Source organism: Arsukibacterium sp. (assembly GCF_018402695.1).
Lineage (GTDB): Bacteria > Pseudomonadota > Gammaproteobacteria > Enterobacterales > Alteromonadaceae > Alishewanella.
The window spans coordinates 57,672-103,948 of record NZ_JAGYIM010000014.1 but is presented as its reverse complement, the minus strand read 5'-3'; the positions used below and the strand labels follow the sequence as shown (position 1 = coordinate 103,948).

39 protein-coding genes (1 of these 39 only partly in view) are annotated in these 46,277 nt (G+C 46.9%); 12 read left to right on the top strand and 27 right to left on the bottom strand.

Going from position 1 to position 46,277, the window contains the following annotated elements; all coding sequences use genetic code 11:
* Window positions 1–333: 333 nt before the first annotated feature.
* The 9 genes from KG631_RS18855 to gyrA form a co-directional block, all read right to left on the bottom strand.
* Entirely contained in the window at window positions 334–438 is a 105-nt protein-coding gene (locus tag KG631_RS18855; RefSeq protein ID WP_301003676.1) for an orotidine 5'-phosphate decarboxylase / HUMPS family protein, read from the bottom strand.
* 909 nt (window positions 439–1,347) lie between these two features.
* A complete protein-coding gene (locus KG631_RS18845; RefSeq protein WP_301003674.1) occupies window positions 1,348–1,713 on the bottom strand; it encodes a hypothetical protein in 366 nt (121 codons plus the stop codon).
* Window positions 1,714–1,772: 59 nt separating this feature from the next.
* Entirely contained in the window at window positions 1,773–2,015 is a 243-nt protein-coding gene (locus KG631_RS07460; protein ID WP_213994813.1) for a lipopolysaccharide assembly protein LapA domain-containing protein, read from the bottom strand.
* 37 nt (window positions 2,016–2,052) lie between these two features.
* Window positions 2,053–2,358: an integration host factor subunit beta gene (gene ihfB, locus KG631_RS07455; protein WP_268753150.1), complete on the bottom strand. Its 306-nt coding sequence runs from the start codon at window positions 2,356–2,358 to the stop codon at window positions 2,053–2,055.
* Window positions 2,359–2,399: 41 nt separating this feature from the next.
* The gene (rpsA, locus tag KG631_RS07450) at window positions 2,400–4,079 is read right to left on the bottom strand and encodes a 30S ribosomal protein S1 (protein ID WP_213997587.1); all 1,680 of its coding nucleotides are present in this window, start codon (window positions 4,077–4,079) and stop codon (window positions 2,400–2,402) included.
* 107 nt (window positions 4,080–4,186) lie between these two features.
* Complete coding sequence (gene cmk / locus KG631_RS07445) at window positions 4,187–4,879, bottom strand: (d)CMP kinase (protein WP_213997584.1); 693 nt, start codon at window positions 4,877–4,879, stop codon at window positions 4,187–4,189.
* Between the two features lie 148 nt (window positions 4,880–5,027).
* Window positions 5,028–6,308, bottom strand: coding sequence for a 3-phosphoshikimate 1-carboxyvinyltransferase (aroA, locus tag KG631_RS07440; protein ID WP_213997583.1), 1,281 nt, complete (start codon window positions 6,306–6,308; stop codon window positions 5,028–5,030).
* On the bottom strand, window positions 6,305–7,402 hold the full coding sequence (gene serC / locus KG631_RS07435) for a 3-phosphoserine/phosphohydroxythreonine transaminase (RefSeq protein WP_213997582.1): 1,098 nt from the start codon (window positions 7,400–7,402) through the stop codon (window positions 6,305–6,307). The genes aroA and serC overlap by 4 nt, the downstream gene beginning before the upstream one ends.
* A gap of 81 nt (window positions 7,403–7,483) precedes the next feature.
* Window positions 7,484–10,150 (bottom strand): DNA topoisomerase (ATP-hydrolyzing) subunit A, encoded by a 2,667-nt coding sequence (gene gyrA / locus KG631_RS07430; protein WP_213997581.1) that lies wholly within the window; start codon window positions 10,148–10,150, stop codon window positions 7,484–7,486.
* 187 nt (window positions 10,151–10,337) lie between these two features.
* On the opposite strand from gyrA, the gene ubiG reads away from it, so the two are divergent.
* From ubiG to KG631_RS07405, 5 genes are all read left to right on the top strand, one after another.
* The gene (gene ubiG / locus KG631_RS07425) at window positions 10,338–11,054 is read left to right on the top strand and encodes a bifunctional 2-polyprenyl-6-hydroxyphenol methylase/3-demethylubiquinol 3-O-methyltransferase UbiG (protein WP_213997580.1); all 717 of its coding nucleotides are present in this window, start codon (window positions 10,338–10,340) and stop codon (window positions 11,052–11,054) included.
* A 376-nt stretch (window positions 11,055–11,430) separates the two neighbouring features.
* On the top strand, window positions 11,431–13,716 hold the full coding sequence (nrdA, locus tag KG631_RS07420) for a class 1a ribonucleoside-diphosphate reductase subunit alpha (RefSeq protein ID WP_213997579.1): 2,286 nt from the start codon (window positions 11,431–11,433) through the stop codon (window positions 13,714–13,716).
* 71 nt (window positions 13,717–13,787) lie between these two features.
* The gene (gene nrdB / locus KG631_RS07415) at window positions 13,788–14,918 is read left to right on the top strand and encodes a class Ia ribonucleoside-diphosphate reductase subunit beta (RefSeq protein ID WP_213997578.1); all 1,131 of its coding nucleotides are present in this window, start codon (window positions 13,788–13,790) and stop codon (window positions 14,916–14,918) included.
* Window positions 14,919–14,924: 6 nt separating this feature from the next.
* Window positions 14,925–15,179, top strand: coding sequence for a class I ribonucleotide reductase maintenance protein YfaE (gene yfaE, locus KG631_RS07410; RefSeq protein ID WP_213997577.1), 255 nt, complete (start codon window positions 14,925–14,927; stop codon window positions 15,177–15,179).
* 67 nt (window positions 15,180–15,246) lie between these two features.
* Window positions 15,247–16,224, top strand: coding sequence for a hypothetical protein (locus KG631_RS07405; RefSeq protein WP_213997576.1), 978 nt, complete (start codon window positions 15,247–15,249; stop codon window positions 16,222–16,224).
* Window positions 16,225–16,247: 23 nt separating this feature from the next.
* Here the strand turns inward: KG631_RS07405 and KG631_RS07400 are convergent, their stop codons facing one another.
* From KG631_RS07400 to KG631_RS07375, 6 genes are all read right to left on the bottom strand, one after another.
* Window positions 16,248–16,817, bottom strand: a complete 570-nt coding sequence (locus KG631_RS07400) for a YceI family protein (protein ID WP_213997575.1) — start codon at window positions 16,815–16,817, stop codon at window positions 16,248–16,250.
* 24 nt (window positions 16,818–16,841) lie between these two features.
* Entirely contained in the window at window positions 16,842–17,393 is a 552-nt protein-coding gene (locus tag KG631_RS07395; RefSeq protein ID WP_213997574.1) for a cytochrome b, read from the bottom strand.
* Between the two features lie 97 nt (window positions 17,394–17,490).
* The gene (locus KG631_RS07390; protein WP_213997573.1) at window positions 17,491–18,408 is read right to left on the bottom strand and encodes a rhodanese-related sulfurtransferase; all 918 of its coding nucleotides are present in this window, start codon (window positions 18,406–18,408) and stop codon (window positions 17,491–17,493) included.
* A 99-nt stretch (window positions 18,409–18,507) separates the two neighbouring features.
* Window positions 18,508–19,155 (bottom strand): LysE family translocator, encoded by a 648-nt coding sequence (locus KG631_RS07385; protein ID WP_213997572.1) that lies wholly within the window; start codon window positions 19,153–19,155, stop codon window positions 18,508–18,510.
* Window positions 19,156–19,223: 68 nt separating this feature from the next.
* The gene (locus tag KG631_RS07380) at window positions 19,224–20,558 is read right to left on the bottom strand and encodes an FAD-binding oxidoreductase (RefSeq protein ID WP_213997571.1); all 1,335 of its coding nucleotides are present in this window, start codon (window positions 20,556–20,558) and stop codon (window positions 19,224–19,226) included.
* A complete protein-coding gene (locus tag KG631_RS07375) occupies window positions 20,558–21,127 on the bottom strand; it encodes a GNAT family N-acetyltransferase (RefSeq protein WP_213997570.1) in 570 nt (189 codons plus the stop codon). The genes KG631_RS07380 and KG631_RS07375 overlap by 1 nt, the downstream gene beginning before the upstream one ends.
* A 178-nt stretch (window positions 21,128–21,305) precedes the next feature.
* On the opposite strand from KG631_RS07375, the gene KG631_RS07370 reads away from it, so the two are divergent.
* The gene (locus tag KG631_RS07370; RefSeq protein WP_213997569.1) at window positions 21,306–23,936 is read left to right on the top strand and encodes a TonB-dependent receptor; all 2,631 of its coding nucleotides are present in this window, start codon (window positions 21,306–21,308) and stop codon (window positions 23,934–23,936) included.
* Window positions 23,937–23,988: 52 nt separating this feature from the next.
* Here the strand turns inward: KG631_RS07370 and KG631_RS07365 are convergent, their stop codons facing one another.
* Together KG631_RS07365 and ribA are read right to left on the bottom strand one after the other, a co-directional pair.
* Entirely contained in the window at window positions 23,989–27,027 is a 3,039-nt protein-coding gene (locus tag KG631_RS07365; RefSeq protein WP_213997568.1) for an FAD-binding and (Fe-S)-binding domain-containing protein, read from the bottom strand.
* A 10-nt stretch (window positions 27,028–27,037) separates the two neighbouring features.
* Window positions 27,038–27,619, bottom strand: coding sequence for a GTP cyclohydrolase II (gene ribA / locus KG631_RS07360; RefSeq protein ID WP_213997567.1), 582 nt, complete (start codon window positions 27,617–27,619; stop codon window positions 27,038–27,040).
* Between the two features lie 272 nt (window positions 27,620–27,891).
* On the opposite strand from ribA, the gene KG631_RS07355 reads away from it, so the two are divergent.
* Window positions 27,892–29,739 (top strand): ABC transporter ATP-binding protein, encoded by a 1,848-nt coding sequence (locus KG631_RS07355; RefSeq protein ID WP_213997566.1) that lies wholly within the window; start codon window positions 27,892–27,894, stop codon window positions 29,737–29,739.
* Window positions 29,740–29,774: 35 nt separating this feature from the next.
* On the opposite strand, the gene KG631_RS07350 is transcribed toward KG631_RS07355, so the two are convergent.
* The 3 genes from KG631_RS07350 to ppsA form a co-directional block, all read right to left on the bottom strand.
* Window positions 29,775–30,137 (bottom strand): BON domain-containing protein, encoded by a 363-nt coding sequence (locus KG631_RS07350; RefSeq protein WP_213997565.1) that lies wholly within the window; start codon window positions 30,135–30,137, stop codon window positions 29,775–29,777.
* A gap of 195 nt (window positions 30,138–30,332) precedes the next feature.
* Window positions 30,333–31,856, bottom strand: coding sequence for an alanine/glycine:cation symporter family protein (locus KG631_RS07345; RefSeq protein ID WP_213997564.1), 1,524 nt, complete (start codon window positions 31,854–31,856; stop codon window positions 30,333–30,335).
* 203 nt (window positions 31,857–32,059) lie between these two features.
* A complete protein-coding gene (gene ppsA / locus KG631_RS07340) occupies window positions 32,060–34,438 on the bottom strand; it encodes a phosphoenolpyruvate synthase (protein ID WP_213997563.1) in 2,379 nt (792 codons plus the stop codon).
* Window positions 34,439–34,575: 137 nt separating this feature from the next.
* Here ppsA and KG631_RS07335 point away from each other — a divergent pair, with 137 nt between their 5' ends.
* Window positions 34,576–35,385 carry a pyruvate, phosphate dikinase/phosphoenolpyruvate synthase regulator gene (locus KG631_RS07335; protein ID WP_213997562.1) on the top strand — a complete coding sequence of 270 codons (810 nt, stop codon included), beginning with the start codon at window positions 34,576–34,578 and terminating at the stop codon, window positions 35,383–35,385.
* A 69-nt stretch (window positions 35,386–35,454) separates the two neighbouring features.
* Here the strand turns inward: KG631_RS07335 and KG631_RS07330 are convergent, their stop codons facing one another.
* The gene (locus KG631_RS07330) at window positions 35,455–36,807 is read right to left on the bottom strand and encodes a class II 3-deoxy-7-phosphoheptulonate synthase (RefSeq protein ID WP_365868437.1); all 1,353 of its coding nucleotides are present in this window, start codon (window positions 36,805–36,807) and stop codon (window positions 35,455–35,457) included.
* A 116-nt stretch (window positions 36,808–36,923) separates the two neighbouring features.
* Window positions 36,924–37,409: a low molecular weight protein-tyrosine-phosphatase gene (locus KG631_RS07325; protein WP_213997559.1), complete on the bottom strand. Its 486-nt coding sequence runs from the start codon at window positions 37,407–37,409 to the stop codon at window positions 36,924–36,926.
* 195 nt (window positions 37,410–37,604) lie between these two features.
* Here KG631_RS07325 and KG631_RS07320 point away from each other — a divergent pair, with 195 nt between their 5' ends.
* The gene (locus KG631_RS07320; RefSeq protein ID WP_213997553.1) at window positions 37,605–38,213 is read left to right on the top strand and encodes a LuxR C-terminal-related transcriptional regulator; all 609 of its coding nucleotides are present in this window, start codon (window positions 37,605–37,607) and stop codon (window positions 38,211–38,213) included.
* Window positions 38,214–38,220: 7 nt separating this feature from the next.
* Here KG631_RS07320 and KG631_RS07315 read toward each other — a convergent pair whose 3' ends face one another.
* Genes KG631_RS07315 through KG631_RS07295 form a run of 5 tightly spaced genes read right to left on the bottom strand, consistent with a single transcriptional unit; the run spans window position 38,221 to window position 41,777 of the window.
* A complete protein-coding gene (locus tag KG631_RS07315) occupies window positions 38,221–39,051 on the bottom strand; it encodes a CsgG/HfaB family protein (RefSeq protein WP_213997547.1) in 831 nt (276 codons plus the stop codon).
* A 2-nt stretch (window positions 39,052–39,053) separates the two neighbouring features.
* The gene (locus tag KG631_RS07310; RefSeq protein WP_213997540.1) at window positions 39,054–39,440 is read right to left on the bottom strand and encodes a curli assembly protein CsgF; all 387 of its coding nucleotides are present in this window, start codon (window positions 39,438–39,440) and stop codon (window positions 39,054–39,056) included.
* A gap of 12 nt (window positions 39,441–39,452) precedes the next feature.
* Window positions 39,453–39,830: a curli production assembly/transport protein CsgE gene (locus tag KG631_RS07305; RefSeq protein ID WP_213997534.1), complete on the bottom strand. Its 378-nt coding sequence runs from the start codon at window positions 39,828–39,830 to the stop codon at window positions 39,453–39,455.
* A gap of 32 nt (window positions 39,831–39,862) precedes the next feature.
* Complete coding sequence (locus tag KG631_RS07300; RefSeq protein ID WP_213997527.1) at window positions 39,863–41,350, bottom strand: hypothetical protein; 1,488 nt, start codon at window positions 41,348–41,350, stop codon at window positions 39,863–39,865.
* A gap of 22 nt (window positions 41,351–41,372) precedes the next feature.
* Complete coding sequence (locus tag KG631_RS07295; protein ID WP_213997520.1) at window positions 41,373–41,777, bottom strand: curlin subunit CsgB; 405 nt, start codon at window positions 41,775–41,777, stop codon at window positions 41,373–41,375.
* A gap of 285 nt (window positions 41,778–42,062) precedes the next feature.
* Between KG631_RS07295 and KG631_RS07290 the strand changes: the two genes are divergently transcribed.
* The 3 genes from KG631_RS07290 to KG631_RS07280 all read left to right on the top strand — a co-directional run.
* Window positions 42,063–44,564 carry a S8 family serine peptidase gene (locus tag KG631_RS07290; protein WP_213997513.1) on the top strand — a complete coding sequence of 834 codons (2,502 nt, stop codon included), beginning with the start codon at window positions 42,063–42,065 and terminating at the stop codon, window positions 44,562–44,564.
* A gap of 180 nt (window positions 44,565–44,744) precedes the next feature.
* Entirely contained in the window at window positions 44,745–45,653 is a 909-nt protein-coding gene (locus tag KG631_RS07285) for an AAA family ATPase (protein ID WP_213997507.1), read from the top strand.
* Window positions 45,650–46,277: the 5' portion of a DUF58 domain-containing protein gene (locus tag KG631_RS07280; RefSeq protein ID WP_213997501.1), read on the top strand. 302 nt of this gene lie beyond the right edge of the window; only the first 628 of its 930 coding nucleotides appear in the window; it begins with the start codon at window positions 45,650–45,652; its stop codon lies off the right edge, out of view. The genes KG631_RS07285 and KG631_RS07280 overlap by 4 nt, the downstream gene beginning before the upstream one ends.

The following is a 46,277-nucleotide window of genomic DNA, read 5'->3' as shown; positions in this document are numbered from 1 at the left end:
CAGGAGTAACTAATTGAAAAGTATTACCAAATTGCTGTTTTTAATGCAACTGCTTCCTGTGCCGGAACAGACCACTGCACCATCTAAGCCGCTTGTCTGCGGCTGGGCGCGGCTAGCTCTCGCACCTGCTGCGCCGGGGCGAGGGTAATACCCAGCTCAGCTAAATCAGCCGGTTCCATACTGGCCAGCACGGTCACCGCGATAAGTTTTGGCTTATTGATGCCGTAGCGCTGCTATTGCTTCCCGGGCAGCGGTCATCGTTTCCACTGCCACCACTGGCATGGACATTAGACCATCCATGCCGCCGAGATCCCGCTGCCGCCCGCACGGCCTTTAGCGCACCGTATTGGGTATATCATGAAATTTCAGGTCGAGAAATACGTCAAAGATTCCGTTGCCGCAACTCTGCGACAAGGCCGGACCAAAATGAGTAAACATCTCTGCCTACCAGCCTTTAAACGGCGCCGATAACGCGCGGATCGAGCTGGGCCACTAAATTAAGTGCTTCAGTCTGGTTGGCATAGTCAAGCCGCAACCACAACAGGCGTGTTGACAAGACATCGGTATTCCTTAGCATAATCGGCAGGTAAAATTGCAACGGCCGTCAATACCGGTAATGGGGCCCAACTGTCTCCCCATTGCTGGCAAGATGGACAAAGCCAGTATTGTTGACGGGTCTTAAAACCGCAATTGCGGCGGCCAGCACAACACTTTGTAGCGAGCCGTAGGCTTGTACCAGCTCTTCGACCGAAGACAGCGCTCCTGGCCGGGCGGCAGTGGATTGATGCTGGCGTACCTGCAACAACTTTTGAAAGAGGCGGATGCTGGGTTGCTGCCGCGAATTTGCATCCAGTAAAAACTGCTCCAGCCGCTTTGGCGAGCCATGCTCCAGCCAGCCAGTCAGCCGCGAGCAAGCCTACTGGCCGTGACATTATGCTGCTTATTAGCCAGCTGGCTGAGTAGCTGATACCACTGTTCACCGTCGAACTCGCATCTGCTGCAACAGAGGCAATACTTCCAGCACTCCATTGCGGGCTTTTGTTTGATTATACTCAGCAGTGGCGCTCTGCGCTGCTCGCGCTGCTCTTTGCTGCCAGATAGAACTTGGCCTGAGTATTAAGCGCGGTCGGATAGCCAGCGAGCTGCTATCGACCAATTGCCGTAAACATGTTCAATGTCTGGCTGGTCTCTTAGCTGGTCTTCGGCAGCCATATTTTGCCAGGACGCAATTTTTAAGGACCGGGACCGGCTGTTACTTGACTTCAGTTCCAAGTGACGAGCAGCTTTGGCGGCCAGCCAGTCGCGGCTGGCCGGTAAAGATCACTGAACAGCTGTTTCAGCGCCGGTTCACGCCAACGGGTGAGTGTTAACTAAGGGCGTCGCCAGGCTCTCAGCCCGATCATACAAACCGGCAGAGAAATAATCTTTTGCCAATTCGTACTGAATTTGTTGAGCTTGTGGTTTGGCTAACTTTAATTGATGCAGTTTTTCATGAATACGGATGGCTTTGTCCCAATCGCCTTTGCGTCGGAATAAGTTCGCCAGGGCTAAATAGGTTTCGATAGTGGCGGCTTCGATATCCAGCAATTCCAGCAACTGCTCGATGGCCTTGTCTTCCTGATCTGTCAGTAAAAAATTAAGACCAGAGGAAAGATTGCGGGTGACGCTGGCACGGTCTTTAAGTTCAGTATGTTTAACGCTATTTCTACCCATAAACCAGCCGTAAGCGGCAGCTACAGGTAGTAACAAAAATAGCAATTCCAACATAAAAGTCAGGTTTTCTCTGCGGTAGGTTTAAGCCATTTTTTGGTGCGACGAGCCATGCTTAACCAAGCTGCAATTATCAATCCTAACAGCACGCCGGTTATCAGGAAAATTATGGCAATATCAACAACACGCAATTGCAGTTTTACGACAAGAAAATGAATATCAGTTAGTTGTTGGTTAATCGCACCAAACACAAAACCTACTACCAGAAAAGCAATAATCAGTATCAGATACAGTAATCTGCTCAAAAGACTCTCCGTGTACTGCAATAGACCTGATTAGAGATCAGGTATTATCTTTTACCCTATCGCGTAATTCTTTTCCTGGCTTAAAGTGTGGGACGTATTTACCGTCTAATTCAACTTTATCGCCGGTTTTAGGATTGCGGCCAATACGGGGAGCACGATAGTGCAGTGAAAAACTGCCAAAACCGCGGATCTCGATGCGCTCGTTCGATGACAGTGATTGGGCCATCTGTTCCAGAATTTCTTTAACAGATGCTTCGACATCCTTGACTTGAATATGCGGGAAATCGGTTGCTAATTTTTCAATCAATTCAGACTTGGTCATAGACCCTCCTGCAAAACCCAAATGATAAAGCAAGGGGCAAGTGCCCCCTGCTTTGCTAGCAATTAATCCTGCTTCTGAGCAGCTTTAAATGCTTCGGCCATAGCGTTACCACCGAAGTCAGCTTCTTGCTGCTTGGTATTAACGGTATCCATAGCTTCTTTTTCTTCAGCTTCGAATTTCGCTTTAATTGACAGGCTGATAACGCGGTTTTTGCGATCAACACCCATTAAACGAGCTTCAACTTCTTCGCCTACTTTCAACACTGTTGAGGCATCTTCAATTCGCTCGCGCGCGATATCAGAAACCCGGATGTAACCTTCTACAGCACCTTCTAACATAACAGAAGCGCCTTTTGCGTCAACGGCAGTCACTTCACCTTTAACGATAGCACCTTTTTTGTTGTCAGCAAGGTAACCATTGAACGGATCTTCATCCAGTTGTTTGATACCTAAAGAAATACGCTCGCGCTCTGGGTCAACTTGTAACACAACTGCGTGTACTTCGTCGCCTTTCTTGAATTCACGAACCGCTTCTTCGCCGGTAGCGTTCCAGCTGATGTCAGATAAGTGAACCAGGCCATCAATGCCGCCGTCTAAGCCGATGAAGATACCGAAGTCAGTGATTGACTTGATCTTACCGCTAACACGGTCATTCTTGTTAAAGCCTTTAGCAAACTCTTCCCAAGGGTTAGCTTTACACTGTTTCAGGCCTAAAGAAATACGACGACGCTCTTCGTCAATTTCTAATACCATTACTTCAACAGAGTCACCTAAGTTAACCACTTTAGATGGGTGGATATTTTTGTTAGTCCAGTCCATTTCTGAAACGTGAACCAGACCCTCAACGCCTTCTTCGATTTCCACGAAGCAGCCGTAGTCAGTTAAATTGGTTACGCGACCAGTGATGCGGGCACCTTCTGGGTAACGTGAGGCAATAGCGGCCCATGGATCTTCACCCATTTGCTTCAGACCTAATGAAACACGTTGTTTCTCGCGGTCAAATTTCAGTACTTTTACTGGAATTTCGTCGCCAACATTAACAATTTCGCTTGGGTGCTTAACGCGCTTCCATGCCATATCAGTGATATGCAGTAAGCCGTCTACGCCACCTAAGTCTACGAAAGCACCGTAGTCAGTCAGGTTCTTAACGATACCTTTAACTTCCATGCCTTCTTCTAAAGTCTCTAACAGCTGATCACGTTCCTGGCTGCTTTCTGACTCGATCACCGCACGACGTGATACCACCACGTTGTTACGCTTCTGATCCAGCTTGATAACTTTGAATTCAAGTTCTTTGTTTTCCAGGTGTAAGGTGTCACGTACCGGACGTACATCGACTAATGAACCTGGCAGGAAGGCACGAATACCGTCGACTTCAACCGTAAAACCACCTTTAACTTTACCCGTGATAACACCGATAACAGTCTCTTTATCTTCGCAAGCTTTTTCCAGGCGAACCCAGGCCTCATGGCGCTTAGCTTTTTCACGAGATAACAAGGTCTCACCGAAACCATCTTCAATAGCGTCTAACGCTACGTCAATGATGTCGCCAACGCTAACTTCGATTTCACCGCTCAGCGATTTGAACTGCTCAACAGGGATCGCAGCTTCTGATTTAAGACCGGCGTCAACCATAACGACGTCTTTCAGAACAGCAACAACGGTACCTTTAACAATGGCACCCGGGCGGGTTTCGATGGTCTTGAGGCTTTCCTCAAATAATTGTGCAAAATTTTCAGTCATAGTCACTTTTTCAGTTAAGTGCTCCATTTCGCATCATGCGTTATGGGGTTGCTAAGTTTACCTGCAACATTCCTTGTTACGGGCTGTCCAAAATGCGGTTTTGGTATTTACCCTGCAGTCAGTAGCGCATTGCTATTGATGTAGTTAATTACTTCTTCCAACACTTGTTCAATAGGTTTATTGGTCGAGTCCAGCATATATGCGTCGGTAGCAGGCTTCAAAGGTGCCGCTGCCCGGTTCATATCGCGCTCATCACGCGCCTGGATCTCGTTCAAAAGGTCGTCGATATTAACATCCAGGCCCTTTTGTTTCAACTCTAAATATCTACGGTTGGCGCGTTCTGCAGGGTCAGCTGTTAAAAATATTTTAACTTCTGCCTGTGGGAACACCACAGTACCCATATCACGGCCGTCAGCCACCAGGCCAGGGGCCTCGGCAAAGGCTCTCTGCCGGCGCAATAATGCTTCGCGCACCCGGGGCAACGACGCTATTTTTGATGCTTCGTCAGCAACTTCCTGAGTACGAATAGTATGCGAAACATTTTCGCCCTCCAGTGTTACCTTGGTGTTGCCCTGCTCATCTGCACTAAACTGTACATCCAGATGTGCTGCCAGCGGTTGCAGTGCCTCTTCGTCATCAGCGGCAATCTGATGATGCATCGCCGCCAGTGCCAGCACCCGGTAGATAGCGCCACTGTCAAGTAATTGCCAGCCTAACTTCTGAGCCAGTAAGCGGCTTAAGGTGCCTTTACCTGAGCCTCCGGGGCCATCAATGGTAATTACTGGTGCATGTTGCGGCATCCTACCTCCTAAAGCGCATTAATTTGCTAATTCAAATTTTAAAACCGCCATATTATACAGGTTTTTGCGACAAAAGCTGTGTTTAGTTGCGATAATGATGCTGGCGAAGCTGCAGCCAGTAGGTCTGCAGCTAAGTTTAAGACAGATATCAAGCTTGCAGGCTTTGAAACAGCGTAAAATAGCCGGGAAATGTTTTAGCTGTGCAATCAGGGTCTTCAATTGTAACGGCCGTGTCGCTAAGTGCGACCAACGAAAAACACATCGCCATTCTATGGTCATTATAAGTAGCAATACTGGCATGTTGTAATTGCGCTGGTGGCGTCACTTTAAGGTAGTCATGTCCCTCTTCCACTTCAGCCCCCACCTTTCTGAGTTCGGTTGCCATCGCTGCTAACCGGTCAGTCTCTTTTACCCGCCAGTTATAGACATTGCGGATAACCGTCGGCCCTTTAGCAAATAATGCGGTAGTAGCAATAGTCATCGCCGCGTCGGGTATCGCATTATAATCACGATCTATACCGTTCAGTTCGCCACGCGTAACCATAATATAGTCATCACCCCACTCTACACTGGCACCCATAGCTTCCAACGCATCGGCAAAGTGAATGTCTCCCTGCACCGCATGTTTACCAATACCGGTCACTTTTATAGTACCGCCTTTAATAGCTGCAGCTGCCAGAAAGTAAGAAGCAGATGAGGCATCACCTTCTACTAACCAGTCGCCCGGGGACTGATACTGCTGACCACCGCGAATAATAAAGCGCTGATAATCAAGATTCCGTACTTCCACCCCAAAGCGTTGCATCAGAGCCAGAGTGATATCAATGTAAGGTTTGGACACCAGCTCACCAACAATTTCAATGTCGCTATCGCCTTCGAGTAGCGGCGCGACCATTAATATCGCGGTTAAAAACTGGCTGGAAATGCTGCCGTCTATCTGAACTTTTCCACCTTGTAACGTTTTGCCTTTGATCTGTAACGGCGGATAACCATCGCTCTGCAGATAACGAATGTCTGCATGCAACTGGCTCAGAGCTTCTACTAAATGGCCAATCGGCCGTTCGTACATCCGTGGCTCACCTGTCAGGGTGATATCAACATTAGATGCCGCCAGCGCAGCTGTTAAAGGCCGCATTGCAGTACCTGCGTTGCCAAGAAATAAGGTCATCGCCTGTGGATGGTTAAATAAGCCACCGATCCCACGCACTTCGCATTTTGTTCGACACTCAGACAGCTTATAATTAATGCCCAGTGCGGTTAAGGCTGTTAGCATATGCCGTACATCATCGCTATCCAGCAAATTGCTTATGGTGGTGGAACCTTGTGCCAATGTGGCTAGCAGTAACACCCGGTTAGAAATACTTTTTGAGCCCGGTAAATGCACTTCACCGGCTATTTTTGCAATAGGCTCTATGGTTAATGTCTTCATCCGTTTACCCGTTCAAATTCCTGCATAAAGCTCACCAGTGTCTGCACGCCCTCAACTGGCATCGCATTATAGATACTGGCCCGCATGCCACCTACCATCCGATGACCTTTTAACGCCAGCAAACCATGCAACTGTGCCTGCTCAACGAACACATCATTTAAGCGCTCGTCGGCTAAGAAAAAAGGTATATTCATCCAGGAGCGACAGGTTTTAGCAACGTCATTACTGTAAAAATCACTTTTATCAATATAATCATAAAGTAAAGCTGCTTTAATCTGGTTACGCGTTGCCATTTCGGTTACGCCACCCTGTTGTTTCAGCCATTTAAACACCAGGCCAGCCAGATACCAGGCAAAGGTTGGCGGTGTATTAAACATACTGTCATTTTCTGCTGCCAGCCGGTAATCCAGTACTGCCGGAATAGCAGCCTTTGCCACAGGTAACAGATCTTCCCGGACGATAGCCAGAGTTAAACCTGAAGGACCAATGTTTTTCTGAGCACCGGCATAAATGACCCCGTAACGATTAACATCAATCGGACGAGATAAAATGGTTGATGACAAGTCAGCCACAATGGGCGTGTCAGTTTGCGGCAAGCCCGTGAATTCAATACCATCAACGGTTTCATTCGGGCAACAATGCACGAAGGCTGCGTTGCTGTTTAATTGCCACTGCTCAGGTTCCGTAATAGTGCGCAGGCCCTCTGCCGTTTTATGGCGAATATCCAGTACATTCAGCTGGCCATACTTATGGCCTTCTTCCACTGCGGCTTTGGACCAGGCACCCGATATAACATAGTCAGCGCCAGTTTTACCTGTGTTTGTGCTGGCATTAAACAGGTTAAGCGGCACGGCCGAAAATTGGCCACGGCCACCACCGTGCATAAACAGTACTTTATAATTAGCCGGAATATTAAGTAAATCGCGTAAGTCTTGCTCAGCCTCAGCTGCAACCTTAATAAAGGGTTTGCTGCGATGGCTGATTTCCATTACCGAACAACCCTGCTGGTGCCAGTTGATAAATTCCTGCTGAGCCTGTTGCATCACTGCCGTGGGTAACATAGCCGGACCGGCACAAAAATTAAAGGTGGTCATTTATTACTACTCGCAAATATTAGTCATTATTAAAAAATAGGCTAAAAAAAACGAGCGCTATTGCGCCCGTTTTCGGATGAGTTAGGTCTGCTCGTTATCGTTATCCTGTGCCAGCTGGCTATCCTGCAAATCTGTACCAGCGACATCAGCACTATCAGCGCTAGCAGTAACGTCTGCCGTTATTGCTTCACCCTCTGCATCAGAAGGTAGATCTTGTTCCTGTATTTCATCGACTTTCGCCACCCCGACCACTTTCTCCTGCTCCTGGGTACGGATCAGAATAACGCCCTGAGTGTTACGGCCAACTTCAGATACTTCTTTTACCCGGGTGCGGACCAGGGTACCACGGTTAGAAATCATCATAATTTCATCCGTTTCGCTGACCTGTACCGCCCCGACGACCAGACCATTACGCTCTGACACTTTAATCGACACTACACCCTGCGTTGCCCGGCTCTTTGCTGGATACTCGGTTAACGCTGTACGTTTACCATAGCCATTTTCAGTGACTGTCAGTACCGCACCATCACCTTTTGGAATAATCAGTGAAACGACAGAGCCGCCTTCACGTAAGCGAATACCACGAACACCGGTAGCGGTACGACCCATACCACGCACCTGATCTTCGGTAAAGCGCACGACTTTACCATCATCTGAGAACAACATAATTTCATTGCTGCCATCGGTAATATCAACGCCAATCAGATGATCGCCTTCATTCAGGTTCACAGCAATAATGCCATTTGCCCGTGGCCGTGAGTAATCGGTCAATGCGGTTTTCTTCACAGTACCGTTAGCGGTCGCCATAAACACGTATTTACCTTCTTCGTACTCACGTACCGGTAAAATGGCGTTAATCCGCTCGCCCTGCTCCAATGGCAGCAGGTTAACGATTGGCTTACCACGGGCAGTGCGACTGGCCAGAGGCAACTGATATACCTTCATCCAGTACAAGCGGCCGCGGTTAGAGAAACATAAAATGGTGTCGTGGGTACTGGCCACCAGCAGTTTGTCGACAAAGTCTTCGTCTTTAACTGTGGTGGCTGCCTTGCCCTTACCACCTCGGCGCTGGGCTTCATAGTCAGACAAAGGCTGATACTTGGCATAGCCAAGGTGTGACAGGGTTACGACCACATCTTCTTCGGTAATTAAGTCTTCCATATTGATATCCAGCATATTGTCCTGGATATCGGTGCGACGGGCATCGCCATACTGGGCTTTGGCCGCTTCTAATTCTTCGCAAATAACTTCCATTAACCGTTCCGGGCTACCCAGAATATGCAGCAATTCAGCAATCAGCTCTAACAGCTGTTTGTATTCATCCAGAATTTTTTCATGCTCTAAGCCGGTCAGCTTATGCAGACGTAAATCCAGAATAGCTTGCGCTTGCTGCTCAGTTAAGAAATACAAATTGTCGCGAATACCAAAGTGCTCTTCCAGCCACTCCGGCCGGGCGGCGTCTTTGCCGGCCCGCTCTAACATGGCACTGACATCACCTAACTGCCAACCCCGTTCAACCAGGCCCGCTTTTGCTTCTGCCGGGCTGTTTGAGTTCTTGATTAGATCAATAATTTCATCAATGTTTGCCAGGGCTATCGCCAGGCCTTCCAGGATATGGGCGCGATCCCGAGCTTTACGTAAATCGTACACGGTACGGCGGGTAACCACTTCGCGCCGGTGCAGCACGAAACATTCCAGCATTTGTTTTAAGCTAAGTAGCTTAGGCTGGCCATCATCCAGTGCCACCATATTGATACCGAACACCGTTTGCATCTGGGTGTTGGAATACAGTTGATTAAGCATGACATCTGACGATTCACCGCGTTTCAGCTCAATGACAATACGCATGCCGTCTTTGTCAGACTCGTCACGCAGCGCTGAAATACCTTCAATCCGTTTTTCTTTTACCAGCTCGGCAATTTTTTCAATTAAGCGGGCTTTGTTAACCTGGTACGGTAACTCATTGACGATAATGGTCTCACGACCGGTTTTTTCGTCAGTCTCGATAAAGGTTTTACTACGAATATAGACTTTGCCACGACCGGTACGGTACGCTTCTTCAATCCCTTTACGGCCATTGATAATAGCAGCGGTAGGGAAATCCGGGCCAGGAATAAATTGCATTAGTTCATGCAATTCAATATCCGGGTTAGCAATAAGGGCCAGACAACCGTCGATAACTTCGTTCAGGTTATGCGGCGGAATATTAGTGGCCATACCCACGGCGATACCAGATGAGCCATTAATTAGTAAGTTAGGGATCTTAGTAGGTAATACCGCCGGAATTTGCTCAGTGCCATCGTAGTTAGGCACAAAATCAACCGTTTCTTTATCGAGATCGGCCAGCAGTTCATGGGCAATCCGGGCCATTCTGACTTCGGTATAACGCATTGCTGCCGCAGAGTCACCATCGATAGAGCCGAAGTTGCCCTGACCATCGACCAGCATATAACGCAATGAAAATGGCTGAGCCATCCGGACTATAGTGTCGTATACAGCACTGTCACCATGTGGGTGATATTTACCAATAACGTCACCCACTACCCGGGCAGACTTTTTGTAAGCCTTGTTCCAGTCGTTGCCTAATTCCTTCATGGCAAACAGAACGCGACGGTGAACAGGCTTTAAACCGTCCCTTACATCGGGTAAAGCCCGGCCAACAATTACGCTCATGGCGTAATCGAGGTAGGAGTTTTTTAATTCCTCTTCGATATTAATCGGAACTATTTCTTTGGCCAGATCTGTCATAAAACGCTAATTTCCCTTAAATCAGATAGATAACTCGCTTTTTTCGATGTTATAGAGCGCGAGACAACGTAGGATTCTACCACATAAAATGGCAGTTGCCATGCCTGTTATGCATGCCAAAACCTGTCTGCTATTTGCTGAAACAGATCAAGGCTTTATAATGGCAAAAATTTTAAAGGCCTGAACCATGACACAAAATATAAATGTTGATCCAGCTGAAATTGCAAAATTTAACGATATTGCCGCCCGCTGGTGGGATCAGGACGGTGAATTTAAACCATTACATCTGCTAAACCCTACCCGACTGGGCTATATCAGCGATATTGCCGGCGGAGTCTTTGGCAAAAGGATTGTTGATGTAGGGTGCGGCGGCGGTATTTTAGCAGAGAGCCTGGCGCGCAGCGGCGCAGAAGTGACGGGTATTGATATGGCAGACGATGCCCTGGCTGTCGCCAGACTACACGCACTGGAAACCGGTGTTAAGTTAAATTATCAGCAAAGTACCGCAGAAGATTTTGCAATCAGCCAACCCGCTGCTTTTGACATCGTTACTTGTATGGAAATGCTGGAACATGTGCCCGAGCCCGCGTCGGTGGTAAAGGCCTGTGCCGATTTAGCCAATCCTGGTGGCTTACTGTTTTTTTCTACTATTAATAAAACGGTAAAAGCATACGCTATGGCGATAGTAGGTGCTGAATATATCCTGCGGCTGGTCCCGAAAGGCACACATGAATTCAGCAAGTTTATTCGCCCATCACAGCTTATGCGTGATATTGAGCAGGCAGGCCTGGAGTTGGTTGATGCCACTGGTCTGCACTTCAACCCAGTGAATAACAGTTTTAAAACCGGCCCTGGCTTAGACGTAAATTATTTTGTAGTGGCTCGTAAGCCTGCTGAAAGTTAACACTGACGATAAAAACTCAGGGTGATCGATACCTTTGCGACAATAGCGAGATGGTATCGATGCCTGCCAAATAGCCAGTTGCACTTAAAAGCAGCTGCTTAGAACAAATAATTTTATGACCAAGAAAAAGCTTGCTTCGTTTATGCTATTTCTATGACAGGCGTTAACAGGTTAGTAGCTACTAACCGGCAACAACTACGGTTTTTTTTTCAGCAACCAGCGCGCTTGCAAAAGCACCCAATCCACACTATCTTGTGATCAGTTTTTAATTTACACCTATATGTTGTGCAAAACGCCAGCAAACAGGTGCGTGTAATGGGCCGTGCGCTAACGGGCTGTCAGTTAATAATAACTATTGAAACGGAACTCTTCAGCGATGACGCAAAATCTTTTTGTCACCAAGCGTGACGGACGCCGTGAACCTCTCGATTTAGATAAAATTCACCGGGTCATTACCTGGGCCGCCGAAGGCTTGCACAATGTGTCTGTGTCCCAGGTTGAACTCAAGTCACACATTCAGTTTTACGATGGGATTAAATCGGCTGATATTCATGAAACCATTATTAAAGCCGCTGCCGATCTGATTTCTAAAGACAGCCCGGACTATCAGTATCTGGCCGCCAGGCTCGCAGTGTTTCACTTACGCAAAAAAGCCTATGGCCAGTTTGAACCACCACATCTTTATGACCACCTGGTTAAGATGGTCGAAGCCAAACGCTATGATCAGCACATACTGGCTGACTACAGCCGGGAAGAGTTGGAGACAATCAATGGCTTTATCGATCATAGCCGCGATTTAAACTTCAGTTATGCCGCGGTTAAGCAACTCGAAGGTAAGTATCTGGTACAAAACCGGGTTAGCGGTGAAATTTACGAAAGTGCCCAGTTTTTATATATTCTGGTGGCAGCTTGTCTGTTTGCCAATTATCCAAAAAGCACAAGATTAGACTTTGTCCGCCGTTTCTACGATGCGACCTCGATGTTCAAATTATCTCTGCCGACGCCGATTATGTCAGGCGTGCGTACCCCTACCCGTCAATTTAGTTCTTGTGTACTTATTGAATGTGGCGATAGCCTGGATTCGATTAATGCCACCTCCAGTGCCATTGTAAAATATGTATCGCAACGTGCTGGTATTGGGATTAACGCCGGCCGTATTCGCGCGTTGGGCAGTCCAATACGCAACGGCGAGGCGTTCCATACTGGTTGCATCCCCTTTTATAAACATTTTCAGACAGCGGTAAAAAGCTGTTCTCAGGGGGGCGTGCGCGGCGGTGCGGCAACCTTATTTTTCCCACTGTGGCATTTAGAGGTTGAGTCACTGCTGGTACTGAAGAACAACCGCGGGGTAGAAGAAAACCGGGTGCGCCATTTAGACTATGGTGTGCAGTTTAACCGGCTGATGTACACCCGCTTGATTAAAGACGATTACATTACACTGTTTAGCCCGTCTGATGTGCCTGGTTTGTATGATGCGTTTTTCCAGGATCAGGAACAGTTTGATAAGCTGTACGTTAAATATGAAGCTGACAGCAGCATTCGTAAAAAGCGTATTAAGGCATTAGAGCTATTCACATTATTTATGCAGGAACGAGCCAGCACCGGCCGTATCTATCTGCAGAATGTTGATCACTGTAATACCCATAGCCCATTCAATCCCAAAGTAGCGCCGGTCCGGCAAAGTAATTTGTGCCTGGAAATAGCCCTGCCAACCAAACCGTTAGAGCATGTTAATGATCCGAACGGTGAAATTGCGCTCTGTACTTTATCGGCTTTCAACCTTGGTGCCATAACTGAACTTGATGAGCTGGAGGAATTAGCTGAGTTAGCGGTACGTTCATTGGATAGCTTACTGGATTATCAGGACTACCCTATTCCGGCAGCCTACCATGCCTCGATTAACCGCCGTACCTTGGGTGTTGGCGTCATTAACTATGCGTACTACCTGGCGAAAAATGGCGTGAAATACTCGGATGGTTCAGCCAATGGGCTAACTCACCGTACTTTTGAGGCGATTCAATACTACCTGTTAAAAGCGTCAAACAAGCTGGCACAGGAGCAAGGCCCCTGCCCTAAATTTAATGAAACCACCTATGCCGAAGGTATCCTGCCTATCGACAGTTACAAAAAAGATCTGGATAAAGTCTGTGCCGAGCCGTTACTGCTGAACTGGGAGCAATTGCGCAAAGACATTTTGCAGTTTGGCTTACGTAACTCAACGTTATCTGCGCTGATGCCGTCAGAAACCTCATCGCAAATCTCTAACGCGACTAATGGTATCGAACCACCACGCGGCCATATCAGTGTCAAAGCCAGTAAAGACGGTATCTTAAAGCAAGTTGTGCCTGAGTATGAGCGCTTAAAGCACCAGTACGAACTGCTGTGGGACATTCCGTCAAATGACGGCTATCTAAGCCTGGTGGCGATAATGCAGAAGTTTGTTGATCAGACCATTTCGGCTAATACCAATTACGACCCGAACAAATTTGATGGTGGCCGGGTACCGATGAAGCTGTTATTAAAAGACCTGCTTACTGCATATAAACTAGGGGTGAAAACCATGTATTACCATAACACCCGGGATGGTGCAGCTGATATGCAGGAAGATATCAAACCTGAGCAGGAAGACGACGGCTGTGCCGGCGGGGCTTGCAAAATTTAACAGGGAAAAGTCATCGCTCCGCTACAACGGAGCGTAGTAATAACAGGTTTTGGATCAGGATATTTACAGCAATGGCGTATACCACTTTTAATCGTGAAATTAATAATCAACTGAAAGAACCGATGTTCTTTGGTAATGCTGTCAATGTGTCACGCTATGACCAGCAAAAGTACCCTATTTTTGAAAAACTGATAGAAAAACAACTGAGCTTTTTCTGGCGCCCGGAAGAAATTGATGTCAGCAAAGACCGGATAGACTTCCAGAACCTGCCAGAGCATGAAAAACATATTTTCCTGAGCAATCTGAAATATCAGACTTTACTCGACTCCGTACAGGGCCGTTCGCCTAATGTGGCATTTCTGCCAATTGTATCTATTCCTGAGCTGGAAACCTGGATTGAAACCTGGGCTTTTAGTGAAACTATTCATAGTCGTAGTTACACCCATATTGTCCGCAATATCACGTCAGAGCCGCATAAAGTGTTCGACGACATTATGCTGAATGAGAAAATTCTGGAGCGTGCCGACGATGTTACCCGTTATTACGATAGCCTGATTGATGGCATTAATCTGTATCAGCGTTGTGGCGAGGGCGATCATCAAATAAATGGTAAAACTGAAAGTATCAGCCTGCGCGAACTGAAAAAACGCTTGTACCTGTGTATGTTGTCGGTCAACGTGCTTGAAGCCATAAGATTTTACGTTAGCTTTGCCTGTAGCTTTGCCTTTGCAGAGCGTGAGTTAATGGAAGGCAACGCCAAAATTATCAAACTGATTGCGCGGGACGAAGCACTGCATCTTACCGGTACCCAACATATATTGAATATTATGGCTGCCGGCGAAGATGACCCGCAAATGGCAGAAATTGCTAAGGAATGTGAAGAACAAGCGTACGCTATTTTCTTAAAGGCTGCTGAGCAGGAAAAAGACTGGGCTCAGTATCTGTTTAAAGATGGTTCGATGATCGGTCTGAACAAAGATATCTTATGCCAGTATGTTGAATATATAACCAACAGCCGGATGCAGGCTGTTGGCTTAAAAGCTCGCTTCAGCACTACCCAAAATCCAATTCCCTGGATTAACGCCTGGCTGGTGTCGGACAATGTTCAGGTGGCGCCGCAGGAGTCTGAAATCAGCTCCTATCTGGTTGGCCAGATAGATAACGAGGTTGATGGGGCTGAGTTTGGCGATTTCGACCTCTAACCCGTCATGCCACAAATTATAGTTGCCGGGCAAGCTGCTATCAATTTTGATGGCAGCGAACCGACTATCCTGCACTGCCTTGAACAGCAGCAACAAGATATCAGTTATCAGTGCAGGGAGGGCTATTGTGGTGCCTGCCGCTGCAAATTGATAACCGGACGTATTCAATATTTACATGAACCTTTGGCGTTTGTTCGACAGGGAGAGTTTTTGCCCTGTTGTAGCATTCCTGTTACGGATGTCAAAATTGAAATTCCTTGAGCTACTGGTGTTTTCCAATGTAATACCGCACACTAAACGGGTAATTACTGCTATAAGGCTGGTTTCAATGAAAATGGCGTTTTTGGGGTTATTGTTCAGTTTTTCTGTTTTCGGCTTAGAGCCGGAACAATTGAATGGTTGGTTTGACCAAGCACAATACCGAAAGATCCTGACTGAGCTGGATCAACAACCATTACTTAAACAACAGCCGGATTTAGCCGTGTTCTACGTACAGGCCATGTTTAATTTACGTCAACGAGAAGAAGCTAACACACTGTTAAATCAATTAATCGTTGACCACCCCCAGCATAGTGAACTTCTATATTTAGCAGGGATTAACAAAATTATACTTGCCTCCGGGGGCAATATTTTTAACGCCAGGCAACGAACCAGTGATGGACTGCAGTTAATTGTACAAGCCGTCACTATCGACCCTCATAATTATCCGGCTCAACAGGCACTGATAAGTTTCTATCAGACAGCCCCGGCTGCGGCAGGTGGTAGTAAGGAGCTTGCGGCTGAACAGGCGGCGATCCTGGCGGCGCTGGATCCGCTGCAAGGTACGCTGGCGCAGGTACAGATGTTAATTCTGGATGAACGGTTCAGTGAAGCGGTAGCACTTATTGATAAACATCTGGCAACGACACCCAATCAGCCAGATCTCCTCGCCAGTAAAGCCAGCATTCTGGCCAGGCAGGATGCCTATCTGGTTGCGCAACAGATGTATAGTAAAACCGCTGAATTCAGTGTCAAGCCAAGCCAGCGATACAGTGCGTTATACCAGGTTGGTCGCCTGGCTGTTCTTACAAAGAATAATGTGTTAGAGGGCATAACTGCACTGTCGGAATATATCGGCTATTACAAAGATTCCGATCAAAGCCGGCTAAACTGGGCAAAATTGCGTTTAGTACAGTTATTTATGCTGTCTGGCAGCGAGGCCCGGGCTGAATTATTATTTGCCGACATTGCTAATACGACCAGCGCAGACGAAGATTTTATGAATTTAAAAGATCAGGTGAAGCTGCAGCTGGCGACACCACTGTGACAGTGGCACCAGCCGCAGACTTTTTACTGGCGGATACCTTCGACTGTCAGATCCAGATACACCGTCGATGATGCAGGCCCTAAATCATAATTGATGCCAAAATCTTTCAGTTCAAATGAAGTCGTGCCGGCAAAACCCGCGCGGTAGCCGCCCCAGGGATCTTTGCCTTCTCCCAGTTTTTCAGCAGCAATCATTACTTCCTTAGTCACACCGTTCAGGGTGAGATTGCCGTATAAATCAAAATTGTCACCGTCTTTTGTGACAATTCTGGTGCTGGTAAAGCTTGCTTTGGGATGCTTGGACACATTCAGAAAATCAGCACTGCGTAAATGTTTATCTCTCTCAGCATGGTTTGAATCCACACTGGCGGTATCAATTACCAAATTGATTTCTGAGTCGGCCAGCTTAGCCGCATCATAACTGAACTGGCCCTCAAAGGTATTAAAACGGCCATATAACCAGCTGTAACCAAGATGGCTTATTTTAAACTGAACAAAAGCATGGGCACCGTCGGTATCAATTTTATAGTCAGCGGCGTTAGCTGTCAGGCTAAACGTAGCGGCTACCACCGCAGCAAGTAAGTGTTTTTTCATTCTATAGCTCCTTGGTTTGCAAAGTTATCGGGCTGAGCGCCCAAACATTCGTTTCAGGGTAAAATCTTTATCAATAAAGTGATGTTTCAGCGCTGCCAAAGCATGCAACAGGCTAAGCGCAATGACGACATAAGCAAGATACTTATGAACGACACCTGCCCTGTCTGCCTGTTGTGGGAATAATTCGCCAAAGCCAGGGACGTCAAACCAGCCAAATACCGAAATTGGCCGGCCGTCGGCGGTGGAAATAAGATACCCGGACAACATAATCAGCAGCATCAGCAGGTATAGCAATGTGTGTGTCAGTTTGGCGAGCCGTTTCTCGACTATACTTTGCGACTCAAGTGGCGCCGGGGTTGTGGTATAAACACGCCATAGTAATCTAAATATTAGGATCCCAAATAGCAAAATACCCACACTTTTATGCCAGTAAGGCGCAGTAGGGTACCAATTGCTGTAATAGGTGAGGTCTACCATCCAGTAACCCAAAGCAAATAACGAGTAGACGCACAGGGCTACCAGCCAGTGCAGACTAATACTGATGATACCGTATTGGGATGAAGAGTTAGCGAGCATTCTGCCCTCCTTGCATAAGGGCAGAATAGCTCAACTAATGAGAATTAAAATTGCATTTAACAACAAATATATATCTATTTTATAGAAAGATCAACGGTTACTCATCCAATTTGCCATCTCGGATATGCTTTTCGCCACGGGCGCTAGCCAGCGCTACCTGTTTTTGCCGTTCAGCAAATGCCGCTTTTTGCTCCGCAGTGGTTTTACTGACACAATGCGGGCAGCTCAACCCTTTGACATAATCCTTTGAGGCCATTTCGGTAGCAGACAATGGCATCCGACAGGCATAGCACTGGTCATAACTTCCCTGCTCCAGGCCATGCTTTACCGCAACTCGTTGATCAAAGACAAAACATTCGCCCTGCCATAAACTTTGTTCAACCGGCACTTCTTCCAGATACTTTAAAATGCCACCGTCAAGATGGTACACCTCATCAAAGCCCTGCTCTTTTAAAAAAGCGGTGGATTTTTCACAGCGAATACCACCGGTACAAAACATGGCAACTTTTTTATGCTTGGTTTTATCCAGATTTTCAGCCGCCCAGCCTGGAAACTCGCGGAACGAGGTGGTATTGGGATTGACCGCGTTTTTAAAGGTACCAATAGCGACCTCATAGTCATTACGGGTATCAATCAGCAAGGTGTCCGGATCGCTGATTAACTGATTCCAGTCATCACCTTTGACATAAGTACCGACAATATGCGCCGGATTGATCCCTTCAACGCCCATAGTAACAATTTCGTTTTTCAGTTTTACCTTAGTACGGTAAAACGCAGGTTGTTCGGCGAAGGACTCCTTGTAACTGAGGTTGGCAAAGCGAGGATCGTCAGCAAACCAGCGATTTACGGCGTCAATACCTTCACGTAAACCACAAATAGTACCGTTTATACCCTCAGCGGCCAGCAATAAGGTACCTTTTACCCCATTGTCTGCCATTACATCATACAAAGGCTGACGCAGCGCCTGATAATCAGGCAGATTAACAAATTTATATAAAGCAGCAACAACGTACATAGTTCACCTCTTGCAACGCCGGACCGTAAATCCGGAGCAAATTAACAACGGCCGGCATTATACCGATCATCCGCCTGCTGGCAAAGAATACGAGCCTAATTAAATGCCTGCGTTGTTGCCAAAGCTGCTGAACAGAAGTTGCGCAGCCAACGCCAGCAGTAAGACCCCCATTACTCTGTCAAACCAGTAACCCTTTAACAACAAAAAACCACGGATCTTACTGTTGGTCAGAACAAAAGATAACAAACAAAACCAGGCCGCCGTCGCCACGGCCATATATAAACCATAGATAAGTTTGTAACTAAACGGCGTATCTGCAGAGATAACAACAGCAAACAACGACAGAAAAAATAGCGTGGCTTTGGGGTTTAAGCCATTAGTGATAAAACCCGCGCTGAATGCCTTCAAACCCGCTGGCCTGGCTTGTTGCTCCAGCGCGATAGCGTCAGCAGTAACCGGGGCTTTTGTACGCAATGCGCCCTGGGCCAGATAAAGCAAATAGCAGGCAGCCAATACTGTTAGTAGTTGAAAAAGCCAGGGGGTGGTTTTGATTAAAACTCCTATTCCAACCAATGAATAGGTGACATGCAGCAGAATTGCCAGACCTATACCCAGACTGGCATAAACAGCGGCGCGACGGCCAAACCGAACAGCGTATCGCAAAACAATAGCAAAATCCGGACCGGGGCTGGCCACTGCCAGTAGATGCACAGAAGCAATAATAAGAAATTCTGGCCAGAACGACATAGTTAATCAGCCTTAAAAAGGCACCATTGTAGCAAGGTGTCAGACTTACGCCAGTAGCTGCTACCCCTTTACAGGAAATGATCTTTAAAACGGCCCCACTGATAATACAATTGCTGGCCCTGGCGTCGAAATGCTGTCATCGGAAATACCGGTAAACCACTTTGATAAATCGGCAATGCCGGGAGTCTCTTACCCGCTACAAGTTGCGCCAAACGCTTACCGGCCAAAGTACTGAACGACAAGCCACTGCCACAATAACCAGCTGCATAAAACAAATTAGGCTCTGGCGAATAAATCCTGGGTAAATCATCAAAAGACACCCCCACCCAACCACTCCATTGGTATTGGTAGTTGAGCTGATCCAGGCCGGCAAAACTGTGTTTTAATGCTGCCAGTAAACGCCGGGCATAGATGGGGTCGGCAGCGGCTTTACCACTAATAGCCCCCCTGCCCCCAAATAGAATGCGCTTATCCGGTAGGAGCCGGTAGTAATACTTCAGGGTACGGGTATCCATCATAATACTGTTTTGTTGCCAGTTAAGTTGTTGTAGTTGATGACTGGTAAGCGGCTCAGTCACAATAACACTGCTTAACACAGGTAAACAGCCGTTATTAAGAGCTGGATACAAGCCCCTGGCAGTATACGCATTGGTCGCCAAAACCAGGTTGCTGGATTTAATAACAGCCTGCGGTGTGACAACTTCAAAGCCAGTTTTACAACGCTTAAAACTCACTACCGGGCTCTGTCCATGCAGTTTAGCTCCCGCTGCAGCAGCCATCCTGGCATAGCCCCCTGCCAGAGCTAACGGGTTCAGGCCATAGCAATCAGGGAAAGACAATGCAGCATAAGTGTGCTGATGGTTAACTACCGTCTGTTGCAGCACCGATTTATCAAGATATCGCACCGGATAGGCAAAGTGTTGTTGCAGCAGCTCGGCCTGCCGGACCAGATCTTTTGCCATTGCGGGCTTATGGGCTAATTTATAGTAGCCAACCGGCTGAGGCTGACAGTCTATGTTACCTTCATCAATAAGCTGATTTACCCTCGCAATTGCTTCGCCATACTCCTGATGAAACAGTCTGGCGGTGTCCAGACCAAATTGATCAGCTAATTGAGTAAGTCCCAGCCTGCCAGTACCTCTTAGTACAAAACCACCGTTGCGGCCACTACAACCCCAGCCTGGCTGCAATGCATCCAGTACCACCACATCCCGCTGTTCCGTTGCGGCCAACTCATAACCGCAGTTTAAACCCGTATAGCCGGCACCAATGACTACGGTATCGCAGCTTACATCCTTCACTATTGCGGGATATTCGACAGGCTGCGGTGTCACCGCTTGCCAGTAACTGTTCAGGTCCCCTTGGCTACTGCTAAGTTGCCTGTCAACATAAGGATCGTACATCAGCTATTACCTGAAAAAGTTAACGCCATCTCTGCCGCAGTACAATGGCACTCACTGCCACATAGCGGGCAAATATAGCCAACCGTTTTACATAAATGTAACCAACGATCAGGGTGTATTTTCACTAGTTCACCTCCGGCTTTACTGAAATAACGCTCAGCCGAATTGCCCGGGCTTTCCCGCCAGATGTGGGCCAGACCGGCTACAGCACCTTGTTGGCGCAGTGCAGACACTGAAGCTTTTAATAATGCCGAACCCAGGCCCTGCCCCTGAAGCTCAGGGGCAACGGCAACTGATTTAAAATAGGCCATCTTCTCAGGTGCAACAGGCCATAATTTGACGGTACACCATTCATCCAGCGGCCATTGTCCTGCTGCATAGCTAAGACGATATCCCACGACTTTGTTGTCAGATAACGCGACAAAACTTGCATTTACTCCCTGCTTAATGCCGCGTTGATGTAATGTGGTTAACTTAGCCAGATCCAGATAATTGTCGCCATGAACCTGATTAGCCAGTGTTATCACACCAGCAAAATGGTCAGGCTGCATCACTGCAATCGATTTCATAAAACCCCGTTACAGCTGGCTTGCAGCTGATATTTGTAACAATTTGTTCCCATATCATCGACCAATGACATTAAAACTGCGATGGACAACCGCTTAATTTTAAAATATGGTTAATTTGGCGCTTTTGAACAATAAGCGTTACTTAGTGACATCAAAAAAAATAATCCAGGAAAACACTATGAAACACAACAATAAATATCATCCGGTTTCGCATGCTGTTAAGTATGCCATAGCAACCACTTTTGCGTTAGGTATCGCAAGTGGTGCTGCTGTCGCTCAGGAAGAAAGTGATACGGCCAGCAAAGAGCAAAATATTGAAAAAATTGCTGTGGTAGGTAGTCGTTCTGCGCCGCGTTCAATTGGTGACTCACCTGTGCCAGTTGACATTATCGGTGGTGATGAACTGGTTAAAAGCGGTAGTTCAGATATGCTGAACATGATAACCACCACAGTACCCTCTTTAAACGTTCACTCGAACCCGATTAGTGATGCAGCAACCCTGATCCGACCCGCCAACCTGCGCGGTTTGTCAGCTGATAGCACCTTAATTCTGACTAATGGTAAGCGGCGGCACAAAGCCTCTGTTATCGCCTTTTTAGGGGGGGGTATTAACGATGGTGCTCAGGGCGCGGACATTTCGGTCATTCCCGGTATCGCGCTGAAACAAGTAGAAATATTACGGGATGGCGCTGCTGCACAGTACGGCTCTGATGCAATCGCCGGGGTTATAAACTTTGTGTTAAAGGATGCTGCTGACGGCGGTAGTTTCGAAGTTAAGCACGGTGAATATTATGAAGGCGATGGCACGTCAACCGAGTATGCTGCCAATATTGGTATGCCGTTAACTGATGACGGCTTTGTAAACGTCAGTGCTCAGTATAAAAACTCGGATGCCACCAGTCGCAGTGTCCAACGCGCTGATGCTTTAGGTTTCATTGCCGCTGGCAATAATTTTATTGATCCGATCACCCAGGTTTGGGGTTCGCCGGAAATTAAAGATGATATTACCATCTTCGTAAACTCGGGGCTCGATCTCGGCAATGGCGGCGAAGCCTACATGTTTGGTAACTACTCAGAGCGGGATGTAACAGGTGGTTTTTACTACCGTAATCCGCACAACAGGCCAGGCGTATTCTCTAATGATGGCGGTGAGACATTACTGGTAGCGCAGTTAGATCCAAACATTGCCTGCCCGACTGTCAATATCACCAGCGGTAATGTACTGGATCAGGCCGACTATGCCCTGATAGCTGATCCAAACACGGCAGTAGGCCAGAACTGTTTTGCCTTCAACGAATTGTTTCCAGGCGGTTTTACCCCGACTTTCGGCGGTAATGTAACGGATACTGCCCTTGCGATTGGTACCAAAGGTGAATTTAAGGATGGTTGGTTTAAAGATATTATGTACGATTTCAGTGGCTCTGTTGGTCGCAATGAATCGACTTATCAGATGACCAACACAGTGAATGCTTCACTCGGCCCGGACAGTCCAACCGAGTTTAACCCGGGTAAGTATATTCAGTTAGAAAAAACCTTTAGCGCCGATTTTGTAAAATTTGTTCCTGCAGGTTTGTATGAAGATTTAACAGTAGCCTTTGGTGCCCAATGGACCGAAGAAAGCTTTGAGGTTGTTGCCGGCGACGTTGCCTCATTCGCCGTCGGCCCCTATGTAGATCAGGGCTTTAGTATTGGTTCAAACGGCTTCCCTGGTTTCAAACCCGAAGATGCCGGGGTATATACCCGTCGCAACTACGCCGCTTACGTTGATATGGAAGCCGAAGTGTCTGAAGCTTTGTTATTAGGTCTAGCATTGCGTTACGAAGATTATGACACCTTTGGGGACACCACCAATTACAAGCTGACCGGTCAGTACCGGTTAAATGACGATTGGGCATTCCGCGCCTCGACCAGCAGTGGCTTCCGGGCACCGACAGTGGGTCAGTCAAACGTCAGTAACGTCCAGACCAACCTGGAATCGGGTGTATTGGTTGACTCAGCCTTGCTGCCACCAACCAACCCGATATCACTGCAATTAGGTGGCCAGGAGCTGACGCCTGAAGAATCAACCAGCTATGCTTTTGGTATGGTTTACAGTTACAACAGCTTCTTTGTTACTCTCGACTATTACAACATTGAAGTTACTGATCGGATAAGCCAATCCAGCAAAATTAATCTGACAGATGCTGATCGTGATGCACTGCGCGCTGCGGGTGTCAGAAATGTGGATTCTATTCAGCAGGTCAGCTTCTTTACTAACGACTTTGACACCACCACTCAGGGTATCGATTTAGTCGCCAACTATGCGATGGACATTCTTAATGGTCGCGGTACTTTCAGCCTGGCGTATAACTGGAATGAAACAGAAGTCGACCGGATCAGCACCCCCCCAGAAGGCCGGCCGGCTATTACTGGCCCGGATAAAGTTTCCCGTTTAGAAAATGACCTGCCTAATCACCGGGCTACATTGAGCTGGAACCAAAGCTGGGACGACTGGAGCTTCTTCGCTCGTGCCAACTATTATGGTGAGTATCAGGGTGTGCACGTTGACTGGGTAGGTACTCCCGACTCACCGGGCACTGAGGTGAATGCTGCCGCAAAAGTCACGTTCGATGCTGAAGTAAGCTACTACATTACTGACAACATCGTGCTGGCCGCCGGTGCCCAAAACCTGTTTGATGCGGAGCCTGAGAAATTACAGTTAACTCAGGCGGGTGTTGCTAACAATGAATTTGGCGGTAAGTACTATGAAACCTCGCCAATGGGCATTAATGGGGGTTACTACTACGTCAGAGCAAGCTATAAGTTCTAACAAAATGTTATAGAAGTATGTAAAACGCCCTCAATTGAGGGCGTTTTTCTTTTTACAGGCTATGCAGTAACGCTTGTAATGGATGCTTTGGTTTATCACCTGTCAATCGTTTTACCTGGCTGCGACAGGAGAAACCCGTCACCAAAATGTTCGACACACCGAAGCGCTCTACTGGGGAGCGCCAACTCATATTAAACAGCGCTTTACTATTGTCCAGGTTTTGCGCTTCATGACCATAAGTGCCGGCCATACCACAACAGCCAACCGGCACCGTTTGCAAAGTCATTCCTGCGTTGATGAATATCTGCTGCCAGGCCTTCTCAGTTGAGGGTAACGCGGTTTTTTCAGTGCAATGCGCCAATAATGCATAGTCTGCGGTATTCACTGCCCTCGGTATTGGCTGTTGCACCAGCCATTCATGCAGCAGGTGCACCTGAAAATCACCACGCTTAGCGCCCAGCGTTTTATTGTACTCATCACGATACGCCAGTACCAACGAGGCATCTAATCCAAGCATCGGCATGTTAAGTTGCTGCAGCTGATTTAAAAACCGGGCAGCGGTTGCCGCTGTCTCCGCAAACTGCCGTAAGAACCCTTTGACATGCTGTGGCTTGCCGTTCGGTACAAATGGCAGCAGCACCGGCCTGAAACCAATTTTTGCCAATAATTGTAAAGCATCGGCAACCAACTCTGCTTCATAAAAGCTGGTAAACGGATCCTGGACTAGCAATACTGTTCTGGCTTGTTTAGCTGGCGACAACTGCTGTAACATGGCCAGATCAAACTGATACTGTTTAGCGGTCAGTTGAGCCAGGGTTGGCACTGATAATAAAGGCGTATCAACGTAGCCTACTGTTTTTTTCAGAACTGCAGCAGTAACCTTGCGTTTGAGCACGAAATTTATCAATCTAGGCGCTTTAGCCAGCATTGGGGCGGTACGCTCAATATTGCCAACAATATAGTCTTTGGCTGGCCGTAAATAGCGGCTGTGGTAAAGTTGCAGGAACCGTGAACGGAAGGATGGGACGTCTACCTTTACCGGACACTGACTGGCACAGGCTTTACATGCCAGGCAGCCTTCCATCGCCTCCATCACTTCATGGGAAAAATCCTCAGCACCTTGCCATTTCGCCAGACTATTTCTGATTTTTTGCCACAATGAACTAAAACCGGGCTTATTAACTAAGATTCGCTGCTCCTCTGCCAGAACATCAATCCCCTGCAGTTCGGTAAGGCGTAACCATTCCCGCATTAACCCTGCCCGCCCCTTTGGACTGTGACGACGGTCTCGGGTTACCTTACTTGACGGGCACATGGGCGAGTTTTCTTCATAGTTAAAGCACTGGCCGTTGCCATTACAGTTTAAACTGCTATCGAAACTTTTTTTCACCGCCACGGGTATCTGCCGGTCAAACCAGGCCCGCTTCTGATCATCTACCGATACCAATTGGTCAGCGCTGGAATAAGGCGTACAGATTTTTCCCGGGTTAACTCTGTTGCGCGGATCAAAAGCCGCTTTAATTTTGCGTAATTCATTGAATAGCTCATCGCCGAAAAATGCCGGGCCATATTCACTGCGATAGCCCTTCCCATGTTCCCCCCACATCAGACCGCCATACTTACCCGTCAAGGCAACAACCTGATCTGAAATGGTACGCAACAGCTTTTCCTGCTCAGGATCACATAAATCCAATGCTGGACGCACGTGCAACACGCCGGCATCGACATGGCCAAACATGCCATAGTGCAAGCCATGGCTGTCCAGTAGCGCCCGAAACTCCATAATAAAATCGGCCAGGTTTTCCGGCGGCACTGCGGTATCTTCGGCAAAAGCAATTGGCTTTTGTGCGCCCTGGGTATTACCTAATAATCCAACAGCTTTTTTCCGCATTGCATAAATATTGCTGATGGCTGCACCATCGTAGGTTAACTGATAACCAATGATACCGTCAGTTTTATCAGCAATGGCAGCGTCCAGCTTAGCCGTCAGCGCCGCTATTTTCCGGGCCATTTCTGACTGCTCTTCACTGTTATACTCAACCATATTCAGGCCTTGCATTTCAGTGCCGGGTACATCAGTGATCAGTTCTTTCACCTGATGCCAGATAATATCGTTGCGTGCCAGATCCAGTACTTTACTGTCGACTGTTTCTACCGAGGTCGCCTCAGCGGCAACCAGAAATGGGGCATTTCTTAAGGCACTTTCAAAACTGTCATATTTAACATTGAGCAGGCATTTATATTTGGCAATAGGAGTAATGTTTAGCTTCGCTTCAGTTACAAAACCCAGAGAGCCCTCAGAGCCGGTAATTATTCGGGATAAATCAAACTCGGTTAAGTCGTCATTAAATACGTGTTCTAAATCGTACCCGGTTAAAAAACGGTTTAAACGCGGAAACTTTTCAATAATTTGCGGGCGGAACGTCCGGCAACTGTCCAGTACCTGGCGATAAATCCGGCCAATACTGCTCGGCATTTCGGCTCGGTGTTCAGCTTCAAACGTCGCCATTTTATGGGTTTTTAAAATATTGCCGTCTATCAATACCGTTTTTAACGCCAGCACATGATCACTGGTTTTCCCATACACCAGTGAGCCCTGGCCTGAGGCGTCAGTATTAATCATGCCGCCAATGGTGGCACGATTTGATGTTGATAGGTCCGGTGCAAAGAAAAAACCATAGGGTTTTAAAAATGCATTTAGTTGATCTTTAATCACCCCTGCTTGCACTCTGACCCAGCGCTGCTCAACATTAATTTCAAGAATACCCCGCATATGCCGGGATAAATCGACGACGACATGCTCAGTCAGGGCCTGACCATTCGTGCCAGTCCCGCCGCCGCGGGGGCTGAACTTAATGTGAGAAAAGCTGGAAGTTTGCGCCAGCGAAGTCAGAATAACGACATCATCGGTACTCTTTGGTAACAATACCGCTTGCGGCAACGCCTGGTATACACTATTGTCGGTTGCCACTGCCAGGCGGCTACCATAGCTTGTTTCAATGTCACCGCTAAAGCCAGCTGCAACAAGCGCTTTATTAAAGGCAATAATGCTGGCATCCAGGGCAAGCTCAGGCGTAAGTTTCGGGATCATAAGCGATGGTTTACTCCATATGGCCCATTTTTGCGGCTTTTGTTGCCAGGTAACGATGACTGTGGGCAGTGGTTTTTACCCGGTGTTGTACCCGCTCCAGGATATTTACTCCAACGTCAGTCAACGCCTTTAACTTCCGAGGGTTATTCGTCAGTAAGCGAATTTGCTGAACACCTAACTGCTCAAACATTTTTGCCGCAATATCGTACTCACGCATATCAGGTAAAAAACCCAGAATCTCATTTGCCTCTACAGTGTCAAGGCCTTTGTCCTGTTCAGCATAGGCCCGGATTTTATTAATAAGGCCAATGCCACGCCCTTCCTGACGCAAATACAAAATACAACCCCGACCCAGATCAGCTATTTTGCGCATAGCTGCCTCGAGCTGAGGCCCACAATCACAGCGCAGACTAAAGAGCGCATCGCCCGTTAAACACTCGGAGTGAACCCGCGCTAACACCGGCTCGCTGGTCGTAATATCGCCAAGTGTCAGGGCAACATGCTCTTTACCATTATCAGCTAAAAAACCATGCAGCCTGAATTCAGCGAAAGGTGTGGGTAATACAGTGGAGGTGACAAGTTTAATGGTCATTTTACTTCTCAGCTATGAAGGCGCACTACTAGTAAAGAAAATTGGGCCTGAGCTTCGTTAAAACAAGTTATAACATACGCCGATTATAACAGGCTGGTTTGACGTGGCTACAGCAATATTCTGTGATAGTATCACATTTGCTGGAGTTGTTGCTGAATTGAGCCTGCAGACAACCTTTAGATAGTTGCTAATTAACTGATTATTCTGACCCGGTTCGGCAAAATCGGCTACACTATGCGCGCTTAAACTTCTTCTTGCATTCAGGACTCCATATGTTGCGCTTCTTTGAACGACTTACTAAACCTTTCCCCGCTGCAGAACCCGGCCAACCGCCACGTGGCTTGCTGGCCTTTTGCCGCCACTATACGAAAGGTATGGAGCGTTCTTTGGTATTTATGTCGCTATCATCGGCCATCCTGGCCATCCTGGAAGTGTCATTATTTAGCTTTATGGGACAGTTAGTCGACTGGCTGGTAGCCAATGACCCTGACAACTTCTTTACTGAGGAGCGCGCAACGCTTATTTGGATGGCACTGGTTACCTTAGTTCTATTACCCCTGATGACATTCATTCACTCGGCAATAGTGCACCAGACGTTACTGGGTAATTACCCGATGTCTATCCGCTGGCTGGCACACCGCTATTTACTGCGCCAGAGTGTCAGTTTTTACCAGAACGACTTTGCCGGGCGGATTGCTACCAAGGTGATGCAAACTGCATTATCGGTGCGGGAAACCGTAATGAAACTGTTAGATGTTATGGTCTACGTGCTGGTGTATTTCGGCGCCATGTTGTTTTTTGTTGCTGATGCAGATGTGCGGTTAATAGTGCCGATGCTGGTCTGGCTGGTGTTATATATTGCTCTGCAGTTCTATTTTGTGCCCCGGCTTAAGCGGGTATCGACCGCTCAGGCCGATGCGCGATCTGAAATGACCGGCCGGATCGTCGATAGCTACACCAACATTGCAACGATTAAGTTGTTCTCCCACACCAACCGCGAAGAAAGTTACGCTAAAGACAGTATGGATGTATTCTTGCAACCGGTTTATCAACAGATGCGCCTGGCCACCGGTCTGAGTGTCTCGGTGCAAAGCCTGAACTATATTCTGGTGTTCAGCGTTGCTGCCTTATCTTTGTATTTATGGGCTGGCAGCGCCATAACGGTTGGTGCTATTGCGATAGCGATTAGTCTGGCCCTGCGTTTAAATGGTATGGCGCAGTGGATCATGTGGGAAGTCAGCGCGCTGTTTGAAAACATTGGAACCGTCGCCGATGGTATCGCTACGCTGTCGCGGCCTATTGACGTAAAAGATAAGCCTGATGCGACTAAATTAACAGTGCCTGCTGGTAAAATAGAGTTTCAACAGGTGAGTTTTAATTATGGTAAAACCAGCTCGGACTCAGGCAAAGCCGCTGTTTTACAGGAACTGAACCTGAATATCAGACCGGGTGAAAAAGTTGGCCTGGTTGGCCGCTCCGGCGCCGGAAAGTCAACGCTGGTTAATCTGCTGCTACGTTTTTATGATATAGAAAGTGGAAAAATTCTAATTGACGGCCAGGACATCAGTACGGTGAGTCAGGAGAGCCTGCGGCAACATATTGCCATGGTAACCCAGGATACGTCTTTGCTGCACCGCTCAGTGCGTGAAAACATTGCCTATGGCCGACCTGATGCCACTGAAGCTGAGTTAGTGCTAGCCGCAGAGCAGGCCGAGGCCAGCGACTTTATTGATGACTTGACGGATCCTAAAGGGAACAGCGGACTTGATGCGCAGGTTGGTGAGCGCGGTGTGAAATTGTCTGGCGGCCAACGTCAGCGCATTGCTATAGCCAGGGTGCTGCTGAAGAATGCCCCTATTTTAATTCTGGATGAAGCGACCTCGGCGCTTGATTCTGAAGTTGAAGCTGCCATTCAGGCAAGTTTAAATAAATTAATGGATGGCAAGACAGTTATCGCTATTGCCCACCGATTATCGACTATTGCCCAGATGGACCGGCTGATAGTGCTGGACCAGGGCACTATCGTCGAGCAAGGTACCCATAATGAATTAATTGCCGCCGGCGGAATTTACGCCCAACTATGGGCCCATCAAACCGGCGGTTTTATAGGGGTTGAATAACAGCGCTTAAATACACCGCTGCGGCTACGTCGCATTTATTGCGACGATGTCCCGCTGACTTTTAAGTCATTGTTAACAGCATGCACACCGGGTGTACCAGCAGCAATATTTTCAGCCAACTCACGCTGCTCCTCAGTGGCAACCTCTCCGCTAAGCTGGACATCGCCTTTACTCGTTTCCACCATAATATTCACATTATCTAAGCGTTGCTCCGCTCTGAGAGCGGTATGCACAGCATTGGTAACATTGATATCATCACCACTACCATCTTCCGTTGTTATTGTCATACCCGCTTCGTCTTTTTGCGCTTCAATACTCTGGCGCTCACAGCCAGTTAACAACAAAGCTGCAGCTATAACCGTTCCAATCGCGATATATTTAACGTTATAAATGTCCATCGTCAGCTCCTGTCGGTGGTTAAGAAGGCGGCACTACTACCATAAGTTTTGTATAAGTGTAGTTCCAGCCTTATCATGACGCAATTAAATACCAGGTTCTGTGCGCTGTCAGACATATAGAAAAGCCCGGCATGCCGGGCTTCACTTAATTACTTTGTGCTAACAAACTATGCTGATTAGTTCTTCGGAAACCAATTACTGAGACAGCTTATCTTGCTGCTGTTTTGCCAGCCGCTTCTCCCAGAAAGTTGCATTTTTAATGCCTAGTTTAACCGGGTCAAAATTAATCGGTCCGCCCGCTTTCTTTTGCTCTTCGTAATCGCGTAAACATAATATGGCCGGTTTGGCGACGAAGAAAATGGCCAGAATTCCCAGAATATTAATCCAGGCCATTAAGCCTACCCCAATATCACCAATGCCCCAGATATAGCCTGAACTGTTGACCATGCCATAAGCGACCATTGCCATAATCACGAATTTCACCAACACCAGTGGAATATTGCCTTTAAAATAACGGTTCAAATAGGCCACGTTGGTTTCAGCAATGTAGTAATAGGCCAGGATGGTGGTAAAGGCGAAAAAGAAAATTGCGATACCTACAAATGCCTGACCAAACTGCCCAAACACGCTGTTTAACGCCATTTGGGTAAACGCAGGTGAAGCAACCTCAGTAGCTGCATCGATATTCTGCACAATAATAGTGCCAGCGCCGGTTGCTGCATTAAAGTCTTCAGTCTGAATATTGTATTGTGAAGTAATTAAAATCATTAACGCAGTGGCAGTACAGACAAATAAGGTATCAACATAGACTGAGAAGGCCTGCACCAGTCCCTGCTGGGCCGGGTGATCAACCTCGGCCGCTGCTGCTGCATGCGGCCCAGTACCCTGTCCGGCTTCGTTTGAATAAATACCGCGTTTTACCCCCCAACCAATTGCTGCGCCCATTCCAGCTTGTGCCGTAAAGGCATCAGAAATAATTAAACTGAAAATTCCGGGTACTTTATCCAGGTTCAGAAAAACCACGATCAACGCCATAACGATGTAACCGAGTGCCATAAACGGCACAACAATCTGGGTAAAATGGGCAATCCGTTTAATACCACCAAAAATAATAAAAGCCAAAATAATCAGAATAATGGCTAAAGCCACCAGCTTTAAACTGGCCACTTCACCAAAACTGGTTACGACCATAGTACCTTCACCAAAAACCTGGGTGAAAGCATTGCCAACCGCATTAGCCTGTACTCCGGGTAGGAAAACGCCACAAGCAATAATCGCTGATAATGCAAATAAAACGGCTAACCATTTCTGACCCAGGCAGCGCTCAAAATAATAGGCCGGACCGCCACGATACTGCCCATCTTCTTCAACTTTATATACCTGACCTAATGTTGACTCTGCATAGGCGGTGCTGGCACCCAGAAACGCTACTACCCACATCCAGAACACGGCACCCGGGCCACCAAAACCGATGGCAGCAGCCACGCCGGCAATATTACCAACCCCAACCCGACCAGATAACGATACTGCCAGTGCCTGAAATGATGAAATACCTTTGTCAGATTCATTGCCACTTAACAGCAGCTTACACATTTCCTTGAAATGTCTGACCTGAGCAAAACGGGTAATGATGGAGTAAAACAATCCTGCGCCGAGACACAGAAATATCAGTGCTGGGCTCCATATAATACTATTGACGGTGCTGACCAAGGCTTCCATTAGCTTCCCCTGTAATTATTGTTGTTGGTTTTTATCGAGTTTTAATTTCTGTAATTTGCCATAACAAGCGGTTAATAGCTACGTTTCACACCGTCGCTGTGACGTGTTTAATGGTTTTTTAAACGATTTTAATATGACAAAGCTGCAAGGTGGGTTGAAGATAACAAAAAGCCCCGCATTGCGGGGCTTTAAATCAGCGAAATTTAGTGTTTGCCAAATTTTTCAGCCAGATATAACCAGGTTTCCAGTACGGTATCCGGATTCAATGACACACTATCTATACCCTGTTGCATCAGCCAGCCAGCAAAATCTTCATGATCTGACGGACCCTGACCACAAATACCGATATATTTACCTTTGGCTTTACAGGTTTTAATGGCCATTTCCAGCAGTTTATATATTGCAGGATTGCGTTCATCGAATAAATGGGCAATTAAACCACTGTCCCTGTCCAGCCCAAGAGTCAGCTGGGTCAGATCATTAGAGCCAATGGAGAATCCATCAAAGTATTCAAGAAACTCTTCTGCAAGTAAGGCATTAGATGGCAGCTCGCACATCATAATGACCCGCAGCCCGTTTTCGCCCCGTTTTAAACCATGGTCTGCCAGCAAATCAATCACCGCTGCAGCCTCTTCCAGGGTGCGTACAAACGGGATCATGACTTCTACATTGGTGAAACCCATCACGTTGCGCACACGTTTTAATGCCTCAACCTCAAGCGCAAAACAATCCCGGAAATCTGTTGAAATATAACGTGACGCCCCCCGAAAGCCAATCATCGGGTTTTCTTCATGGGGTTCATATTGCCGGCCACCCACGAGGTTAGCATATTCATTTGATTTAAAATCTGACATCCGGACAATGACTTTTTGCGGCGCAAAGGCACAGGCCAGAGTAGCAATGCCTTCGGTCAGCTTGGCAATGTAAAACTCTACCGGATTGGCATAGCCCGCAATCATCTCACTGATAGTTGTTTTAAGTTCAGGCGTTTGCTTGTCAAAATTAAGTAAGGCTTTAGGATGAACACCTATCATCCGGTTGATAATAAACTCCAAACGGGCCAGGCCAATGCCAGCATGGGGTAACTTGGCAAACGAAAATGCCCGTTCAGGGTTTCCCACATTCATCATAATTTTTAAATCAAGCGCCGGCATTTGGTCTACCCGGCTACTGACAACTTTATAGTCCAGCTTGCCATCATAAATAAAGCCAGTGTCGCCCTCAGCACAGGAAACTGTAACCTGTTGCCCCGTCTTAATTTTACTGGTTGCATCACCACAACCAACTACGGCAGGTATTCCTAATTCTCTGGCAATAATTGCCGCGTGGCAGGTACGGCCGCCGCGGTTAGTAACAATAGCTGAGGCCCTTTTCATAATGGGCTCCCAGTCCGGATCGGTCATATCTGTTACCAGCACGTCACCTGGCATAATCTGATCCATCTGCTCTATGCCTTTAAGTACTTTGGCGGTACCGGCACCAATTCGCTGACCAATTGCCCGGCCTTCCACCAGCACAGGTGCGGTCCCCTGTAACTGGAAGCGCTCCATGTTATTACTGTCTTCCCGGCTTTTCACGGTTTCCGGTCTGGCCTGTACGATATAAAGTTTGCCATCATTACCATCTTTCGCCCATTCGATATCCATAGGCCGGCCATAATGGTCCGCAATAATAACCGCCTGTTTAGCCAATTCTTCAACTTCACTATCGGTTAGAGAAAACTGCCGGCTGCGGCTAGCATTGACATCAATAATCTTCACCTGCTTGCCATGGCTCTGCTCATTCGAGTACACCATTTCAACTTTTTTACTGCCTAAATTGCGTTTAACGACTGCTGGCCGACCAGCCGCCAATGTCGGCTTATGCACATAAAACTCATCCGGGTTGACGGCGCCCTGTACCACCATCTCGCCCAAACCGTAGGAAGAGGTAATAAACACCACCTCTTCAAAACCAGATTCCGTGTCTATACTGAACATAACACCGGACGAGGCAATATCAGAACGCACCATCTTCTGCACCCCGGCTGACAGCGCCACACCGCGATGGTCGTAACCCTGATGCACCCGATAGGAGATAGCCCTGTCATTAAATAACGAAGCAAAAACATGCTTAATGGCAATAATTACTGCATCATAACCACGTACATTGAGAAAAGTCTCTTGCTGACCGGCAAAAGAAGCGTCTGGCATATCTTCAGCTGTGGCTGAAGAGCGCACGGCAAACGAAACATCATGAGTAGGATCGGCATGCAGTTGCTGATAGGCATCGCGGATTGCCTGTTCCAGTTCAGGTTGAAATGGCGTCTCAATTACCCACTGCCGGATTTGTGCACCGGCTTTGCTCAATGCATTGACATCATCCACATCCAGGCCATCCAGCAACTGGTAAATACGCTCATTAACCCCGCTTTGTTCAAGAAACTGATTAAAGGCATCTGCTGTGGTGGCAAATCCGCCAGGCACCTGTACCCCGGCACTGGCCAGGTTGCTGATCATTTCTCCTAAAGACGCATTTTTGCCGCCTACCCGATCCACATCGTGCATACCTAGCTTTTCATACCAAATCACAAATTCTTGCACAGTTCGTCTCCATTTTTTGTCGTAGGGCGTGTAAGCTTACAGCCAGCATTACATAACAATGTGATTTTACACTCTGACCGGGCTTATTTAAAACCTTAATTTTCATGTAATTTTATAACTACAAAACGGAGTTTACAGTGCGGACAGCTTTCTATATTTCTGACGGTACGGCCATTACAGCTGAGGTATTTGGTCATGCCTTACTTACTCTTTTTCCAGCACAATTCGAGCACATTACCATCCCTTTCGTCGAGACGACTGATATGGCGCAGCAAGTTAAACAGCGGATTAATGATCGGTATAAAACAACGGGGGTAAAACCTCTTATCTTCCAGACCTTTGTTGATGATGACTTGCGCCATATCATTAATAGCAGCAGTGGTATTTGCTATGACTTTCTTAATACCTTTGTAGAACCGATCCAGCGTGAGCTTGGTATTGCGCCGGTGCCTAAAACCCACCGCACCCATAGTATGCACGAGAAAACCTATGATTTTCGAATTGATGCGGTTAATTTTGCCCTAGCGAATGACGATGGCGCCAATATGAAGAACTTTGACCAGGCCGACATTATCTTAGTGGGAGTGAGTCGTTCAGGTAAGACACCAACCAGCCTGTATCTCGCTCTGCAATATGGCATTAAAGCCGCCAACTATCCGTTTGTCGAAGAAGACATGGAGGCATTACGACTGCCAGCAGAGTTGATGCGAAATAAAGATAAGTTATTTGGCCTGAGTATTACGGCTGAGCGGTTAAGTCAGATCCGTCAGCAGCGCCGGCCGGACAGCCGCTATGCCTCTATCCGGCAATGCACAGCTGAATTAAACGAGGTAGAGGCATTGTATCGACAGGAGCAAATTCCTTTTCTAAACTCAACTCATCTGTCAATAGAAGAAATATCGGCAAAAATAATTGCTAAAACCGGGCTGAAACGACATAAGTATTAAAGTAAAAGGCCAGGCCGGCCTTTTACATTTCCACAGTAATCTGACATAAGCTTGTATTAAACAACACTATTATTTGCGGGTTGCGCTTAAGGTATCAGCAATCAGAAATGCCAGTTCCAGTACCTGGTCGGCATTTAACCTCGGGTCGCACTGGGTAAAGTAACGCTTACTTAAATCATGCTCACTAAGACCATAAGCCCCGCCGGTACATTCGGTAACATGTTCGCCGGTCATTTCCAGATGAATCCCGCCAGCATGGGTACCTTCCGCTTTGTGAACAGCAAAGAAACTGCGAATTTCTCGCAGGATAGCTTCAAAATCCCGGGTTTTGAAATCGTTGCTGGCTTTTACTGTATTGCCATGCATTGGATCTGAACTCCAGACGACGGTCCGGCCTTCTGCCTTAACTTTGCGCACTAAAGCAGGTAATTTATCAGCCAGTTTATCAGCACCCATTCTGGTGATTAACGTTAGTCTACCAGGCGTGTTGTCAGGATTGAGGGCATCAATTAACCTTATTAATTCATCAGGTTGCATTCCCGGGCCTATCTTCACACCCACGGGGTTATGAATACCACGGAAAAACTCAAGATGGGCATGATCTAACTGACGGGTCCTCTCCCCTATCCAAACCATATGCGCGGAACAATCATACCAGTCGCCAGTCAGCGAATCACGTCGGGTCAACGCCTCTTCATAATTAAGTAACAAGGCTTCATGTGAGGTATACAGCTGGGTTTCACGAATAGACGGTGAGTTTTGAGCGGTAATGCCACAGATTTCCATAAAGCGCAATGCTTCCTGGATCCGCTGTGCTACATTATGATAACGGTCTTTTAAAGGGTTGGATTCGACAAAACCCATGTTCCATTTACTGACCTGATGTAAATCCGCTAACCCCCCCTGAGCAAAGGCTCTGAGCAGATTTAACGTAGCAGCAGAGTGATGATACGCCGTTACCAGACGGTTTGGGTCTGGTTGGCGGGCACTTTCGGTAAACTCAAAACTATTAACAATGTCACCGCGATAACTTGGTAGGCTTACACCATTTATTGTTTCAAGATCGCTGGAGCGCGGCTTAGCGTATTGCCCTGCCATCCGGGCCACTTTAACCACTGGCAAACCACCGGCGTAAGTTAGTACTACTGCCATCTGCAATAATACTTTAAAAGTGTCGCGAATTTTTGGTGCATTGAAGTCGTTAAAACTTTCGGCACAATCACCACCTTGCAGCAAAAAACCTTTGCCTTGTGCGACTTGACCTAACTGAGTATGCAGGTCACGCGTTTCCTGAGCAAACACTAACGGAGGATACCGATGGAGTTGTTGTTCAACTTGCTGCAGTAATTGCTGGTCCTGATAGGACGGTTGTTGTTGAATAGGCAGAGCTCGCCAGCTATCTGGCGTCCAGGTGGTCACAATGGTTTTCCTATATGTAGTAAGATTAAGACGTCTGCAAAGTTATAGACTTCCGGACGTAAATTCAATGCTGTACTAAGAGTTTTTCGTACTAAATCAATTGATATAGTAATAAGCTGTTATAACGTCTTGATTTCGGTAAGCTCCGGCGCCAACAGTAACTGGTCACAAGCTTGCTCTATTAAATCCAGCACAAGCTCAAATCCTTTACTGCCGCTGTAGTATGGATCGGGAACTTCGTTTATCGCCGGATACTCTGGATGAAAAGACAGGAAAAGCTTAATTTTGTGCGAATGTTCTGCCGGGCAGCGTCTGTTTAGTTCTGCCAGGTTTTCGTTATCCATGGCCAGAATAAGATCAAAATCAGCAAAATCTTGCTCAAATACCGGACGGGAATAAATTCCGGTAAAATTATAACCCCTGCCACTCCCTGCATTGACACTGCGGCTATCCGGACGCTCCCCTTTATGAGATGCACTGGTGCCAGCAGAGTCAATTTCAATTTCTACCCCCCTAAGCCTGGCTTTATGACTCAGTACTGCCTGTGCTGTTGGTGAGCGACAAATATTCCCTAAACACACAATTAATATTTTCTTTGCAAGCATGATTTCCCCTGATGTTATTCCCTGCATAAAATTCTGAATTTTTATCCTGTCCTACCCAGCAAAACCAACCGCAGTAAAGTAGCTTTATTTTAACTTTACCGCTATCAATAGTTGCAATTGACAGCAGCGCGGTACAGTATACTCATTGTCGTTTTAGTCTATGAACCAGACTAAAGTCGTTTGGAGGTGAAAACAATGGAACGGTTTTCCAGACTAATAATTCTGTCAGAGCGTCAGCAATTACACAATACAGCGATGTTAGCTCAGTCTGTCGGAATAAAAGTCCAGCAATGTAGTCGCAATGACTTTATGCAACAGCCGGTTAAATCAGGGGTGTTGGTTGGTTGCCAATTTAACAGCCATGATCTGACAAAAAAAGGTATTTCCGGTGAGTTAGCAATTCTGATGCAACGCTGTCCGGTTTTTATATTTCAGGCCGAACGTGCGCTCATCGATCCAGCACTTGCCGTGCATGGTGGGCTCAGAGGTCTGATTTATCGGGATGAGCAACTTGATCGGGTGCTGACTGCGCTTAAAACCTTAATGTCTGGCCAGTTATACTACTCCCGCTCCGTGATGTCTGATGTCGTCGATTTGCTAATCAATAAACCTAAAAAATTGAGTTCCGACATTGCCGCCGGCACTAATGCCCAACTGACCAGACAAGAAAAACGTATCATAGCTCTGGTCGCCGAGGGTGCCAGAAATAAAGAAATAGCAGAAATATTAAATATAAGCGCCCATACCGTAAAAGCGCATCTGTCAGCTATTTTCAGGAAGACTCAAGCTAGAAACCGGGTTTGAACTGCCGTTACGCTTGGTTGCAGCGGGGAATCCAACCCTGATAGTCGATACCTGGGCAACGGCTGTGTGGCAAAAGATTAGCCTGATCATCTGTTCGCCAGAAGCCACGCTCCAGGCCAACATTTATAAGCTCAACAACTGCACTCTCCATTGCTTGCTTTACGCAGTATTGCACCGGCTCGTTAGTAGAATAGCCACCCTCCATTTCAACCAGCCTGTTCAATGATACATAGCGGAACAAGCCTGCTCGAAGTTCCTGAGAAAATACTTTCTTTGTTGTTGAAACGGACAACAGCACCTGGCCACTGTACACATCAATAGCCCGCAGATATACGGTAACCTGGTCCTCCCGGTACAATTCCGATAAACCCAGACCAAAGTACTCTGCGCCAATACCGCCAGTTGTTAAATTAGTTTCATAGCCAATAATACCCCCTTCAAACACCAGGCGAGCTTCTTTTAACGGTGGCAAGTCTGTTAACTTTTTATTTGAACCATAAATTTTCCGTTCAGTAAGCAAGTTCTGCAACCCTTCTCGTTCCAACGGCGCAAACCAGCCACTATCGAGCAAGATCTGGGTTAACATCGACGTTGCGCCCTGAGTAACAGCGGTTGAAAAGCTGGAGACATTAGCCTGAGGCTTATACTGACCGGTCTGATCCCGAAAAGCGTAAACAGATACGGGGATCTGAGTGCGTGGTTTTGCCTGCTTTTGTAAATTCAACATCGTAGGGCTTATTGCGTCGACACTGGCCGGGGTAATATTCAGCTCGGGTTTTGATACCAGAGAACATCCTGCTAAAGCAGATACCATTGTTATAATAATTACAGCTTTCATTATTAACCTCCTATCACAGGAATAGTAATAATGGTGACTTCCCCTGTATCGAGGTTAGTAATGTTAACAATAACGCTGCCATCCGTGCCGGTTGTAATTTCTACCAGAAACTCTCCCGTGTTATAAACACCATCAACCAGTTCGCCATCTGCAATTCGTCTGGTCAGCGAATTAATAATGTTACGCTCCAGCGCTTCCTGAAACTTATCAATGAAAGACAGTGTTGGCCGCTCTTCTGTAAACCCATTTTGGCTTTGGGCTTTTTGCAGTAAAAAATTGCCATTTAACGGATTTCCGCCAAAACTGGGATTTATAGGGGTATAAACTAACTCGGTTGCACTGGCAGAGGCAGTTGCCAGCAGGAATAGCAGTACTACATATTTCTTCATTATTATTCCCTTTTAGAATATTTCTTGATCCTGTTCACCTAACAGCATACTGGCCTGGATATTAGCCAACTCATTAATACTTCGCAAAATGGCTTGCTCTGCCATGTCTTTAACGTTGTTGTAGCGCCGACCAAAATAGGTCTGATATACACGTTGTTGATTCATTTCTACCCATAAAAATGTACCGGCTTGGGGATATACTTGCTCGTATATGACAACAGACACGCCTTCAGTAGCTGGCATATCTCGCCAGTATCCTGAATAATAAAACATAAAGTCTTTGCCAAAACGTGAGATGGTGCGGTCAATAACTAAACCGCTTAATTCGATGTCATTTGCTGCTGCCTTTATTGGCAGCAGCAATACTACTAGCAGAAAAAATAGTTTCATATACCGTTGGCGGCCAAGGGCCGCCCTTCAAGTTAGTTTTGTGTAACAATTGCGGTATTGAAATCACCAAGCTGGGTAATATTCATAATATTACCATTACCATACTGCTCACCAAGCACCAGATTATCATTACCGATCTGACTAATGCTTACAGTACCATTTTCACCTGAAAGTGCAAAGTAACCGTCATTACCCGCTACCCAGTTGCCGTCGCCTTCCTGCAAAACATCTGCGATATTGCCGCTACCTTCCACCAGGATGTCAACCAGGTTTAAATCACCGCTCTGTTCAACATCTATCGTATTCATTGCCACAGCAACTTCACTGGTGATCAGCGTTTCATTGAGATTACCATCCTGCTCGACGTCAATTTCATTGTCATCGCCCAGCACATCAATTAACGCAAAGTTTTCATCACCAAGCTGACGTACCTCTGCACTGCTATCTGCACCAATTAATACGATGCCAGCATAATTATTGTTACCAAAGCTGTAGATGTCTCCCTGGTTACTATCACCACCTAAAATCATCTCTGCAGTGTTAACATCACCATTTTGGTAAACCGTCAGATTATGACCGTCACCATCGGTTGCAACCAATGCATTATTTAGGCTGCCATCCTGACGCATATCAATCAGGTTGTCGTTACCGACCAAGCCAATAGGCGCTTCTACCAAATTGCTGTCACCCGTTTGATCAATAAGCACCATATTGTCATTGCCACTTAAGGGTTCGACTAAAAATACGTTATCAAAGCCTTCTTGCCGGATATCGATAAAGTTATCGTTACCCGCTACGCTGCTAGCAATAAATACGTTTGCTAAACCATCTTGCTGCACATACACAGCATTGTCATCACCGGTTAAACCAATTACGCCACCAACGTTTTGATCACCAAACTGCTCAGCCTCAAATTCATTAAGGTTTCCAGCAGCATCAAGCATGCCAGCTTCGTTATCGTTACCTTCCTGAAAACTGTAAAACATATTTTCATTGCCGGTAAAACTGGCATTCGCCCAGTTTGCATTACCAGTCTGTTCTATTTCGGCCACGTTCATATCACCGGTCAGGGTAATAACTGCTTCGTTTAAATCGCCAGCCTGAAATACTACTGCATCATTAACGTTGCCGTTAATGACAGCGTCTGCCTGGTTATAAAAACCATCCTGGGTAGCGGTTACGATATTTTCGTCACCAACAATGTCGCTGTAAGCAATGTGCCAGTCGGCAAATTGTTCCAGGCGTACGGTGTTATCATTGCCGGAGTTGAAACTATAACCTTCAAGCCACAATCCATTTTGTAAAATGCTGCTATAGTTCAGTTCGCCAATCTGTTCAACAACCGCGAGGTTAGCTGTACCGCCAGTATTTGTCTGAGTAACTTCTGCCGTATTACCTTCCAGCGAGCCAGCACCAGAACTTTGGATAATAATTGCTTCATTTTCTGCCATAACGTTACCAGCAAAACATAAAGCGATAGCCATACTTAATAGATGCTTACGTGATTTAATAAGGTTCATGTGAATCTCCCTGAGTCTCTTATTAGTATTGAATTATTGAGATTTCAGCACCGTTACCAATTTGCTCAATGGAAAAACTGCGGTTTCCCCATTGCTCTAACTGGATCAGATTGCTCTCTCCCTGCTGTAAAATATCAGCAACATTGTTATTACCGTACTGACTGATTTGTGCCTGATTGCCACTGCCGTACTGCTGCAGAAATATCTGGTTAAGCACGCCTTGCTGCAGTAATACAGCGTAATTAGCGTCGCCACCTTGTGTTACATCAGCGACGTTTAGATCGCCTAACTGAGTGATATCGACACCGTTTGCCAGAGCGTGGCGCTCTATAAGTGAAGTCAATTGCACAGAAACATCTGCAAACGCAAATCCGCTGGTTAACAAACCTGCGGACATAATTACTGCCTTAACATTTACATTACGCACAAATATTCCTTCATTTGTTATTACAAGTTCCAGACTAAAGACATATCAAAAAGCTACAATAGGACAAAAGTTTTATTTTTATTTCAATTTGGCAACCTTTTACAAATTTTATTCGTCATTAAATACAGTAAAGTACGGCTAATCTATTAACATATTGCCGTCCTAAGCTACTAACCCTTTCCTACTATTTCTTGCAAGTTATGAGCAAATTGTTAATAACCATGCTAATGCTATTAGGTGCTGCAACAAGCATACTTTTTACAAATAATTAAAATGGGAACTCATATGTCCAAGCAAAAAATTCTGGCGTTAGCGATTGCCGCAGCGCTATCTTCTGGTTCGGCATTCGCTGCTAATAAAGCTGCTGAAGCTGATGATTCTATACTTGTTATGTTTAAACCCGGGGTATCTAAGCAAGAGCGTGTTGCTGTTGTTAAACGCAGTGGTGCCAGCTTACGCCAGCTCGATAGCCAGGGCCGTGACATTAAAATGCGCCACATTGCTGATGGCCGTATCGCAAAAATCAATGTACCTAAAGGGGTAAGTCGGGATTTTTTAATTAAACAACTTGCTGCAAATCCGGCAATAGAAGTTGCAGAACCTAACTATCTGGTTAAAGCGCTAAACGTGCCTCTTGCGGTGCCAAACGACCCTAGCTTTGGTGAAATGTGGGCACTTGATAATACCGGGCAAAACGGTGGCACTGCCGGCGCTGACATTAGCGCAGTTGAGGCCTGGGATATCACAACTGGCAGCCGGGATATTGTCATTGGCGTAATCGATTCCGGTATGGATTATAATCACCCTGACCTTATTCCAAATCGCTGGGAAAACGACGGCAGCTATCCCGGACACCCACATGGTTACTCAACTCTTAATGAAAATAACGACCCGATGGACAGCGACAGTCACGGTACCCATGTCGCCGGCACTATTGGTGCGAGTGGCGACAATGGTGTTGGTATAACCGGGGTAAACTGGAATGTGACGCTGTTACCTTGCCAGTTTTTGGGCCCTACCGGTGGCAGCACCGCTGGCGCTATCGAATGTATTGACTATTTTACTGATTTAAAGACAAATTATGGTGTTAATGTCAAAGCCACCAATAACTCCTGGGGTGGCGGTGGTTTCTCTGAAACGCTCAGAGCCGCTATTCAGTCAGGTGGCGACGCTGGCATTTTGTTTATTGCCGCGTCAGGTAACGATGGTGCCGACGCAGACGTCAGTCCAATGTATCCGGCAGCATATGATTTGGATGTGATAGTGTCAGTGGCTTCGACTGATCGGAATGACGATTTATCGGTATTTGCTGTTGGCGCCTCAAATTATGGTGCAACATCAGTAGACTTGGGAGCCCCGGGTTCAGCCATTCAGTCAACTATTCCGGGTAATGGCTATGCCTCTTATTCCGGTACCTCAATGGCTTCGCCTCACGTCGCGGGTGCAGCGGCGTTATTATGGTCTATTAATCCGGAAATTACGCCACTGGAAATGAAAGCTATTCTGATGGATAGCGGGGATGAGCTTGCCTCGCTCGATGGTAAAACTGTTTCAGGTAAACGCCTGAACCTGGTTAATGCATTGGCAGACGCTGATCCTACCCCAAGTTTCCGCTTGTCATTATCACCTGGCAGCCAGCAAATTGTTGCCGGTGAAACGGCAGAGTTTACCCTGGATGTGGGTAATCTGGCAGACTGGATGGGCACGGTGGATCTCAGTGTCAGCACCGATCCAAGCCTTGCAGGGGCAAGCTTATCTGCAGAAACTGCTGAACCGGGTGACACTGTCACCGTAACGGTACCCACAATGGCTGATACGTCATGGGGTGATTACTTAATCACGGTAACCGGTGTTGACGCAGCAGATCCTGAAGTGATTAAGAGCGTGTCAGCAACACTTGATGTGTTGCCGCAAGGTCTGGCGGATTTCAGCTTTGAAAATACGACTCCGGTAGACATCCCTGATAACGACGCCGACGGTATAACCAGTGTCATTAATGTACCTAATGAAGGTACTGTGTTCGGCGTTGAGGCCGGGGTGGATATTACCCATACTTGGCGCGGTGACTTAATTGTGACCCTTACCTCACCACAAGGAACCGAGCATACATTGCATAACCGTGCCGGTGGCAGTGAAGATGATCTGGTTGAGAGCTGGGTGGTAGATACCTTCAATGGTGAAGCCATGCAAGGTGACTGGACGCTAAATGTGTCCGACAATGCAGGTGCTGACCTGGGTACGCTGAACAGCTGGAGCTTAACGATTACCGCTCTTGGTGGCGATGTTGTTGATCCAGACCCGGAAGCACCTGTAGCGGGCTTTAGCTATGTTGCGTCAGGCCTCGATGTCGATTTTACAGACACCTCAACAGATGCGAACGATGATATCAGCAGTTGGAGCTGGGACTTCGGTGACGGTACTATGTCTGATCAACAGAACCCAAGCCATAGCTATGCTGCAGAGGGCACTTATACCGTCAGCCTGACAGTTACTGATGACACCGGCTTAACTGATATGACTAGTCAATCAGTAGCTGTAGTGGAAAGTGATATTAGTCTTACCCTGCACCGGGCTATCAGGGCTCGTACCGGTTCAACAATAGTTGATTTACGTTGGACTGGTGCAACCGGCAATGTCGACCTATATCGTGATGGTATGTATATCGAAACTATCGATAATGACGGCAGACACCGCGATCGGTTTAACTCAATGGCCCCATCAGCTACGTATAGCATGTGCCTGGAAGGCACAACCGTATGTTCAGCTGATTTGGTCGTAAACTTCTGATCTCTCATTAACCACTCTGAATAAGGCAGCTTCGGCTGCCTTATTGTTTTTGTTGATCCCCTCGCCAGAGCAGCTAGTATAGAGATCGGATTCAAATACGTGTTGCAGTCTTTGATTCATCCAATCCCGTCCGGTCATGTGGTATTAGCCGCAGAATAATTTCAGCAGTAAGGAGAAGGCGTGTTAGCGCAACTACATCAAGTCGAACAAAGCCTTAATCAGGTTATTCTTGGCAAACAACAGCAAATTCGACTTTCACTATGCTGTTTATTGGCTGAAGGCCATTTATTGCTAGAAGATTTACCGGGGCTGGGCAAAACTACCCTCGCCCACGCACTGGCTAACAGCCTCGGCTTAAGTTATCGCCGGGTGCAATTTACCAGTGATTTGTTGCCGGCCGATTTAACCGGGATGAGCATTTATGATGTCCGGTCACAACAATTTCATTTTCAGCCAGGTCCGGTATTCTCGCAAGTATTACTCGCTGATGAAATAAACCGGGCAAGCCCAAAAACTCAAAGTGCCTTATTAGAAGCAATGGAGGAGCGTCAGGTCAGTACTGACGGAGAAACCCGGCCTTTACCAAGTCCTTTTTTTGTTATCGCAACCCAGAATCCATTATTTCATGCTGGTACCTCTGCGTTACCTGAATCACAGCTGGATCGCTTTTTAATGCGTTTGTCATTGGGTTTTCCTGACCGTGCAGCAGAACATAAACTACTGGTCGATGACAGCAAAGGCTCACGGCTACAGTTTTTAACTCAACAGCTGGATAGTGATACGCTTAAAAATCTGCAAAAACAGGTGAGCGCTGTGAAGGTCAGTGATGCGGTTATTGATTATCTGCTAAGCCTGGTTGATGCCAGTCGCAATCGCAACGACATGCTACCCTTGTCACCCAGGGCGTCTAAAGCATTATTACGTGCCAGTAGAGCCCATGCGATGCTTGCAGGAAGAGATTTTACCAGCGCTGATGATGTGCAGCAGGTGTTTCCGTCAGTAGCTGAGCATCGGTTAGACCCACGTTCCAGCGCTGCCAGTCACAGTCTTAGTCAGATACTACTTGAGCAAACTGACTGTCCGCTATGAAAAGTCTCAAAAGCCGATTAACCCAATGGTTTAATCACTGGCTGGATAAACGGCAGCCCAAAGCCAGAGCGGTAACCTTAACTCAGAAAATTATTTATATTCTGCCAAGCCGGTTTGGTCTGTGGTACATTTTATTGCTGGTTCTGCTTTACCTACTGGGCACCAATTACCAAAACAATTTAATATTGTTAATGAGCTATATGCTTGTGTCGGTATTATTATTAGCGCTAACGTTAGCCTGGCGTAATTTGCATAACATAACAGTAAGTTGCGCCCCGGTTCTCAGCGCTTATGCAACAGAAACGTTAATGGTGCCGGTAACGTTGCATGCAACCACGCCACGTCAGCAGCTTCAATGTTATTTCAAACAGCACCAACAGACTTTTGTTGCTGATAACAGTCAGCAGGTTATGGTGCCGCTGGTCACTGAACATCGGGGCTATTTTCCATTACCCCGACTCTCGGTCATTAGCTATTATCCTTTTGGTTTGTTCAATTGCAAAAGTATGCTTAATCTAGATTATCATTATTGGGTTTTTCCCAAACCTTTGGCTACCGAGGCAATAAACAGCCTTGGTGAAAACAGCGGCAACAAAAATCAGCTAGCTGATGATTACGATACGA

Coding starts and splice junctions, on each gene's coding strand:
- KG631_RS18855 (WP_301003676.1), bottom strand. CDS start 438: ATGTTTACTCATTTTGGTCCGGCCTTGTCGCAGAGTTGCGGCAACGGA.
- KG631_RS18845 (WP_301003674.1), bottom strand. CDS start 1,713: ATGGGTAGAAATAGCGTTAAACATACTGAACTTAAAGACCGTGCCAGC.
- rpsA (WP_213997587.1), bottom strand. CDS start 4,079: ATGACTGAAAATTTTGCACAATTATTTGAGGAAAGCCTCAAGACCATC.
- cmk (WP_213997584.1), bottom strand. CDS start 4,879: ATGCCGCAACATGCACCAGTAATTACCATTGATGGCCCCGGAGGCTCA.
- aroA (WP_213997583.1), bottom strand. CDS start 6,308: ATGAAGACATTAACCATAGAGCCTATTGCAAAAATAGCCGGTGAAGTG.
- serC (WP_213997582.1), bottom strand. CDS start 7,402: ATGACCACCTTTAATTTTTGTGCCGGTCCGGCTATGTTACCCACGGCA.
- gyrA (WP_213997581.1), bottom strand. CDS start 10,150: ATGACAGATCTGGCCAAAGAAATAGTTCCGATTAATATCGAAGAGGAA.
- ubiG (WP_213997580.1), top strand. CDS start 10,338: ATGACACAAAATATAAATGTTGATCCAGCTGAAATTGCAAAATTTAAC.
- nrdA (WP_213997579.1), top strand. CDS start 11,431: ATGACGCAAAATCTTTTTGTCACCAAGCGTGACGGACGCCGTGAACCT.
- nrdB (WP_213997578.1), top strand. CDS start 13,788: ATGGCGTATACCACTTTTAATCGTGAAATTAATAATCAACTGAAAGAA.
- yfaE (WP_213997577.1), top strand. CDS start 14,925: ATGCCACAAATTATAGTTGCCGGGCAAGCTGCTATCAATTTTGATGGC.
- KG631_RS07405 (WP_213997576.1), top strand. CDS start 15,247: ATGAAAATGGCGTTTTTGGGGTTATTGTTCAGTTTTTCTGTTTTCGGC.
- KG631_RS07400 (WP_213997575.1), bottom strand. CDS start 16,817: ATGAAAAAACACTTACTTGCTGCGGTGGTAGCCGCTACGTTTAGCCTG.
- KG631_RS07395 (WP_213997574.1), bottom strand. CDS start 17,393: ATGCTCGCTAACTCTTCATCCCAATACGGTATCATCAGTATTAGTCTG.
- KG631_RS07390 (WP_213997573.1), bottom strand. CDS start 18,408: ATGTACGTTGTTGCTGCTTTATATAAATTTGTTAATCTGCCTGATTAT.
- KG631_RS07385 (WP_213997572.1), bottom strand. CDS start 19,155: ATGTCGTTCTGGCCAGAATTTCTTATTATTGCTTCTGTGCATCTACTG.
- KG631_RS07380 (WP_213997571.1), bottom strand. CDS start 20,558: ATGTACGATCCTTATGTTGACAGGCAACTTAGCAGTAGCCAAGGGGAC.
- KG631_RS07375 (WP_213997570.1), bottom strand. CDS start 21,127: ATGAAATCGATTGCAGTGATGCAGCCTGACCATTTTGCTGGTGTGATA.
- KG631_RS07370 (WP_213997569.1), top strand. CDS start 21,306: ATGAAACACAACAATAAATATCATCCGGTTTCGCATGCTGTTAAGTAT.
- KG631_RS07365 (WP_213997568.1), bottom strand. CDS start 27,027: ATGATCCCGAAACTTACGCCTGAGCTTGCCCTGGATGCCAGCATTATT.
- ribA (WP_213997567.1), bottom strand. CDS start 27,619: ATGACCATTAAACTTGTCACCTCCACTGTATTACCCACACCTTTCGCT.
- KG631_RS07355 (WP_213997566.1), top strand. CDS start 27,892: ATGTTGCGCTTCTTTGAACGACTTACTAAACCTTTCCCCGCTGCAGAA.
- KG631_RS07350 (WP_213997565.1), bottom strand. CDS start 30,137: ATGGACATTTATAACGTTAAATATATCGCGATTGGAACGGTTATAGCT.
- KG631_RS07345 (WP_213997564.1), bottom strand. CDS start 31,856: ATGGAAGCCTTGGTCAGCACCGTCAATAGTATTATATGGAGCCCAGCA.
- KG631_RS07325 (WP_213997559.1), bottom strand. CDS start 37,409: ATGCTTGCAAAGAAAATATTAATTGTGTGTTTAGGGAATATTTGTCGC.
- KG631_RS07320 (WP_213997553.1), top strand. CDS start 37,605: ATGGAACGGTTTTCCAGACTAATAATTCTGTCAGAGCGTCAGCAATTA.
- KG631_RS07315 (WP_213997547.1), bottom strand. CDS start 39,051: ATGAAAGCTGTAATTATTATAACAATGGTATCTGCTTTAGCAGGATGT.
- KG631_RS07310 (WP_213997540.1), bottom strand. CDS start 39,440: ATGAAGAAATATGTAGTACTGCTATTCCTGCTGGCAACTGCCTCTGCC.
- KG631_RS07305 (WP_213997534.1), bottom strand. CDS start 39,830: ATGAAACTATTTTTTCTGCTAGTAGTATTGCTGCTGCCAATAAAGGCA.
- KG631_RS07300 (WP_213997527.1), bottom strand. CDS start 41,350: ATGAACCTTATTAAATCACGTAAGCATCTATTAAGTATGGCTATCGCT.
- KG631_RS07290 (WP_213997513.1), top strand. CDS start 42,063: ATGTCCAAGCAAAAAATTCTGGCGTTAGCGATTGCCGCAGCGCTATCT.